Source organism: Marinobacter daepoensis DSM 16072 (genome assembly GCF_000421165.1).
Classification (GTDB): Bacteria; Pseudomonadota; Gammaproteobacteria; order Pseudomonadales; family Oleiphilaceae; genus Marinobacter; species Marinobacter daepoensis.
The window spans coordinates 691385-747726 of the sequence record NZ_ATWI01000008.1; the positions used below are offsets into that span (position 1 = coordinate 691385).

General features: G+C 57.1%; 54 protein-coding genes, 1 rRNA gene, 1 other RNA gene and 1 pseudogene (1 of these 57 cut by a window edge). 44 read left to right on the forward strand and 13 right to left on the reverse strand.

Going from position 1 to position 56342, the window contains the following annotated elements:
* The first annotated feature begins 134 nt into the window (after positions 1-134).
* The 13 genes from rrf (at position 135) to K325_RS0103840 (ending at position 10719) form a co-directional block, all read left to right on the forward strand.
* Positions 135-249, forward strand: a 5S ribosomal RNA gene (rrf, locus tag K325_RS0103780).
* 113 nt (positions 250-362) lie between these two features.
* The gene (locus K325_RS0103785; RefSeq protein WP_029652928.1) at positions 363-1913 is read left to right on the forward strand and encodes a 2-isopropylmalate synthase; all 1551 of its coding nucleotides are present in this window, start codon (positions 363-365) and stop codon (positions 1911-1913) included.
* Positions 1914-1933: 20 nt separating this feature from the next.
* The gene (locus K325_RS0103790; RefSeq protein WP_029652929.1) at positions 1934-2719 is read left to right on the forward strand and encodes a hypothetical protein; all 786 of its coding nucleotides are present in this window, start codon (positions 1934-1936) and stop codon (positions 2717-2719) included.
* Positions 2716-3201, forward strand: a complete 486-nt coding sequence (gene rimI / locus K325_RS0103795) for a ribosomal protein S18-alanine N-acetyltransferase (protein ID WP_036192914.1) — start codon at positions 2716-2718, stop codon at positions 3199-3201. Before K325_RS0103790 ends, rimI begins: the two co-directional genes overlap by 4 nt.
* 61 nt (positions 3202-3262) lie before the next feature.
* Complete coding sequence (gene prfC, locus K325_RS0103800; RefSeq protein ID WP_029652931.1) at positions 3263-4843, forward strand: peptide chain release factor 3; 1581 nt, start codon at positions 3263-3265, stop codon at positions 4841-4843.
* A 23-nt stretch (positions 4844-4866) separates the two neighbouring features.
* Complete coding sequence (locus tag K325_RS0103805; RefSeq protein WP_029652932.1) at positions 4867-5661, forward strand: TatD family hydrolase; 795 nt, start codon at positions 4867-4869, stop codon at positions 5659-5661.
* 202 nt (positions 5662-5863) lie between these two features.
* Entirely contained in the window at positions 5864-6292 is a 429-nt protein-coding gene (gene rplM, locus K325_RS0103810) for a 50S ribosomal protein L13 (protein WP_029652933.1), read from the forward strand.
* Positions 6293-6304: 12 nt separating this feature from the next.
* Positions 6305-6697, forward strand: coding sequence for a 30S ribosomal protein S9 (gene rpsI, locus K325_RS0103815; RefSeq protein ID WP_029652934.1), 393 nt, complete (start codon positions 6305-6307; stop codon positions 6695-6697).
* Positions 6698-6938: 241 nt separating this feature from the next.
* Positions 6939-7535: a ubiquinol-cytochrome c reductase iron-sulfur subunit gene (gene petA / locus K325_RS0103820; RefSeq protein WP_029652935.1), complete on the forward strand. Its 597-nt coding sequence runs from the start codon at positions 6939-6941 to the stop codon at positions 7533-7535.
* Complete coding sequence (locus K325_RS0103825; protein ID WP_029652936.1) at positions 7535-8767, forward strand: cytochrome b; 1233 nt, start codon at positions 7535-7537, stop codon at positions 8765-8767. Before petA ends, K325_RS0103825 begins: the two co-directional genes overlap by 1 nt.
* Positions 8767-9522, forward strand: coding sequence for a cytochrome c1 (locus K325_RS0103830; RefSeq protein ID WP_029652937.1), 756 nt, complete (start codon positions 8767-8769; stop codon positions 9520-9522). Before K325_RS0103825 ends, K325_RS0103830 begins: the two co-directional genes overlap by 1 nt.
* A gap of 105 nt (positions 9523-9627) precedes the next feature.
* On the forward strand, positions 9628-10257 hold the full coding sequence (locus K325_RS0103835) for a glutathione S-transferase N-terminal domain-containing protein (protein WP_029652938.1): 630 nt from the start codon (positions 9628-9630) through the stop codon (positions 10255-10257).
* Positions 10258-10314: 57 nt separating this feature from the next.
* Positions 10315-10719, forward strand: a complete 405-nt coding sequence (locus tag K325_RS0103840) for a ClpXP protease specificity-enhancing factor (RefSeq protein ID WP_228128390.1) — start codon at positions 10315-10317, stop codon at positions 10717-10719.
* A gap of 29 nt (positions 10720-10748) precedes the next feature.
* Here the strand turns inward: K325_RS0103840 and K325_RS0103845 are convergent, their stop codons facing one another.
* The 3 genes from K325_RS0103845 to K325_RS0103855 are packed head-to-tail and all read right to left on the reverse strand — an operon-like array spanning position 10749 to position 13574.
* Positions 10749-11339 carry a D-sedoheptulose-7-phosphate isomerase gene (locus K325_RS0103845; protein ID WP_029652940.1) on the reverse strand — a complete coding sequence of 197 codons (591 nt, stop codon included), beginning with the start codon at positions 11337-11339 and terminating at the stop codon, positions 10749-10751.
* A 9-nt stretch (positions 11340-11348) separates the two neighbouring features.
* Positions 11349-11720: a YraN family protein gene (locus K325_RS0103850; RefSeq protein WP_029652941.1), complete on the reverse strand. Its 372-nt coding sequence runs from the start codon at positions 11718-11720 to the stop codon at positions 11349-11351.
* A gap of 6 nt (positions 11721-11726) precedes the next feature.
* Positions 11727-13574: a penicillin-binding protein activator gene (locus tag K325_RS0103855; RefSeq protein ID WP_084694152.1), complete on the reverse strand. Its 1848-nt coding sequence runs from the start codon at positions 13572-13574 to the stop codon at positions 11727-11729.
* 144 nt (positions 13575-13718) lie between these two features.
* Between K325_RS0103855 and rsmI the strand changes: the two genes are divergently transcribed.
* From rsmI to lpxC, 18 genes and pseudogenes are all read left to right on the forward strand, one after another.
* Positions 13719-14585, forward strand: a complete 867-nt coding sequence (rsmI, locus tag K325_RS0103860; RefSeq protein ID WP_029652943.1) for a 16S rRNA (cytidine(1402)-2'-O)-methyltransferase — start codon at positions 13719-13721, stop codon at positions 14583-14585.
* A 38-nt stretch (positions 14586-14623) separates the two neighbouring features.
* Positions 14624-14976, forward strand: an RNA gene (gene rnpB / locus K325_RS18225) — RNase P RNA component class A.
* A 312-nt stretch (positions 14977-15288) separates the two neighbouring features.
* A complete protein-coding gene (mraZ, locus tag K325_RS0103865; RefSeq protein ID WP_029652944.1) occupies positions 15289-15741 on the forward strand; it encodes a division/cell wall cluster transcriptional repressor MraZ in 453 nt (150 codons plus the stop codon).
* Positions 15738-16697 (forward strand): 16S rRNA (cytosine(1402)-N(4))-methyltransferase RsmH, encoded by a 960-nt coding sequence (rsmH, locus tag K325_RS0103870; protein ID WP_029652945.1) that lies wholly within the window; start codon positions 15738-15740, stop codon positions 16695-16697. Before mraZ ends, rsmH begins: the two co-directional genes overlap by 4 nt.
* A gap of 26 nt (positions 16698-16723) precedes the next feature.
* Complete coding sequence (ftsL, locus tag K325_RS0103875; RefSeq protein ID WP_029652946.1) at positions 16724-17128, forward strand: cell division protein FtsL; 405 nt, start codon at positions 16724-16726, stop codon at positions 17126-17128.
* A gap of 29 nt (positions 17129-17157) precedes the next feature.
* Positions 17158-18900, forward strand: coding sequence for a peptidoglycan D,D-transpeptidase FtsI family protein (locus tag K325_RS0103880; protein ID WP_029652947.1), 1743 nt, complete (start codon positions 17158-17160; stop codon positions 18898-18900).
* Between the two features lie 2 nt (positions 18901-18902).
* Positions 18903-20387 (forward strand): UDP-N-acetylmuramoyl-L-alanyl-D-glutamate--2,6-diaminopimelate ligase, encoded by a 1485-nt coding sequence (locus K325_RS0103885; protein ID WP_029652948.1) that lies wholly within the window; start codon positions 18903-18905, stop codon positions 20385-20387.
* Complete coding sequence (locus K325_RS0103890; RefSeq protein ID WP_029652949.1) at positions 20384-21781, forward strand: UDP-N-acetylmuramoyl-tripeptide--D-alanyl-D-alanine ligase; 1398 nt, start codon at positions 20384-20386, stop codon at positions 21779-21781. The genes K325_RS0103885 and K325_RS0103890 overlap by 4 nt, the downstream gene beginning before the upstream one ends.
* Positions 21766-22851, forward strand: a complete 1086-nt coding sequence (mraY, locus tag K325_RS0103895) for a phospho-N-acetylmuramoyl-pentapeptide-transferase (protein ID WP_029652950.1) — start codon at positions 21766-21768, stop codon at positions 22849-22851. Before K325_RS0103890 ends, mraY begins: the two co-directional genes overlap by 16 nt.
* 15 nt (positions 22852-22866) lie before the next feature.
* Positions 22867-24207 (forward strand): UDP-N-acetylmuramoyl-L-alanine--D-glutamate ligase, encoded by a 1341-nt coding sequence (gene murD, locus K325_RS0103900; protein ID WP_029652951.1) that lies wholly within the window; start codon positions 22867-22869, stop codon positions 24205-24207.
* Positions 24207-25406: a putative lipid II flippase FtsW gene (ftsW, locus tag K325_RS0103905; protein WP_029652952.1), complete on the forward strand. Its 1200-nt coding sequence runs from the start codon at positions 24207-24209 to the stop codon at positions 25404-25406. The genes murD and ftsW overlap by 1 nt, the downstream gene beginning before the upstream one ends.
* Positions 25399-26490 (forward strand): undecaprenyldiphospho-muramoylpentapeptide beta-N-acetylglucosaminyltransferase, encoded by a 1092-nt coding sequence (gene murG / locus K325_RS0103910; RefSeq protein WP_029652953.1) that lies wholly within the window; start codon positions 25399-25401, stop codon positions 26488-26490. Before ftsW ends, murG begins: the two co-directional genes overlap by 8 nt.
* On the forward strand, positions 26483-27928 hold the full coding sequence (murC, locus tag K325_RS0103915) for a UDP-N-acetylmuramate--L-alanine ligase (protein WP_029652954.1): 1446 nt from the start codon (positions 26483-26485) through the stop codon (positions 27926-27928). Before murG ends, murC begins: the two co-directional genes overlap by 8 nt.
* On the forward strand, positions 27921-28898 hold the full coding sequence (locus tag K325_RS0103920; RefSeq protein ID WP_029652955.1) for a D-alanine--D-alanine ligase: 978 nt from the start codon (positions 27921-27923) through the stop codon (positions 28896-28898). The genes murC and K325_RS0103920 overlap by 8 nt, the downstream gene beginning before the upstream one ends.
* The gene (locus tag K325_RS0103925) at positions 28891-29730 is read left to right on the forward strand and encodes a cell division protein FtsQ/DivIB (protein ID WP_029652956.1); all 840 of its coding nucleotides are present in this window, start codon (positions 28891-28893) and stop codon (positions 29728-29730) included. The genes K325_RS0103920 and K325_RS0103925 overlap by 8 nt, the downstream gene beginning before the upstream one ends.
* A gap of 36 nt (positions 29731-29766) precedes the next feature.
* Positions 29767-31002: a cell division protein FtsA gene (gene ftsA / locus K325_RS0103930; RefSeq protein ID WP_029652957.1), complete on the forward strand. Its 1236-nt coding sequence runs from the start codon at positions 29767-29769 to the stop codon at positions 31000-31002.
* Positions 31003-31102: 100 nt separating this feature from the next.
* A pseudogene (ftsZ, locus tag K325_RS0103935) lies at positions 31103-32092 on the forward strand (cell division protein FtsZ); the annotation flags it as partial.
* 378 nt (positions 32093-32470) lie between these two features.
* Entirely contained in the window at positions 32471-33388 is a 918-nt protein-coding gene (gene lpxC, locus K325_RS0103940) for a UDP-3-O-acyl-N-acetylglucosamine deacetylase (RefSeq protein ID WP_029652959.1), read from the forward strand.
* An 11-nt stretch (positions 33389-33399) separates the two neighbouring features.
* Here lpxC and K325_RS0103945 read toward each other — a convergent pair whose 3' ends face one another.
* Positions 33400-33852 (reverse strand): DUF721 domain-containing protein, encoded by a 453-nt coding sequence (locus K325_RS0103945; RefSeq protein WP_029652960.1) that lies wholly within the window; start codon positions 33850-33852, stop codon positions 33400-33402.
* 214 nt (positions 33853-34066) lie between these two features.
* Here K325_RS0103945 and K325_RS0103950 point away from each other — a divergent pair, with 214 nt between their 5' ends.
* The 6 genes from K325_RS0103950 (at position 34067) to ribA (ending at position 41458) form a co-directional block, all read left to right on the forward strand.
* The gene (locus K325_RS0103950; RefSeq protein ID WP_029652961.1) at positions 34067-35023 is read left to right on the forward strand and encodes a M23 family metallopeptidase; all 957 of its coding nucleotides are present in this window, start codon (positions 34067-34069) and stop codon (positions 35021-35023) included.
* An 89-nt stretch (positions 35024-35112) separates the two neighbouring features.
* Positions 35113-37851 (forward strand): preprotein translocase subunit SecA, encoded by a 2739-nt coding sequence (secA, locus tag K325_RS0103955; protein WP_029652962.1) that lies wholly within the window; start codon positions 35113-35115, stop codon positions 37849-37851.
* Positions 37852-37952: 101 nt separating this feature from the next.
* On the forward strand, positions 37953-39170 hold the full coding sequence (gene argJ / locus K325_RS0103960; protein ID WP_029652963.1) for a bifunctional glutamate N-acetyltransferase/amino-acid acetyltransferase ArgJ: 1218 nt from the start codon (positions 37953-37955) through the stop codon (positions 39168-39170).
* Complete coding sequence (locus K325_RS0103965) at positions 39151-40140, forward strand: Nudix family hydrolase (protein ID WP_051146548.1); 990 nt, start codon at positions 39151-39153, stop codon at positions 40138-40140. The genes argJ and K325_RS0103965 overlap by 20 nt, the downstream gene beginning before the upstream one ends.
* 92 nt (positions 40141-40232) lie before the next feature.
* The gene (gene moaC / locus K325_RS0103970; protein WP_029652965.1) at positions 40233-40715 is read left to right on the forward strand and encodes a cyclic pyranopterin monophosphate synthase MoaC; all 483 of its coding nucleotides are present in this window, start codon (positions 40233-40235) and stop codon (positions 40713-40715) included.
* 131 nt (positions 40716-40846) lie between these two features.
* Positions 40847-41458, forward strand: coding sequence for a GTP cyclohydrolase II (ribA, locus tag K325_RS0103975; RefSeq protein ID WP_029652966.1), 612 nt, complete (start codon positions 40847-40849; stop codon positions 41456-41458).
* 40 nt (positions 41459-41498) lie between these two features.
* Here ribA and dxs read toward each other — a convergent pair whose 3' ends face one another.
* The 4 genes from dxs to K325_RS0103995 form a co-directional block, all read right to left on the reverse strand.
* Positions 41499-43430: a 1-deoxy-D-xylulose-5-phosphate synthase gene (gene dxs / locus K325_RS0103980; RefSeq protein WP_029652967.1), complete on the reverse strand. Its 1932-nt coding sequence runs from the start codon at positions 43428-43430 to the stop codon at positions 41499-41501.
* Positions 43431-43547: 117 nt separating this feature from the next.
* On the reverse strand, positions 43548-44444 hold the full coding sequence (gene ispA / locus K325_RS0103985; protein ID WP_029652968.1) for a (2E,6E)-farnesyl diphosphate synthase: 897 nt from the start codon (positions 44442-44444) through the stop codon (positions 43548-43550).
* Positions 44441-44701 (reverse strand): exodeoxyribonuclease VII small subunit, encoded by a 261-nt coding sequence (locus K325_RS0103990; protein WP_029652969.1) that lies wholly within the window; start codon positions 44699-44701, stop codon positions 44441-44443. Before K325_RS0103990 ends, ispA begins: the two co-directional genes overlap by 4 nt.
* Positions 44691-45533: an NRDE family protein gene (locus K325_RS0103995; RefSeq protein WP_084694153.1), complete on the reverse strand. Its 843-nt coding sequence runs from the start codon at positions 45531-45533 to the stop codon at positions 44691-44693. Before K325_RS0103995 ends, K325_RS0103990 begins: the two co-directional genes overlap by 11 nt.
* Before the next feature lie 92 nt (positions 45534-45625).
* Between K325_RS0103995 and K325_RS0104000 the strand changes: the two genes are divergently transcribed.
* The 4 genes from K325_RS0104000 to K325_RS0104015 are packed head-to-tail and all read left to right on the forward strand — an operon-like array spanning position 45626 to position 48616.
* On the forward strand, positions 45626-46423 hold the full coding sequence (locus tag K325_RS0104000) for a sulfite exporter TauE/SafE family protein (protein ID WP_029652971.1): 798 nt from the start codon (positions 45626-45628) through the stop codon (positions 46421-46423).
* Positions 46424-46433: 10 nt separating this feature from the next.
* Positions 46434-47219: a prolipoprotein diacylglyceryl transferase gene (gene lgt / locus K325_RS0104005; protein WP_029652972.1), complete on the forward strand. Its 786-nt coding sequence runs from the start codon at positions 46434-46436 to the stop codon at positions 47217-47219.
* Entirely contained in the window at positions 47219-48058 is an 840-nt protein-coding gene (locus K325_RS0104010; protein WP_029652973.1) for a thymidylate synthase, read from the forward strand. Before lgt ends, K325_RS0104010 begins: the two co-directional genes overlap by 1 nt.
* A 42-nt stretch (positions 48059-48100) precedes the next feature.
* On the forward strand, positions 48101-48616 hold the full coding sequence (locus K325_RS0104015) for a dihydrofolate reductase (RefSeq protein ID WP_029652974.1): 516 nt from the start codon (positions 48101-48103) through the stop codon (positions 48614-48616).
* A gap of 18 nt (positions 48617-48634) precedes the next feature.
* Here the strand turns inward: K325_RS0104015 and K325_RS0104020 are convergent, their stop codons facing one another.
* Entirely contained in the window at positions 48635-50161 is a 1527-nt protein-coding gene (locus tag K325_RS0104020; protein WP_029652975.1) for a DEAD/DEAH box helicase, read from the reverse strand.
* A 198-nt stretch (positions 50162-50359) separates the two neighbouring features.
* On the opposite strand from K325_RS0104020, the gene K325_RS0104025 reads away from it, so the two are divergent.
* Entirely contained in the window at positions 50360-51148 is a 789-nt protein-coding gene (locus tag K325_RS0104025; RefSeq protein ID WP_029652976.1) for an acyl-CoA thioesterase, read from the forward strand.
* 8 nt (positions 51149-51156) lie between these two features.
* Here the strand turns inward: K325_RS0104025 and K325_RS0104030 are convergent, their stop codons facing one another.
* The 3 genes from K325_RS0104030 to K325_RS0104040 all read right to left on the reverse strand — a co-directional run bounded on the left by K325_RS0104030 (position 51157) and on the right by K325_RS0104040 (position 52870).
* Entirely contained in the window at positions 51157-52056 is a 900-nt protein-coding gene (locus tag K325_RS0104030; protein WP_029652977.1) for a haloalkane dehalogenase, read from the reverse strand.
* Between the two features lie 122 nt (positions 52057-52178).
* Positions 52179-52427, reverse strand: a complete 249-nt coding sequence (locus K325_RS0104035) for a hypothetical protein (protein ID WP_029652978.1) — start codon at positions 52425-52427, stop codon at positions 52179-52181.
* Between the two features lie 98 nt (positions 52428-52525).
* A complete protein-coding gene (locus tag K325_RS0104040) occupies positions 52526-52870 on the reverse strand; it encodes a hypothetical protein (protein ID WP_029652979.1) in 345 nt (114 codons plus the stop codon).
* Positions 52871-53006: 136 nt separating this feature from the next.
* On the opposite strand from K325_RS0104040, the gene K325_RS0104045 reads away from it, so the two are divergent.
* Together K325_RS0104045 and K325_RS0104050 are read left to right on the forward strand one after the other, a co-directional pair.
* Positions 53007-54098: an AI-2E family transporter gene (locus K325_RS0104045; RefSeq protein WP_029652980.1), complete on the forward strand. Its 1092-nt coding sequence runs from the start codon at positions 53007-53009 to the stop codon at positions 54096-54098.
* A 106-nt stretch (positions 54099-54204) separates the two neighbouring features.
* On the forward strand, positions 54205-54603 hold the full coding sequence (locus K325_RS0104050; protein ID WP_029652981.1) for a peptidoglycan-binding domain-containing protein: 399 nt from the start codon (positions 54205-54207) through the stop codon (positions 54601-54603).
* 61 nt (positions 54604-54664) lie between these two features.
* On the opposite strand, the gene ilvD is transcribed toward K325_RS0104050, so the two are convergent.
* Positions 54665-56342 carry the 3' portion of a dihydroxy-acid dehydratase gene (gene ilvD / locus K325_RS0104055; RefSeq protein WP_029652982.1) on the reverse strand. The gene runs 158 nt beyond the window's last position, so only the last 1678 of its 1836 coding nucleotides appear in the window; its start codon lies beyond the right edge, outside the window; the stop codon is at positions 54665-54667.

The window sequence follows — 56342 nt, forward strand, 5'->3', positions numbered from 1 at the left end:
AGCGCTGTGAGGCGTTGAGCTAACCGGTACTAATTGCTCGTGCGGCTTGACTATATAACACCCAAGACAATTGCGGATAATGCAACGAAATCAACATCACGTTCTTTCTCGTCCCCCAGTGATCAACCGTTTTGCCTGACGACCATAGCGGTCTGGAACCACCTGATCCCATCCCGAACTCAGAAGTGAAACAGATCTGCGCCGATGGTAGTGTGGCGTTGCCCATGTGAGAGTAGGTCATCGTCAGGCGCCTTATACTGAAAGCCCCAGCATCCTAGATGCCGGGGCTTTTTTATTGGTGCTTCCAGGGAAGTGATATACTTGCCCGGAACCAAACCAATCTTTCTGATGGGAGCCCTGCAATGGCCGCAACTGATCACCTGGTCATCTTTGATACTACCTTGAGGGATGGCGAACAAAGTCCTGGCGCTACGATGAACAAGGCAGAAAAGCTGCGTATCGCCAAGGTGCTTGAAAAGCTGCGCGTTGATGTTATCGAAGCCGGGTTTGCCATAGCCAGCCAGGGTGATTTTGATGCGGTAAAAGCCATTGCCGAGAATATCAAAGAATCCACGGTGTGCAGTCTGGCCCGGGCTCTGGACACAGACATTGATCGGGCGGCGGAGGCCATTCGGCCCGCCGAGAGATCACGGATTCATACGTTCATCGCGACGTCTCCTATCCATATGAAGCATAAGCTTCAGATGGCGCCTGATGAGGTTATTGAACAGGCTGTTCGGGCGGTGAAACGGGCTCGAAGTCACGTGGATGATGTGGAGTTCTCCTGCGAAGACGCTGGCCGCTCTGAACTCGATTTTCTCTGTCGTATCATTGAGGCGGCGATTGAAGCCGGAGCCCGGACGATCAATATTCCGGATACCGTGGGGTACGCGATTCCGGAGCAGTTCGGAGAAACCATTCATCAATTGCTTAACCGGATTCCGAATGCCGACAAAGCAATCTTTTCCGTGCATTGCCACAATGACCTTGGCCTGGCCGTCGCTAACTCCCTGGCGGCGGTAACGAATGGCGCTCGTCAGGTCGAGTGCACCATTAATGGCCTTGGTGAGCGGGCAGGGAACGCCTCTCTGGAAGAAATTGTGATGGCTGTTCGCACCCGGCAGGACCTGTTCGCCTTGGATACCCGGATCGATACTCAGCATATCGTTCCTGCTTCCCGGCTGGTATCCACTATTACCGGTTTTCCTGTTCAGCCGAATAAGGCGATTGTCGGCGCTAACGCGTTCGCTCATGAGTCAGGGATTCATCAGGATGGCGTACTCAAGCACCGGGAAACCTATGAAATTATGAAAGCCCAGGATGTTGGCTGGCACACAAACAGTCTGGTGCTTGGCAAACATTCCGGGCGTAATGCGTTCCGCACCCGTTTACTGGAGCTGGGCATACAGTTTGAGACCGAGGGCGAACTGAACGAAGCTTTTACCCGCTTCAAGGCCTTGGCAGACCTGAAGCATGAGATCTTTGATGAAGACCTGCAGGCGATTGCCAGTGATACCCGGCAAAAGGAAGAAGAAGGGCGTTTTGGCTTAGTTTGTATGCAGGTTTGTTCGGAAACGGGCGTTGTGCCTAAAGCGCATCTGACGATGACGGTGGAGGGCAAGGAGCATACTGTCGAGGCTGAAGGGAGTGGGCCGGTGGATGCCACTTTCAAGGCGATTGAGTCTCTGGTGGACTCTGGCTGTAACCTCCAGCTCTACTCCGTGAATAATATTACCAGTGGTACCGATGCGCAAGGTGAGGTTACCGTGCGACTGGAGCGCGGGGGACGTATTGTTAATGGTGTCGGGTCAGATACGGACATAATCATCGCATCAGCGAAAGCATACATCGAGGCCCTGAACCTGATCTCCAGTGGCGGGATTCGTCAGCATCCTCAGGTGGCGGATGTCTAAGCTCTGTTTCTGGAGGCTTTGTGATCGGTTCTGAGGCGGAACGACAGTTTTATCTGGCAGCAGCTGGCATTCGGATGTGGTACGCCAGAGACCGTTTGCCAGGTGCCGCACCGAGCCCGGAATATGATTTCGGGCCCGGGGAGGGGAGTCCTTGGGAGCCAGAACCGGACAGCCTTCCCGTTCCCCGAAAGCCAGCCCCGGAGTCTGCAGATCGAGGGCGTGCCCGGATTGCTCAGCTTCAGGACCTGATGGGGGGGAAGGTGCAGGCATCTCCTGTGGCTGCCCCAGAGCCGGCACTGCATACGGAATTGCCCGTCTCTGCTCCAGAACTCCCGGCGGTGGAACCCGACAGGCGGGTGTCGATGGCGGAGACAGCAGAGGTCGTGCCTCGGTTGTGTGTCGCCGCCTGGAAAGGGCGCCGGATTTCACTGCTGTGCCATCTTGCCGAAGATGCCAGCTTCTCCCTGCAGGACAACCTCGCAAGGAATATTCTCCGCAGTGTTGGTGAGATTGATGCCTCTATGGTTGGGCCGTTCCGTTGGCCGGTATTCAATAACCTGAAGGTGACCCTGAACAGCCTGGACGACCTGATGACAGCGTTGGCGGTCTGTTTCGAAGACGTCTCGAAGACCGACTATGTGATTACTCTGGGCTTCTCGGATGAGCAGTTGTCTCAGGTATTTGAGCGAGGCCTGGGCCGGACGCCGGATGTCGCCTTCCCGGGGACCCTGGCCTCTCTGGCCTCGGATCCGGCCTCGAAGCGCAGTCTTTGGAATGCGATTCGCGGGATGTCTGCCGGGCTATGACTGTGCACCGATCCAGTTCAGGGAGTTTCGAGCAGCGCGCCAGGGTGAGGCCGCTGGAGCGCACTGACCTGCTCTCAGTGATGGAGCTTGAAAGGCTTGGGCACTCCCATCCGTGGACGCAGGCGACTTTTCTCGACTGTTTCAAGCCCAATTACAGGCTTTTCGGGGTGGAGGATGAACGTGGTGAGTTGATTGGCTATGCTGTCATCGCCTACCTCGTCGACGAAGCCCACCTTCTCAATATCTGCGTCAGCCCGAATGCACAGGGCCGGGGCCTTGGCCGATGGTTGCTTCGCCATCTGAAGGCCGTTGCCTTAGCGGACCAGATGGTGCAGATGATACTTGAGGTCAGGGTCAGTAACGTTGTCGCTAATGCCCTGTATCTGAGTGAGGGGTTTTCCGAAATAGGACTCAGGCGGGGCTATTACCCGGATGGCAATTCTCGGGAGGATGCCCGGGTCATGGCGCTGCGGTTCACCTGATGCCTTGATAAGCCGTATAATGCCGGACTTTCACCCATTCTGATTCAGGTCACGACAGTTTATGCCCAACCTTTCCCTGGAAGTGGCCAAGCGCCGCACTTTTGCGATCATTTCGCACCCGGATGCTGGTAAAACCACCATCACCGAGAAAGTTCTGCTGTTCGGTCAGGCGCTCCAGAAAGCAGGTACCGTCAAAGGTAAGAAGTCCGGCCAGCATGCCAAGTCTGACTGGATGGAGATGGAGAAAGAACGCGGTATTTCCGTGACCACCTCCGTGATGCAGTTTCCCTATGGCGGAAAGCTCGTCAACTTGCTGGATACTCCGGGTCATGAAGATTTCTCTGAAGATACCTACCGGACCCTAACTGCCGTTGATTCCTGCCTGATGGTCATCGACAGTGCGAAGGGTGTAGAGGAGCGAACCATCAAACTGATGGAAGTAACCCGTCTCCGTGATACCCCCATTCTGACCTTTATGAACAAGCTGGATAGGGATACCCGTGACCCCATTGAGTTGATGGATGAAGTTGAGGATGTCCTGAAGATTGCCTGTGCGCCGATTACCTGGCCGATTGGTATGGGAAAAGGGTTCAAAGGGGTTTATCACCTGCTCAGAGATGAGGTGATCCTGTATCAGTCAGGGCAGGGGCATACGATTCAGGAAAAGCGCATCGTCAAAGGGCTCGACAATCCTGAACTTGATGAAGCGATTGGGGCATATGCGTCAGACCTGCGGGATGAAATTGAGCTGGTCAAAGGAGCGTCACATGAGTTTGATCGGGACGCTTTCCTTGCGGGTGAGCTTACGCCGGTGTTCTTCGGCACGGCGCTTGGTAACTTCGGTGTAGATCACATGCTCGATGGTCTTGTGGAGTGGGCACCCACGCCCCAGCCGAGGGCGACCGATGTGCGCACGGTTGAGCCGGCAGAGCCAGGGTTCTCGGGGTTTGTGTTTAAGATTCAGGCGAACATGGACCCCCAGCATCGGGACCGGATTGCGTTTCTGCGCATCGTGTCTGGCAGTTACAATCAGGGTATGAAGGCCCGCCATGTGCGCATTGGTAAAGACGTGCGTTTTTCAGATGCCCTGACGTTCATGGCCGGGGACCGGGAGCACGCTGACGAGGCGTTTGCAGGCGACATCATCGGGTTGCATAACCACGGTACGATTCAGTTGGGGGATACCTTTACCGCGGGTGAGGCGATGAAGTTCACCGGGATTCCCAACTTCGCGCCGGAACTGTTCCGCCGTATCCGTCTTAAGGACCCGCTCAAAGCCAAGCAGTTGCAGAAGGGGCTGATCCAGCTTTCCGAAGAGGGTGCGGTTCAGGTTTTCCGGCCGGTTCGGAATAATGATCTGATTGTTGGTGCCGTCGGTGTCCTGCAGTTTGATGTTGTGGTTGCCCGGTTGAAGAGTGAATACAAGGTTGAGGCGATATACGAGCCGATAAACGTTGCAACCGCACGTTGGGTCACATGTTCCGACGAACGTAAGCTGGATGAATTCCAGCGGAAGAATCAGGATAACGTGGCGTTGGATGGTGCTGACCGGTTAACGTACATCGCGCCTACCATGGTAAATCTCAATCTTGCTCAGGAGCGCTATCCTGATATCGAGTTCCATAAAACGCGGGAGCACTGATTCGCTTCCGAAAGGAGGTTGCGGTGCGTCTGGTGGATGCCCACTGTCATTTCGATTTTCCGTGCTTTGACGGTCACCGGGATGAGCTCCTGCAGGCGGCTGCGGGGCTGGGCGTCCGGGCGCTGGTCATCCCCGGGGTCCGGCGCAGGAACTGGGACAGGGTGGCGGCTCTGGCAGAGTCGAGATCCGATCTTTGGTACTGCCTGGGGATTCACCCCTGGTTCGCTCATGAGTGCCGGGCTGATGATCTTGACGCCCTGGAGCAGGCCCTGTCGAGGCGGCCGAAAAGCTGTGTCGGGATCGGAGAGTGTGGTCTGGACGCCCTGAGGGGAAATGTGCAGGAGCAGCAGGCGTGTTTTCAGGCCCAGGTTGCGTTGTCGATGAAGTTTGGTCTGCCTCTGGTCATTCACTCTGTGAAAACCCACGATCTGGTTTATGTTGCCCTGAAACGGGTAGGCTGGAGCGGTGCGGCGTTGGTGCATGGCTTTTCTGGTAGTTATCAGCAGGCCAGAAAACTGGTGGATCTCGGTTGCCTGATCGGGGTCGGGGGCGTGATTACTCATGATCGGGCCGGGAAAACACGAGACGCGCTTTCCCGGCTTCCCAGAGAATCGCTGATACTTGAAACCGATGCTCCGGATATGGCTCCCCAAGGGGTTGCCAGAGGGCAGAATTCCCCGGTTCATCTGCCAGCGATTCTGGCCGCGCTGTCCCAGCTTCGCGGGGAGCGGGTCGAGGCTCTGGCGGATGCGCTTCTGAAGAATGTTTCGCGGCTCTACGGCGTGGACGTCGATACCTTGGCGCCAGCAGCGTTGTAGGGGATTAACGAAACACCTGCAGGCAGGGTTGGATTTTTTTAGGGCTTCGAGTATACTTCGCGCCCTGGCTTTTCAAGGCGACGTCATTATCTCAGCCCCGAATGGTGGCGGCGCAACATACAGGTATGAACCTCCTCCGGATGCCTTGCATGTACCGGTGGTGGTTTTTAACGTTTCTTATATAGCGTTCAAGGCGGAATCAATGAAGACTCTGAGTGCGAAACCAGAAACAGTAAAACGTGACTGGTACGTTGTAGACGCAGCCGGCAAGACGCTGGGTCGTCTGTCAACCGAAATCGCCCTTCGTCTGCGGGGCAAGCATAAGCCTGAGTACACCCCTCACGTGGACACTGGCGACTACATCGTTGTGATCAATGCCAGCCAGGTTCAGGTGACTGGTAAGAAGGCATCTGCAAAGATGTACTACAGTCACACCGGCTTTCCGGGTGGAATCAAGTCCATCAACTTCGAGAAGCTGGTAGACAAGGCTCCCGAGCAAATTATTCAGAAGTCTGTCAAAGGCATGCTTCCGAAAGGCCCGCTCGGTCGCGCCATGTTCAAGAAGCTGAAAGTCTACGCCGGCGCTGAGCATCCTCATGCAGCCCAGCAGCCCAAAGAACTCGACATCTAACGGAAGGCGGATATGTCTGTAGCACAAAATTACGGTACTGGTCGCCGCAAATCATCCACGGCTCGCGTCTTTATCAAGCCGGGTAGCGGCAATATCTCCATCAACGGTCGTACTATCGAAGATTTCTTCGGTCGTGAGACTCTGCGCATGATCGTTCGTCAGCCGCTGGTTGTTGCTGAGTCAGAAGATCGTTTTGATATCAATATCACCGTAAAAGGTGGTGGTATCAGTGGTCAGGCCGGCGCAATTCGCCACGGTTTGACCCGTGCCCTGATGGATTACGATGAAGCGCTGCGTCCTTCATTGCGTGCGGCGGGCTATGTTACCCGTGACGCTCGTAAAGTTGAGCGTAAGAAAGTGGGTCTGCGCAAAGCGCGTAAGCGTCCGCAGTTCTCCAAGCGTTAATCGGCGTTTCCGTCGATTCTCAGAAAAACCCGGTCTTTTGGCCGGGTTTTTTTATGTTCGGACACTCGAAATATTTTTGATCTGGCGCAGGGATAGGCCCGGCTACAGACCTTTCTGGCTTGTAAGCGAGGGGTAATTTCATTACCATTTCAGCGCTTATATTTTTGGGTTGTGAAGTCCTTTTCGAAGCGCAGTGCCGGTTTTTCCGCGTCTGTGCCTCGCCTGATGGGAGAAAACCATAATGAGTAATGGCGACGTGAGCCAAGGCCGGCGCCGATTTCTGATCGGTGCAACGTCCGTGGTAGGTGGTGTCGGCGTCGTCGGTGCAGCGGTTCCTTTCGTGGCGTCCTGGAATCCCAGTGCGAAAGCGGAAGCGGCCGGTGCACCGGTAACCGTCAATGTCGACAAGATCGAACCGGGCCAGCAGATAACAGTCGAGTGGCGTGGTAAGCCGGTGTGGATTATCCGGCGAAACGACGAAATGCTTGAGAATATCGAGAAGCTGACTCCTCGTGTAAAAGACCCTGAGTCTACGGCAGCAAGCCAGCAGCCGGAGTACATCAGCGGTACATTCCGTTCCCTGAAGCCCGAGTTTATTGTTTTGGTGGGTATCTGTACTCACCTTGGGTGTGTTCCGACCTATCGGCCGGAAGTGGCACCTGCAGACTTGGGTGACGAGTGGCTTGGTGGCCTGTTCTGCCCGTGCCATGGCTCCAAGTTTGACTTGTCCGGCCGGGTATTTGCCGGTCAGCCAGCGCCGCTGAACCTTGAGGTTCCGCCGTACCGGTTTGACAACGATGCGACCATGACTATTGGTCTTGATCCGGAGGCAGCGTGATGCAGAAACTGATTAATTGGGTAGATGAGCGTCTGCCAATCGTCGAAGCCTGGAACAAGCATCTGGCAAAGTATTACGCTCCCAAGAACTTCAACGTCTGGTACTTCTTTGGTTCACTGGCGATGTTGGTGCTGGTTAACCAGTTGGTTACCGGTATCTGGTTGACGATGAGCTACAACCCTTCGGCCGAAGGGGCATTCGCGTCCGTTGAGTACATCATGCGGGATGTCGAGTGGGGCTGGCTATTGCGTTACCTGCATTCTACGGGTGCCTCCGCATTCTTTGTGGTGGTCTATCTGCATATGTTCCGTGGCTTGATGTACGGTTCGTACCAGAAGCCGCGTGAGCTTATCTGGATCTTCGGCATGCTGATTTATCTGGTGCTCATGGCCGAAGCATTCATGGGTTACTTGCTGCCATGGGGTCAGATGTCCTATTGGGGCGCTCAGGTTATCGTTAACCTGTTTGGTGCCATTCCGGTGATTGGTGAAGATCTGTCTCTCTGGATTCGTGGTGATTACCTGATCTCCGGGATTACTCTGAACCGTTTCTTTGCTCTGCACGTAGTGGCACTGCCGATCGTTCTGCTTGGTCTGGTCGTGTTGCACATCCTGGCGTTGCACGAGGTTGGTTCAAACAACCCTGACGGTATCGAAATCAAGAAGAACAAGGATGAAAATGGCATTCCCAAAGACGGAATTCCGTTCCACCCGTACTACACGGTGCACGATCTGCTGGGTGTAGGTGTCTTCTTCTTCATCTTCTTCATTGTGGTGTTCTTCTTCCCGGAAATGGGTGGTCTGTTCCTTGAAAAGCCGAACTTTGAACCAGCCAACGCACTGAAGACGCCGGCTCATATTGCGCCTGTCTGGTACTTCACGCCGTTCTACGCGATGCTGCGGGCTGTTACTGTCGACTTCCTCGGCTTGCCGGCGAAGTTCTGGGGTGTTGTGGTCATGGGTGGTGCAATCGCAATCCTGTTCGTGCTGCCCTGGCTGGACCGTAGCCCGGTCCGCTCCATCCGCTATAAGGGCTGGTTGAGCAAAATTGCACTGGCAATCTTCGCGGTCAGCTTCATTATCCTTGGTTATCTTGGCATCGTGCCGGCCACTGAAGGGCGTACGACCGTAGCCCAGATCCTGACCGTGCTGTACTTCCTGTACTTTATTCTCATGCCGTTCTACACGCGCATGGAGAAAACCAAGCCAGTACCAGAGAGGGTGACAGGATAATGAGAAAGCTGATTTTTGGTCTCGTTTTTGCGCTCCTGCCGGCCCTCGGGCTGGCGGCCGGTGCCGCGGTTCCTCTCGACGCGATGGAGCCCGATCACACCAATAAGGAATCGCTGCAGCGCGGTGCTGCTCTGTTCACCAACTACTGCATGGGGTGTCATTCCATGGAGTACGCTCGTTACAAGCGGGTGGCAGATGATCTGGAGATTCCGGTTGACCTCTACGAGGAAAACCTGATTTTCACCGGCGCCAAAATTGGTGAGCTGATGAAGATCTCCATGAGCAAGGATATGGCTGCAGGCTGGTTTGGTGCTCCGCCACCAGACCTGACTCTGGAGACCCGTCTGCGTGGAGAGTCCTGGGTCTATTCCTACCTGCGTGGCTTCTACCAGGATGAGGCCCGTCCGTTGGGTGTGAACAACGTGGTTTTTGATAACGTTGGTATGCCTCATGTTCTGGTTGAGATGCAGGGTCTTTGTGCGGTCAAGCCTAAGATTGGTGTTGATGCGTCGGTTGAGCCACTGAGTGGCAACATCAATAACGCGGACGTGTGCCCCGATTATGCGATCGAAGGCTCAATGGCTGGGCCGGAGTTTGATCAGGCGATGTGGGATCTGACCAACTTCATGTCTTACATGGGTGACCCGGTCAAGGTTGAGCGCGAGCGTCTGGGCATTTTCGTGCTGATCTTTGTGGCCATCTTCTTTGTGTTCGCGTACTTGCTCAACCGCGAGTACTGGAAAGACGTACACTAAGATTTAGGGTATAATCCCGTGTCCTTGATTCCAGCGAGTCTTTGAGGCTCGCTGGATTTTTGCGTTTTGCATTGTTTCGATTTTTCAGAATCGTGAGGTAGCTATATGGGCGTTGTGACCAAGCGGTCATCAATGACATTCTTTTCGGATCCTGCCAGTCACTACAGCCATCGTGTGCGTATTGTTCTGGCTGAGAAAGGTGTCACCGTTGATATCGTGGATGTAGATCCGGACAATCCGCCGACAGAGTTGGCGGACCTGAACCCGTACAACGCCCTGCCGACGCTGGTAGATCGGGATCTGGTTCTGTACGAGCCAAACATCATGATGGAGTATCTGGATGAGCGTTTTCCTCATCCGCCATTGCTGCCGGTCTACCCGGTTGCTCGCGCCAATAGCCGGCTGATGATTCATCGGATTCAGAAAGACTGGTGTGGGCTGGTTGATCAGATTCTTGCTCAACCAGGTGGTAAGGCCAGCGATGCTGCTCGTAAGGAGCTCAAAGAGAGTCTTCTGGCGACGGCGCCGCTGTTCGCAGAGATGCCGTTCTTCCTGTCTGAAGAGTTCACCATTGTGGATTGCTGCATCGCTCCGATTCTCTGGCGTTTGCCCGCCTTGGGTATTGAGTTGAACGAGAAGCAGGCGAAGCCGTTGCAGAAATACATGGAGAGCATTTTTGCCAGAGAAGGTTTCAAGGCAAGCTTGTCCGATCTGGAAGAAGATATTCGTAGCTGATTTTCAGTACCCGTATTTCTGCGCAGGAGTTTCGCTGTGTCCGAGATGACTATTGCCATGACATCCAGTCGCCCCTATCTGGTGCGTTCGCTGAACGAGTGGATACTGGATAATGACTGTACGCCGTATATTGTGGTCGACGCTGGTGTTCAGGGGGTGCAGGTGCCGACTGAGCACGTTGCTAATGGTCAGATCGTACTGAACATCAGCCCCGGTGCTGTTCGGGGGCTGGTTATTGGTAACGGCGCTCTTGAGTTCAGTGCCCGCTTTGGCGGTGTGCCTATGCAGGTCTTTATCCCCCTCCAGGCGGTGATAGCGATTTATGCCAAGGAGAATGGTGAGGGGATGGTCTTTGGGAGTGAGCCCGGCTCACCCGATCCGGATGGTGGTGGAGACGAGAAGCCCCACCGGCGGACGGATGATCGTCCAAGTGGCAGGCCCACCCTGAAGGTTGTGAAGTAATAAAAAAGCCGGCGATGCCGGCTTTTTTATTATCCGCCAAAAAGCTTGTGATCGATGAGATCGCAGATGGCGTTGATAATCACCATCAGAAGCGGTGTTGCCTCGTTCGGTGGCAGGTCGTTCAAGGCGATTTCGTGGTCTTCCGGGTGCATCAGGGAGGTGATATCCGATTTCTCCCTGGCGCTTAGCACAACAACCCCCATTTCCCGGTCATGAGCGGCCTGTATCGCCTGTATAAGGTTGGCTTTGTGGCCGTCATCCACAATCACGAACAGAAGGTCGCCCGGTTTTCCTATGGCTCTGACCTGGCGCGAGAACGTGTCATTGAACCGGTTGTCGCGGCAGATTGCCGAATAGGTTGTGGCGTCGGCGCCCAGATTGATTGCCGGCAAGGCCGGGCGGTCCTGGTCGAAGCGTGACAGCAGGGCGGTGCAGAAATACTGGGCCAGTACGTTGGCGCTGCCATTGGCGCAGGTGATGATCTTGCCATCCTGTAGCAGTGCGTCAACAAAGGCCTGGGCAACATGCTCAATGCCGGGGCCGGCGGTACTTGCCGCATGGGCCGTATGCTCCATGTGACTGGCGAACCATTGATTGATTCTCTGATCGGTATCGGTCATGTGTTTTGGTCAATCTGCCTGAATTGCATTTTTAATCCATTGTACCCGGTACTTGCTGGACTGGCCTGGTGTTATGCCAATGACATCAATTCGTGTCGCCAGATTCCAGAGTCCGTGACGATGCAGGTAGAAAGAGGCGGCCCGCACCAGGCGCGTCTGCTTTCGTTGCGATATTGAACTGATGGGGTCGACCAGCGCGCCAGTCGAGCGGAAGCGTACCTCAAAAAAAACGAGTACGTCTGAGTCCATCCCGATAAGGTCAATTTCGCCGCCCCGGTTGTATACATTTTGGTCAATAACCCGGACGCCTTTGGTGGTGAGATAGCGGGCGGCAACGCCTTCGTAATATTGTCCGAGTTGTCTTGAGCCTTCCCTGGCCATTGATTGTCAATCTTGAGTGGTTGCAGCTTCTTCCCGGTCCATGGCCGGGTCGAGAGCTTTAGGCTCTCCGTTCTGGAACTGGGCCCAGACCTGTTTTCTGTGAATGCTGCCATCCCGGTCCATGGTCAGTGTCCCGGTTTGTCCTTCGATGACGGCATCGTCGACCTGGCGTAACAGTGGCAGGCGCTTGCTTAGGTGCCATGCATCAGCGCCCATGGCGAAAAGGCGCCCCAACTGGCCTCGGGTGCCATTCAGGTAGGCTTGCGACTCATCTCTCAGCGGATTGTTCTCCGCAAGTACCCAAGGGATGTCGGTAAAGATCACGCTGTCGACGTCACGATCACGGGCAGGGTTCGGGGAGCCTTCATAGACAATGGATGGGGAGTATACCGGCAGATCCCCGCCGTAATAAAAGGCAAATAGGGGCTTGAACTGTCGCGCAATCGTGGGGGCGGCCACCAGGACAATGGCTTCCGCATCTTGGCGGCGGCGTGGTTCAAACTCGAGGTTTCGGCCGATGGTGCGCTCGACCAGGATGGCGCGCTCGCGGGAGGTGGTGATCCCCAGCAGGTCGGCGGTAACGGAGCGCAGGTTGTCTTCCGGGAAGAATCGCTCGACAGCCAGGGTGGTCAGACCTAGTTGCTCCATTTGTGCTCTGAGTGCAGCCTCAACCCGGTCTCCCCATTCTCCGTGAGGAATGATTACAAGCGCTTTTTTCAGGTTTTCGGCATCCAGACGATCTGCTATCTGCCGGACTTCGTCCTCTGCGGACAGGCCGAACTGGTAGAGGCCGTCCGGAACCGGTGTGCCGGCAGGCAGATAATTCAGCCCCAGCGCGGGGACCGGGAGGGTGCTCAGGTCGGATAGCTGGATCAGATCTTCCTTGTCCAGAGGGCCAACGACCAGGTCGATGTCCCCATTGGCGAGCTCTTGGTAGATTTCGGAAAACCGGTTTGTGGACGTGTCGATTACGCGGATATCCGTTGTGCTTCGATCGGTTGTCTCATCCTGGTAATAAGCCGCCAGGAAACCATCTCGTATGGCTTTGCCTGCGCTGGCCAATGCGCCTTGAAGTGGAACGGCCAGGACCAGCTTTTCAGGGCGGCTGGCCGCCAGTTCAGCCAGTAGGGCCAGCTCCGTAGGCATGATCTGAGCGGCTGGGTGGCCGGGCCAGTTGTTCTGCCATTGCCGGACCAGTCGGCCCTGATCATCCAGGCTACCGCCTTTGGTGCGCAAACGCAGGGCCAGTTCCAGCCAGCCCTGCACTTCAAATCCGAGAGCGTTATCGGATGCCTCTTCCAGGCGTGTCTCATCAATGGTCTTAAGAATTTGCCAGATCTGGTCGTGTATATCCTGGGGAGAGGCGCTATTGTCTGTCTGGCTCAGGAGAATCAGGGTCAGGGCGCCGGAAAGCGGAGCTCCTGCCAGCTCATAAGTCTTAGCCTGAAGGCGCGCCGCTCTTGCAAGCAGTTCAGGGGGGTAGGCCAGAAAGCTCTCTGGCGAGCGCTCAGCGATGAGGTTTGAGGCCCATTTGCTGTCCTGAAGTTCGTTCGCTGTAGCCATTCCGAGCAGGCGCCGTTGCCGTTGGATGTCTTCTGGTGCGCTGTCCAGAAAGGGGCTGCGGAGGATGGTTCGCGCATCTTCCTGTTTTCCCTGATCCTGGAATCGGCTCGCGACTCTGAGCAGGTAACGCTGGCCAACGATCGCGTTTCTTTCGTCCTTGGCCAGAGACAGAGCCTGTTCGGGAGTGTCCGCCATGTGCTCGTCCAGATTGACGGTTGCGCATCCCCCCAGATAAAGCAGGACAAGGATAATCAGTGCCAGGGTTGGTCTTTGACTAAAGCTGTTTGTCATGGCGGGCTCGGTACTCTCTGAATCATTAGGCTTGTGGTGCCGCGTTTTAGCTGGCAAGTTTACCAGCTCCCGGCGTATTTCACATGACGGGACGGTCATGGCGGGGAAATACCGGTATGGTGATTCAACTCAGTGGGGATATCTATGTCCAGTTCAGCAGCCGGCGGTGCCGGTGGTCGTCTTTCGATTGTTGCCACCCCCATTGGGAATCTGGCGGATCTCTCGGACCGTGCCAGGAAGGTGCTGGCGTCGGCAGACCTGATTGCGGCGGAAGATACCCGTCACAGCTCGAGGTTGCTGCAGCACCTTGGAATCAGTAAACCGCTGTTGGCGCTGCATGATCACAACGAGAGAGACCGGGTGGGGCGAATTCTGTCTGCACTTGAGGAGGGGAGTCATGTGGCACTGGTTTCCGATGCCGGTACTCCGCTGATATCTGATCCGGGATACATTGTGGTTCGGGAGGCCCGCAAAGCCGGGTACGCGGTTTCGCCCATTCCAGGGCCCTGTGCGCTGGTTGCTGCGTTGTCTGCGGCTGGTTTGCCAACCGACCGTTTCCTGTTTGCGGGTTTTCTGCCTGCGAAGCGGTCTGGCCGGCGTTCTGCTCTTGCCGAGCTTGCCGGGCAAAGTGCCACGCTGGTTTTTTACGAATCCCCACATCGCATACTGGACCTGATGCAGGATGTGGTGGACGAGCTGGGCGGTGATCGTGAGTGTGTTCTGGGGCGGGAGTTGACCAAGGCGTTTGAGACTTTCTATGGTGGCTCGGCCGACTCAGTGCTCGCGGAGCTTCAGGCAGACCCTAATGGCACCCGGGGTGAGTTTGTGGTGGTTGTGAAAGGTGCGCCCGCTGTCGTGGATGGTCAGGCAATCGGGCTCGATTCGGACAAGCTCTTGCAGCTGCTTGTGGCCGAATTGCCCGTTAAGAAAGCGGCTAAAATTGTTGCGGAGGTCAGCGGCCTTGGAAAGAATGAACTGTATCAGCGGGCTCTGCAGTTTAAAGGTGATTAACTCTTGCATGCCCGCCCGCACGCGAGTATTGTCAGCGCCGAGCTCGCCAGACAGTCGCCGCCGGTTTTGCGCCGGGGGAGGAAAGTCCGGGCTCCGCAGGGCAAGGTGCCAGGTAACGCCTGGGCGGCGTGAGCCGACGGAAAGTGCAGCAGAAAGTAAACCGCCTAAGCGCCTCAGGGCGCCGGTAAGGGTGAAATGGTGCGGTAAGAGCGCACCGCGTGACTGGCAACAGTTCACGGCGATGGTAAACCCCACCTGGAGCAAGACCAAATAGGAATCCAATGGCGTGGCCCGCGCTGGATTCGGGTAGGTTGCTTGAGGCCTGTGGTGACACAGGCCCTAGATGAATGACTGTCCACGACAGAACCCGGCTTACCGGCGAGCTCTCCTCTTTTCTCTCTCGCAACAGGGTGACTTCTTCACCCTTCTCATAAGTCATCCTTTATAGCCAAAAAATCTTAAACCTGAAGTTGGCTGTTTAAAGGCGTCTGCAGGTACTTGTTTTTTATCCTTTTCTTTACGGCTTTTTAACGCTTTTGCCGGATTCTGCTTTGTAACCTCTTGTCATTAAAGGAACTTTCCTGAACGTGGTGTGTGTCGCGGCGCTTGCATTGTTATTTGTGTGTTTCTATAGTGTGCGAAAGTGGGAAAAAGTGGATTCTGGTGGTTTTTTGTGGAAACAGTGGCCTTGGATTCGGCATAAATGAGCAATTTTCTTGGCAGTCATGCCATCAATATGGATGCAAAGGGACGCTTGGCGATCCCGGCAAAGCTGCGCGAGGAACTCGCGCAGCTTTGTGGTGGCCGTATTGTTCTGACTGCCAACGCCGATGAAGAACGCTGCCTGCTGCTGTATCCGGAACCAGAGTGGGAGGTGCTGCGCCCCAAGATTGAGGCGCTTCCGAACATGAACAAAGCTGCGCGTCGCTTGCAGCGCCTGATCCTTGGTAATGCTGCTCAGATGGAGCTGGATTCCGCTGGCAGGATTCTGGTTCCGCCCACCTTGAGAAGTTTTGCTCATCTGGAGAAAAAGCTGATGTTGATTGGGCAGGGCAAAAAGCTGGAGCTCTGGAGTGAGGAGCGCTGGTTTGCCTGGCTGGATGAATCTGTGGATGACGACGATATGCCCCCTGAAATGGAGGCGCTGTCGCTATGACCGACAGGGCCCGTGATACGAGCGCTCAGGCGTTCCAGCATCGCTCTGTCCTGCTGGATTCGGCCGTTGAATTTCTGGTGACAGAGCCTGGTGGCTGCTATGTGGATGCCACGTTTGGTCGCGGTGGACACAGTCGTCTGATTCTGGGGCAGCTTGACCAGGCTGGGCAGCTTCTGGGAATTGATAAGGACCCGGAGGCCATCGAGGTTGCGCAGGCATTGGCCGCTGGGGACTCGCGTTTCTGTTGGTATCACGGATCCTTTGCTGAGTTGGGCCAGGCACTGGAGCGCCAGGCGTGGCCTCAGGTCGCGGGAGTTCTGATGGATCTTGGGGTGTCTTCCCCTCAGTTGGATGACGCGTCTCGTGGATTTTCCTTTCTGCGTGATGGCCCTTTGGATATGCGTATGAATCCCGGGCAGGAGCCGAGTGCAGCTCAGTGGCTGGCGACGGCTGACGAGCGTGACATCGCAGATGTGATCTGGCGGTACGGTGAGGAGCGTTTTTCTCGCCGTATTGCGCGGCTGGTGGTTGCTCGTCGGCAAGAGCAGCCCATTGAAACAACGCGCCAGCTGGCCGAATTGGTGGCAGAAGCTGTGCCCAAAAAAGAGAAGCACAAGCATCCTGCAACCCGGACGTTTCAGGCCATTCGGATTTTTATCAATCGTGAGCTTGAAGATCTGGAGGCTGGTCTTGAGGCGGCGGTTAAAAGCCTGGCTCCTGGCGGCCGTTTAGTCGTGATCAGCTTTCACTCGCTGGAGGATCGGCTGGTCAAGCGATTCATGCGCGATCTCGCCCGTGGCCCAAAGTTGCCGAAAGGTATACCGGTCACGGCAGAGCAGGAAGAGTCAGGGTTTCGGTTGATTGGAAAGGCCAGTAAAGCCAACGAGCAGGAAATTATGGAGAACGTTCGGGCCCGCAGCGCCGTTATGCGAGTTCTGGAGCGAAAAGCGAATTAAATGGATACGCAGGGGAGCGCGACGCCATGGGTGCGGTAGCGATTGAACAACCGATTAAAACGAGCAGGATCAGTCGGCAGAAGGTGCGTGACGGAGTGGCGACGGCTGTGCGGCTGTCGCGACAGGTCTTTGATGCCACGCGGGAAGCGCGGGTTCTGGTCACGCTGATGCTGGTTGCAGTGCTGACACTCTCGTCTATCGGAGTGGTTGTCAGTGCCCACGAAAATCGGGAGTTGTTCAACACACTGTCCGGTTTGCAGGAGCAGCGCGACGCGTATCAGCGTGAGTGGAGCCAGCTTTTGCTGGAACAGAGTGCCCTGAGTGCGCATGGGCGGGTCGAAAAATTGGCCGCGGACCGTTTCAGCATGGTGGTGCCCGGGCGGCAGGACATTGTGCTTGTGCCGCTGATGTCTCCGATTGCAAGCCATTAAAACCTACAAATGACTCCGGAGTGACTGAAGTGTCCGGTCAGGGAACGCAGGCAAACAGCTGGAACCAGCGCTTGGCGGCGGGCTTGAAAGCCTGGCGTTTCGGTTCGGTGCTGGGCGTTTTTCTGCTGGTCATGCTGGGTATTGCCTGGCGTCTGGTTGACCTCCATGTGGTTGACAATGATTTCCTCAGAAAACAGGGGGATGTGCGCACTATTCGGGTGGAGTCGATTGACGCCCATCGTGGCGTTGTGACGGATCGGCACGGCGAGCCACTGGCTGTCAGTACGCCCGTCCAGACAGTGTGGGCAAATCCTTCTGAAACCGATCCGGAAGATCCTCAGTTGGCCTCTCTGGCGAGAATCCTGGGGTTGTCTGAGGGCAAGTTGCGAGAGCGGTTGCGTCAGTACTCCGGGCGCGAGTTCATCTACCTGCGTCGAAAAATCCAGCCGTCGATGGCGCGGGAGGCTTTGGCATTGGGTATTGGTGGAATCTACGCCCGGCAGGAGTATCGCCGGTATTACCCTGCAGGTGAAGTAACCGCTCACGTGGTCGGCTTTACGGATATTGACGAGCAGGGGCAGGAAGGAATAGAGCTGGCTTACAACAAATGGTTGACCGGTGAGCCCGGGCAGAAGCGGGTTCTGAAGGACAACCGTGGGCGCATCATTAAGGATTTGATGCTGATCCGGGACGCCCGTCCCGGAAAAGATCTGGAGTTGAGTATTGATCTCCGCCTGCAGTATCTGGCCTATCGGGAACTGAAAGCGGTTGTCAGTGCCCACAAAGCTCGCGGCGGCACGCTCGTTATGCTGGATGTTGACAGCGGTGAGGTGCTGGCGATGGTCAATCAGGGTTCCTACAACCCCAACGACCGGTCGCAACTGGCGGCAGAAAACCTGCGTAACAAGGCGATCACGGATCTGTTTGAGCCGGGGTCGACTATCAAACCGTTGACGATCGCCGCAGCGCTTGAGTCTGGCGAGTATCAGGTGACCAGTACGGTGGATACTTCGCCGGGCTACCGGAGGTTCGGTCGCTTTACCATCCGGGACTACAGAAACTATGGCGTTCTCGATTTGAAACAAATCATCGTCAAATCCAGCAACGTGGGCGTTAGCAAAATTGCGACTGACCTCGGGGGCGACAAGCTGAGAAGCCTGTTTGCGCGCCTGGGACTGGGGCAGGCAACGGGGATAGGGTTTCCGGGGGAGGCGGTGGGCGTCTTGCCAGCACCACCAAAATGGCGGCCGGTTGAAGAGTCGACCCTCTCATACGGCTATGGTTTGAGCGTCAACGCATTGCAGTTGGCTCAGGCCTATATGGTGGTTGCTAATGGCGGCGTCCGTTATCCGCTCAGTCTGATGAAGCAGGAGCAGAAACCTCAGGGGCAGCGGGTGCTGTCGGAACAGATCACCCAGTCGGTCCGGGAGATGCTCAAGCAGGCTGTAGCCCGAGGGACAGGAAAGCGTGCTCAGCCAGGGCTTTATGCGGCCGGAGGGAAAACCGGGACGGTTCACCTGGTGGGTGCCCGAGGGTATGAAGACAGTCAATACAAGGCAATTTTTGCCGGAATGGCTCCTATTGATGACCCAAGAATTGTGACTGTCGTGGCCGTGGATGCGCCGCAAGCTGGTGAGTACTACGGGGGCGAAGTTGCAGCCCCGGTATTTGCCAGGGTGATGGGAGACGCACTGCGACTGCTGAATGTGAAGCCAGAGCTGGAAGTCAGCGGCGCTCAGCTTCCGAAGGCAGCCTCTGGAGGGAGAGGGTAATCATGTGCATCACATCTATCAGCACATTGCTTCAGGGCATCCGGGATGTGCCGTCGGTCTTTGATGTCACCATTCATGGCCTGCAAACGGACAGTCGAAAAGTTCGCTCGGGCGACGCGTTTATCGCGTTGCCCGGCGCCCAGACACCGGCTGATCACTACGTAGATCAGGCTATCCAGGCCGGAGCTACCGCCGTGTTGCTTGATTCGACAGAGGAGCAGGCATGCCACGAACGGCACGGGGCATTGATTGTCCCGGTGGTTGGCTTGCGTCATCGTCTTGGGCGAATCGCGGATCGTTTTTTTGAACACCCCTCGCGTCACCTCCGGGTAATCGGTGTGACGGGCACCAATGGCAAGACTTCCGTGACCGAATACATTGCGCAATTGCTGCGCGAGACCGGGACGCCTTGCGGCGTACTCGGAACTCTGGGGTACGGTATGCCCGGCAGTATGGAGCTGGCCAGTCATACCACGCCTGACGTGGTGCAGGTGAATCGCGTGATGAACCGGATCCGGAACAACGGCGGCCGGGCCGCGGTGATGGAAGTGTCATCTCACGCTCTTGATCAGGGGCGCGTCGATAATCTGGATATGACTGGCGCAGTGTTTACCAACCTGACTCGGGACCATCTGGATTACCACGGTTCCATGCAAGCCTATGGAGAAGCGAAAACACGGCTGTTCCTTCGAGAGGAGCTTCACTTCTCTGTGATCAACTTTGATGATCCCTTTGGCCGCCAGTTGTATGGCCAGCTCGAGGGACAGTGTGACCGGGTTCGTTTCAGTCTGCACGAATCCCAGGTGGAGTTGTGGCTGAAAGCGTTCACACCAACGGTTTCCGGCTTTCGGGCAAGAGTGGATGGCCAGTGGGGGGAGTTTGATCTGAATGTCCCCTTGTTGGGTAGTTTTAATGTCAGCAACGTTCTGGCCGCCATGGCAACGGTACTGACACTTGGGGTTCCCGTTGATCGGGCTGTAGAAGTGGCGGGGCAACTGGTTCCGCCGCCGGGGCGTCTGGAGCGATTTACAGGGGGGCAGGGTAAGCACGTGATCGTGGACTATGCCCATACACCGGATGCTCTGGCTAACGCGCTGGAGGCCATACGCCCCCATGCCCGGGGTAAGTTGATCTGTGTGTTTGGTTGTGGTGGGGACCGCGACCCTGGCAAACGACCGGAAATGGCGAAGGAAGCGGAGCTGCGAGCGGATTACGTGATCGTAACCGACGATAACCCGCGAACCGAAAAGCCTGAACAAATTGTCAGCGACATTTCCGCCGGATTCACTCAGGCTGGCGCCTGGAAAGTGATTCATGACCGTGCCCAGGCAATAGCTGAGGCGGTTGCCATGGCGAATGAGGATGATCTGGTACTGATCGCCGGCAAAGGGCATGAATCGTATCAGGAGGTCAAAGGACAAAGGCTGCCGTTTAGCGATGCCGAACAGGTGCGTCACCTGTTGAACCTGAATGGAGGTGTGGCATGATGCGCGCCTTTTCGCTGGCAGAAGCCTCTCGGTGGCTGGGTGCCCGATTGGCTGGCCTCGCGGCGAATGCCTGTGATCTCTGTTTTGAAGGCGTTTCGACGGACACCCGATCCGTTGCGGAAGGGCAGCTGTTTGTGGCGTTGCGTGGAGATCATTTCGACGGCCACCGGTTTCTGGCGCAGGCCCTGGCTCAGGGGGCGGTTGCTGCGGTTGTTGATACCGAAATGCCGGATGTTGCCATTCCTCAGTTGGTTGTAACGGACACCGTGCAGGCGCTGGCGGAGCTGGCCAGCGGTAATCGTTGCGACAGCCAGGCCGAGCTGGTTGCTATCACCGGGAGCAGCGGCAAGACCACCGTTCGGGAAATGACCGGTGCCATCCTGGCCGGGATGGGGCCGACGTTAACGACAGAAGGCAATCTCAACAATCATATTGGTGTTCCTCTGACGCTGTTTCGACTGTCGCCGGAGCATGAATATGGGGCCGTTGAGCTGGGAGCCAGCGGTCTGGGGGAGATTGCGCATACGGTCGCCATCGTTCAGCCACGAGTTGCCATTCTGACGAATGCGGGACAGGCCCACCTTGAGGGTTTTGGCAGTTATCAGAATATCGTGCAAGCCAAGGGCGAGATTATTGATGGCGTTGTGCCTGAAGGGACGGTTGTCCTGAACCGGGATGACCCTGCTTTTGAGCAATGGCGTGCCCGTGCCGGTGAGCGCAACGTGGTGAGTGTGTCCCGGGCCGGGGATCGGGATGCCGATTACCGGGCCGAGAATATCGTCGCACGGAACCAGAGCTTCGAATTCGACGTGGTGGGGCCAGAGAACTGGCGTTGCCCATTGACGCTGGGGCTTCCGGGAGAGCACAACGTGACGAACGCACTTCTGGCCCTGGCTGCCAGCAGAGCGCTGGGTGCGACCCGGCAGCAGGTTCAGGTCGGGCTCCGGCAGGTGCAGGCGGTCAAGGGGCGTTTGCAGGTACTGACACCGGTAGCTGGCCTGACTCTGATTGATGACAGCTACAACGCCAATCCGGCTTCCATGATGGCGGCTCTGGATGTTCTGGCGACTTACCCGTCGCCGCGGGTCGCAGTCCTAGGTGCGATGGCGGAGCTGGGAAAGAATGCCGGGGAGTTGCACCGGCAAGTCGGTGATCATGCCCGCGTTCTCGGGATAGAGAGCGTCTTGGTGGTTGGCGCTGGCGGCGAAGGTTACGCCGTAGGGTTTGGTGATGAAACGGAGTTTCTCCAGACTCATGAGCAGGCAGTGGATGCCATTATGAATTGCCGGAACGGTGCTATGACGGTGCTGGTGAAAGGTTCTCGAAGTTCTGCCATGGATCGCGTGGTGGAGGGGATACAGAAAAAGGTGAAAAACACATGCTGCTCTGGCTGACAGAGATACTATCGCAATACTTTACATCGCTGACGGTGTTCCAGTATCTGACCCTCAGGGCGATTCTGGGCATCCTGACAGCATTGCTGATCTCTCTGCTGATCGGCCCGCTTATGATTCGAAAGCTGAGCCAGTACCAGATTGGACAAGCCGTCCGTGATGATGGCCCCCAAACCCATCTGAGTAAGGCTGGAACGCCTACCATGGGCGGGGCGCTGATTCTGGTGGCCATTGCCGTTTCGACGCTGTTGTGGGCGGATTTGAGCAATCGCTATGTCTGGGTCGTATTGCTCGTCACTCTGTTGTTCGGGGCGATAGGCTGGGTAGATGATTATCGGAAGGTGGTTGAGCGGAACCCGAGAGGGTTGCCGGCCCGCTGGAAATACTTCTGGCAGTCGGTTATTGGTGCAACCGCGGCCGTCGTGCTCTATTTCACCGCATCGTTGCCCCAGGAAACGTCGCTTTATCTGCCGTTCCTGAAAAATGTGTCGCTGACGCTCGGGCCGATTCTGTTCATCTTGCTGACCTATTTCGTGATCGTCGGTAGCAGTAATGCGGTGAATCTGACGGACGGTCTTGACGGCCTGGCCATCATGCCGACGGTGATGGTGGCTGGAGCGCTGGCAATCTTTGCATACCTTTCTGGCCACGCCCAGTTTGCCAATTACCTGCTGATTCCGCATCTGCCGGGAACCGGAGAGCTCATTATCTTCTGTGGAGCCTTGGTGGGTGCGGGTCTTGGCTTTCTTTGGTTCAACACGTATCCGGCCCAGGTCTTCATGGGTGACGTTGGTGCGCTTGCGCTGGGTGCTGCTCTGGGAACGGTGGCGGTGATCGTACGCCAGGAAATCGTGTTGTTCATCATGGGTGGGGTCTTTGTGATGGAGACCATCTCGGTGATTCTTCAGGTTGCCTCGTTCCGGCTCACGGGCCGGCGCATTTTCCGGATGGCTCCATTGCATCACCATTTTGAGCTGAAAGGGTGGCCGGAGCCGAGAGTGATTGTCCGGTTCTGGGTAGTAACAGTTGTGCTGGTTCTGATCGGACTGGCCAGTCTGAAAATTCGATAGGGCGTTATAACGGCTATGAGTGTCATTGTTTCGGATCGTCGCACGTTGATCGTAGGGCTCGGTAAAACCGGGCTTTCCTGCGTGCGCTACCTGTCCGGGCAGGGGCGAGACATAGCGGTAGCGGATAGTCGCCCTCAGCCTCCGGGGCTGGATGAGTTAAAAGCCGGCTGGCCTGAGGTCCCCGTCTATCTCGGCGCTTTTGATGAGGCGTTGTTTGCCGGTTTCAATGAGCTGGTGGTCAGCCCGGGGATCAGTATCGCGGAGCCGGCAATCGCCGGTGCGGCGGCAAGGGGTGCCCGCATTCGGGGTGATATCGACCTTTTTGCAGACGCCGCCGAAGCACCGATTATTGCCATCACAGGCTCTAATGGAAAAACCACGGTCACCACTCTGGTTGGGGAGATGGCGCAAGCGGCAGGTCGTGAGGTACGGGTGGGCGGTAACATTGGGACCCCGGCTCTGGATCTTCTGGACCCCGCCGCCGAGCTTTACGTGCTGGAACTTTCCAGTTTTCAGCTTGAGACCACGGAATCCTTGGGTGCACTGGCTGCAACGGTGCTGAATGTCAGTGACGACCACATGGATCGCTACCCGGACAAAATGGCCTATTTCCAGGCGAAACAGCGGATCTATCGGGGCTGCCGCACGGTCGTAGTGAATCTTGATGATGCGCTCAGTACACCTATGGCGAGGGAAAATCAGCGTTTTCTCTGCTTTGGGTTCAATCGGGTAAACCCGGATACATTAAGCACCCGGGATGATGATGAAGGCACCTGGATTACCTGGGGGTTGGATAATCTGTGTCTGACCCGCGAGTTCCAACTGATTGGCCGCCATAACATCAGCAATGTGATGGCGGCGTTGGCCCTTGGCCTGGCGGCTGATTTGCCTCTGGAGCCCATGCTGAAAGTGGCCAGGGCATTTCGTGGTCTGCCTCATCGGTGCGAGTTCGTTCGTTCTCTGGATGGTGTGGATTATGTGAATGACTCCAAAGGCACCAATGTCGGCGCCACGGTGGCGGCGATCGAGAGCCTGCGGCCGGATTCCGGAAAGGTCATCCTGATCGCGGGCGGCGAGGGAAAAGGCGCGGATTTCACACCTCTCGCGGAGCCGGTAGCGGCCTGTTGCCGGGCCGTGGTCCTGATGGGGCGTGATGCTGAACGCATGGCTTCCGCTTTAGGTACGTCCGTAGAGCAACAGGTTGTGGCGTCGTTGGCGCAGGCTGTCAGCGCAGCTCGTGCCTATGCCCGGCCCGGCGACAGAGTGTTGCTGTCTCCGGCCTGCGCCAGTTTCGATATGTTCCGGGATTACAATGATCGCGGTGACCAGTTCCGTACTCTGGTGGAGGGCATGTGATGCAGGCAGGTGTCAGCATTCCTCCGTATCAGGGGCTTGCCGGTGAACTCCAGCCTCTGCCGGTACTGATCATTACTTCGGTCGCTTTGCTTGTCACCGGCATGGTGATGATCTCGTCGGCGTCGATGGATATGGCTGCAGCCACGCTGGGTAACAGCTATCACTATGTGATTCGCCAGATCATCTTTGCCTCCCTTGGCTGCGCTATGGCGCTTATTGCCGTCAATGTGCCGGTGTCTTGGTGGGAACGAAGCGGCTGGCTGCTGCTGGGCCTTGGTTTGCTGGTGCTGGTACTGGTACTGACGCCGCTCGGGCGGACGGTGAACGGTTCCACCCGCTGGATTCCGATGGGGCTGTTCAATGTTCAGGTATCCGAAGTCGCCAAGCTTTGTCTGATCGCCTACCTGGCCGGCTATGTCGTTCGCAGGCGGGAAGAGTTGCTTCACACCTGGCCGGGTTTTCTCAAGCCGCTGGTGGTGCTGGGCGTGGCATCTATGTTGTTGGTGATTCAGCCCGATTTCGGAGCCACCGTGGTTCTGGTCACCGCAGCTGCCGGTATGATTTTTCTAAGCGGAGTCCGGCTTACCCGGTTTATGCCTCTGATTGGCATATTGGCGGTGTTGGGCACGGTTCTGGTCGTGACTCAGCCCTACCGGCTCAAACGGGTTGTCAGTTACCTGGACCCCTGGAAAGACCAGTTCGACAGTGGTTACCAGCTTACTCAATCCCTGATTGCGTTCGGGCGTGGTGAGTGGGTGGGCGTTGGTCTGGGCAACTCGGTGCAGAAACTGTTTTTCTTGCCGGAGGCCCATACTGATTTCATCTTTGCCATCATCGCCGAGGAATTTGGTTTGCTCGGCGCGCTCGTGGTGCTGGCTCTGTTCACTGCGCTGGTGGTCAGTGGCCTGGTGATCGCAAGGCGGGCCGAAAAGGCGGGTATGCCGTTTGGCGCCTGTTTCAGTTATGGCATTACGCTTCTGACAGGCCTTCAAGCCGGAATCAACATGGCTGTCAGTACGGGGCTTTTGCCGACCAAGGGGCTGACGTTGCCATTGGTGAGTTATGGCGGGTCCAGCCTGATGATTACCTGTATCGGCATTGGTGTCCTGGCCCGGGTGGAGCTGGAACGACAGGACAAGGCGCGCGTTGCGTCGGAAACTGGCGTCAGGCAGAGCAAAGGGGGAGCGGTTTATGACTAACACGCCACGTCGTCGCTTCCTGATGATGGCCGGAGGTACCGGGGGCCACGTCTTTCCTGCTCTGGCAACGGCAAGGGCCCTGCAGCAGCAGGGGCATGAAGTGTTCTGGCTCGGTGCCGCTGGCGGTATGGAAGAGCGTTTGATCGGAGCTACGGATATTCCTTTGTCGCTTATTCACATCTCCGGCTTGCGAGGCAAAGGAAAGCTGGCCTTGTTGTTGGCGCCGTTCCGCCTGATGCGGGCCCTGGGTGAGGCTTATACGCACCTGAGGCGAATCAGGCCCGACTGCGTTGTCGGCATGGGTGGTTTCGTGACGGGGCCGGGAGGGGTTGCGGCATGGCTGATGCGTAAACCGCTGGTTATCCATGAGCAGAATGCTGTGGCTGGTATGACCAACAGGTGGCTAACCCGCTTTTCGAAAACAGTACTGGAAGCTTTTCCGGGCAGTTTTGGTGCTCAGACTATTACCCGTTGCACCGGTAACCCTGTGCGGGGTGAGGTAGCCGGGATGGATGCTCCTGAGCGGAGGCTTGCGAACCGAAGCGGCAAGGTCCGGGTTTTGGTGGTTGGCGGGAGCCTTGGGGCTCAGGTCTTCAATCAACAGATCCCGGAGGCGCTTTCCCTGATGGATGAAGAGACTCGTCCTGAAGTCCGGCACCAGTGTGGAGAGCGTAATCTGGAAGACGCCCGGTCTGCCTATGCGTCTGCCGGAGTGAAGGCGAGTGTGGAGCCTTTTATTCAGGACATGGCAGAAGCCTATGGGTGGGCGGATCTGGTGATCTGCCGAGCTGGTGCGCTGACGGTTTCGGAGCTTTGTGCGGCAGGTGTGGGTGCGGTTCTGGTTCCGTTTCCCCATGCGGTTGACGATCACCAGACCCGGAATGGCGAGCACATGGTGAACGCGGGGGCTGCCCTTCTGATCCCGCAGTCGAAAATGACACCGCAGGTTCTGGCGGAAACGCTGAATGATTTTGTGGTGAATCGTGAACGAATTCTGATGATGGCGAAGGCAGCCCGCTCGCTGGCCCGCCCCGATGCAACGGAGAGAGTCGTGAATTACTGTCTGGAGGCCGCCAATGGCTGATGCAAATAACCCGCCACTGGTGTATCAGGTGCCTGAAATGCGCCGGATCCGCAGTATCCATTTTGTCGGGATTGGTGGCGCCGGCATGAGTGGTATCGCCGAGGTTCTCAAGAATCAGGGATACGACGTGTCCGGATCGGATATTCGGGAAAGCGCGGTTACCAAACGCCTGCAGGCCATGGGGGTGCAGGTATGGATTGGCCACAGATCAGAAAATACTGAGAAAGCGGACGTGGTGGTGGTGTCGTCAGCGGTTGCCAGTGATAACCCAGAGGTTGTCTCTGCCCGTGACCGGCGGGTGCCGATTGTCCCCCGGGCAGAAATGCTGGCGGAAATCATGCGCTATCGACATGGTATTGCCGTTGCTGGTACCCACGGAAAAACCACCACGACAAGCCTGATTGCATCGGTGCTGGGTGAAGCCGGGCTCGATCCTACGTTTGTTATCGGGGGCAAGCTCAACAGCGCGGGGACCAACGCCCAGCTGGGTGGTTCGCGTTATCTGGTGGCGGAAGCCGATGAGAGTGACGCTTCGTTTTTGCACCTGACACCCGTGATCTCCGTTGTGACCAACATCGAAGCGGATCACATGGACACCTATGGTGGTGACGTTGAGAAGCTGAAGCAGACCTTTGTCGATTTTCTGCACAACCTGCCGTTTTATGGCGTTGCCGTTATGTGCGTCGACGATGCCTATGTGCGTGAGATCATTCCCCGGATATCCAGAGCCATCATTACCTATGGCATCGACAATCCGGAGGCTGACTACCGGGCCGAGGAGATCCACAGCGATGGCCTGAAAACCCGTTTTCTGGTTCGTCGTCCTGGCGGTCGGCCGGATCTCAAAGTGGAGTTGAGAATGCCGGGTCGCCACAACGTGCTCAATGCCTTGGCGACCATCGCTGTGGCTACGGATGAAGGTGTCGATGATCAGGCGATCTGTCGTGGCCTCGCCGGTTTTGCCGGAGTTGGCCGGCGCTTCCAGGTCTATGGCGAGTATCAGACTGAAAAGGCATCTGCCACGTTGGTGGATGACTATGGCCATCACCCGACGGAGGTTGAGGCCGTCATTCGGGCCGCCCGGGAGGCCTGGCCCGATCGCCGGATTGTCATGCTGTATCAGCCGCACCGATATACCCGAACCCGGGATCTATACGAGGACTTTGTCCGGGTGCTGTCGGAAGTTGATGGCCTGTTATTGATGGATGTGTATGCGGCCGGCGAACCGGCCATTCCCGGAGCAGACGGGCGGGCGCTATGTCGCAGCATCAGGCAGCGGGGCAAGGTGGAGCCGGTATTCGTTGAGGATAACCGGGAAATTGAGAGTCTATTGGCCAATGTGTTGCAAGAGGGCGATCTGCTGATCACCCAGGGTGCCGGAGATATCGGTGGCGTCGCTGCAAGACTGGCGGCAGCAGGAGTAAAAGTAAGTGAGTGATCTGACGCATACCACGGTTCAGTCCTATCAGGCACCGCCAGCGCTGGTTCGTGCTTTGGGCCGTGTTGCAGTGTTTATGGGGGGAGATTCCGCAGAGCGTGATGTGTCGCTGAACAGCGGAAAGGCGGTGGTGTCTGCCCTGCAATCGGCGGGTATTGATGCGTTTGGAATGGACATCCGTGGTTGTCTGCTGCGGACGGTAGATAAGCCGGATTTTGACCGGGTCTTCATTGCTCTGCATGGCCGGGGTGGGGAAGACGGAACACTGCAGGCGATTCTGGGGCAGGCTGGTATTCCCTACACGGGTAGTGAAGTGCTGGCGTCCGCTCTGGCGATGGATAAGTTACGCACCAAGTTTGTGTTCGAAGGCTGTGGTCTGCCCACGCCCGCGTTTCGTGCGATGACCTCCATCAACGAGGCTCAGGATATTGTTGCCGCTTTGGGCACCCCCCTGAGTGTTAAGCCAGCTCATGAAGGCTCCAGTATTGGCATTCGTAAGGTCTCCAGCGCCGGCGAGCTGGCCGAGGCCTATGAGGCTGCCGCAAAGTTGGACGATCTGGTTCTGGTTGAGCAGTGGATTGAGGGCCCGGAATTCACGGTCAGCCTGCTGCAGGACAAGGCTCTGCCTGCCATTGGCCTGAGCACTCATCACGCCTTCTACGACTACGAAGCAAAATATCTGGCTGACGATACCCGTTACCAGATCCCTTGTGGATTGGCGCCGGACGATGAGTTGCGTCTTCAGCATCTGTCGCTGGAGGCATTCCGTGTGCTGGGGTGCCGTACCTGGGGGCGCGTCGATGTGATGCAGGATCGTGAGGGCGGCTTCTGGTTACTGGAAGTGAACACGGTTCCGGGGATGACGGATCACAGTCTGGTTCCTATGGCAGCGAAAGCAGCCGGTATCAGTTTTGAAGAGCTGGTGGTTCGGATTCTCAGGGACACGCTGGCGGAGGACGTCGATGCTTGAAACGCTGCTGATCCGGGGCCGGGCGGTACCGCCCGAACCGCCGCGCCGTCGAGGGGCAACCTCTATGGGGCCGGAGCGGGACCGGTTTGGTGTGTTGAAAGCTGTATTGGCCACAGTGCCCTGGTTACAGGTGGGGCTGGGTGCGACCGTTGTACTTCTGGCGGCAATGGTGCCCTGGGGAACCGATCGATTGTTAACCGCGATGGACCAACAGATTCTGGCGGTCGATGTGCGTGGAGAATTTGTTGGTGAAAGTCAGGTTGCGTTGGAGCGGGCGGCAGGGGCCTGGATTGGCAAAAGCTACTTTGCGACCGATCTGGCAGACATAAAAGCAGAGCTTGAACGGCGGCCCTGGGTTGCCTCAGCGGCGGTGAAGCGGGTCTGGCCTGGGCGTCTGGAGATTGATATCCGGGAAAAGAAACCGCTGGCCTACTGGACCGACGGTCGGCTGGTCAGCCGGTCCGGAGAGCTGTTCTCGCCGCCGAACCCAGACGTGGCGGGCAAGTTGCCGAGGCTGGCAGGGCCGGATGAGCGGGTCCGGGATGTAATTGATATGGCCCGTTCTATGAGCGATCAACTGGTTGGCTACGGTCTGGGATTTGCCGGGTTGACGCTGGAGCAACGCGGGGCCTGGACCCTGACCCTAAGCAATGGCATTGAGGTGGTGCTGGGGCGGGATCAGGTTGCGCAGCGGTTTGAGCGATTTGTCACAGTTTATGAGAACCGTCTGGCGTCGAGAGTGGATGAGGTCAGCCGGATAGATGCCCGCTATTCGAATGGGGTAGCGGTGCAGTGGAAAGCGGATGTGGCGCAAGCCGCTCCGAAATCCTGATAACGATTAATACGAACCTGGGGTTTGGTGAAACGCATGTCATCGGTTGAAACGGAAAACATGATTGTCGGCCTGGATATTGGAACCTCCAAGGTGGTGGCGATAGTCGGCAAGCGCAAGATGGACGGAACCATCGAAGTCGTCGGTATCGGTTCGCACCCGTCCCGGGGGTTGAAGCGTGGGGTGGTGGTCAACATCGAGACTACCGTACAGGCCATACAACGCGCGGTTGAAGAGGCCGAGTTGATGGCAGGGTGTCGAATTCACTCTGTGTACGCAGGGATTGCCGGTAGTCACATCAAGAGCCTGAACTCCCATGGCATCGTTGCCATTCGGGACCGGGAAGTGACGCAGGCCGACATTGATCGGGTTATTGATGCGGCTCAGGCGGTTGCGATTCCGGCCGACCAGAAGGTTCTCCACATTCTGCCGCAGGAGTTTGTGATTGATAACCAGGAAGGTATCAAGGAGCCCATGGGGATGTCTGGTGTGCGCCTTGAGGCCAAGGTGCATCTGGTGACCTGTGCCGTGAACGCGGCCCAGAACATTGAAAAATGCGTCAAACGCTGTGGCCTGGAAGTCGACGACATCATCCTTGAGCAACTGGCTTCCAGTCACGCGATCCTGACCGAAGATGAGAAAGAGCTGGGTGTGTGTGTTGTCGATGTCGGGGGCGGTACCACAGACATTGCGGTGTTTACCGGTGGAGCAATACGCCACACCGCCGTGATCCCCATTGCGGGTGATCAGGTGACCAATGACATCGCTATGGCGCTTCGAACACCAACGCAAAATGCGGAAGAAATCAAAATCAAGTACGCCTGTGCCCTGACTCAGTTGGCCGGCGCGGAAGAAACCATCAAGGTGCCCAGTGTCGGTGACCGGGCACCTCGCGATCTGTCCAGGCAAGCGCTTGCGGAGGTTGTAGAGCCCCGTTATGAGGAGTTGTTCACCCTGGTGCAGTCTGAATTACGCCGGTCCGGATTCGAAGACCTGATTCCGGCGGGCATCGTGATTACAGGCGGCTCATCCACCATGGAAGGGGTGGTTGAGCTCGCTGAAGAAATCTTCCACATGCCGGTTCGACTGGCCTGTCCGCAGGCGGTCTCCGGCATGACGGAAGTGGTCAATAACCCCATTTACGCCACGGGCGTGGGGTTGTTGATCCATGGCTTCCGGCAAATGGATCTTGGTCGGGCGCCGGTGCTCAAGGGGGAAGAAGCGCCCTCACTGGTTGAGCGCATGAAAGCCTGGTTTACCGGTCAGTTTTGACGGTGCTCCAGGCCTGATACACGAAGGTCTCTCGAAAAATATATAACGATTGAAGCAACCGGTCTGGAAAGACCGGACACAGCACGAAGGAGTAGGGGAAATGTTTGAACTTGTCGATAATGTTCAGCAAAACGCAGTAATTAAGGTTGTCGGTGTCGGTGGAGGCGGAGGTAATGCCGTTCGTCACATGCTTGACAGCGACATTGAGGGCGTCGAGTTTATCTGCGCCAACACGGATGCCCAGGCATTGAAGGACCTGGACGCGAGGCAGATTATCCAGCTGGGTGGCAACATCACCAAGGGCCTGGGTGCCGGTGCTAACCCGGAAGTCGGGCGCCAGTCTGCACTTGAAGATCGTGACCGTATCGCTGAGTCCCTTAATGGTTCCGATATGGTGTTTATTACGGCTGGAATGGGTGGTGGAACCGGTACCGGTGCTGCTCCTGTGGTTGCTGAAGTTGCCCGCGAACTGGGCATCCTGACGGTTGCGGTGGTCACCAAGCCGTTCCAGTTTGAAGGCGGTAAGCGCATGAGCGTTGCGGAAGCTGGCCTGAAGGAGCTGGAGGAAAGCGTCGACTCCCTGATCACGATTCCGAACGAGAAGCTGTTGGCGGTCATGGGCAAGAAAACCAGCCTGCTGGATGCATTTGCCTCAGCCAATGACGTCTTGCTTGGCGCGGTACAGGGCATTGCAGACCTGATCACCCGGAACGGCATGATCAACGTCGACTTTGCCGACGTGAAAACCGTGATGTCCGAGATGGGCATGGCGATGATGGGGACCGGTCGTGCCACCGGCGAGAACCGTGCCCGCGAAGCGGCAGAAGCCGCCGTGCGCAGCCCGCTGCTGGAAGACATCAATCTTCAGGGAGCCAAGGGCATTCTGGTCAATATTACCGCAGGTATGGACCTTAACCTGGGCGAGTTCTCCGAAGTGGGTGATATCGTTCGTGAGTTTGCTTCTGACGCCGCTACGGTTGTTGTGGGCACGGTTATTGATCCGGAGATGACCGACGAACTGAAGGTGACGGTTGTTGCTACAGGCCTGGGCGGTGAGCGTGAGAAGCCCACCAAAGTTGTGGACAACACCCGCACTCTGGATGGCAAGACTGATTACAACCAGCTGGATCGTCCAGCGGTGTTGCGTCGTCGCGCAGTCTCACAAGGCAATGTAGCTCTGGATCAGAGCAAAGAAAGCGAAGAGCAAGGCGTGGATTATCTCGATATTCCCGCATTCCTTCGTCGGCAGGCTGATTGATAATCTAGGCCAATCGTGGTGAAGCTGGCGCAAAGTTAAACCTGCGCGCCAAAGCTTTCTCCTAAATTGAGCTGGATATCCATAGCTCATGACTATTGCAAAGTTTAAGTAAAGTCATGCTGGTTAAATGGTGCTCAGCCTTGAATTCTGATATTCTCCGGGCAGTTTTTTGCTCAGAATATCGACTTTTTGTGACGGAATGATGAACCGATGATCAGACAACGGACACTCAAAAACACCATCCGTGCGACCGGTGTTGGCCTGCACTCAGGGGAAAAGGTGTACCTGACCCTAAAGCCAGCGCCTGTTGATACGGGTATCATCTTCCGCCGTACGGACCTCGACCCGATGGTTGAAATCCGTGCCTGTGCGGAGAATGTGGGTGAGACCATGCTGTCCACGACGCTGGTAAAAGACGGTGTCCGTGTGGCGACGGTAGAGCATTTGCTCTCCGCCATGGCTGGTCTCGGCATCGATAACTGCTTCGTTGAGCTCAGCGCTGCGGAAGTACCGATTATGGATGGCTCTGCCGGGCCGTTTGTGTTCCTGCTTCAGTCTGCCGGTATTTCTGAGCAGGACGCGGCGAAGCGCTTTATCCGCATCAAGCGCGAAGTCACCCTGGAAGAGGGCGATAAGAAAGCGACCTTCCTGCCATTTGAAGGCTTCAAGGTGAGCTTCGGGATTGATTTTGACCACCCGGTTTTCAAGGGCCGTGCTCAAACCGCTACCGTGGACTTTTCCAGCACCTCGTTCGTCAAGGAAGTCTCTCGTGCCCGCACGTTTGGTTTCATGCGCGATATCGAGAAGTTGCGGGCAATGAACCTGGCGCTGGGCGGCAGTGTGGATAACGCCATTGTGGTGGACGACTACAAAATCCTGAATGAGGATGGTCTGCGTTACGATGATGAGTTCGTGAAGCACAAGGTACTGGATGCCATTGGCGACTTGTACCTGCTTGGTAACAGCCTGATCGGTGAGTTCCGGGGCATTAAATCCGGTCACGATCTGAATAACAAGCTGCTGCGCAAGCTTCGGGCAGAAGAGGATGCCTGGGAAGTGGTGACCTTTGACGATGAGGCAACCGCCCCGATTTCCTACATGAAGCCCGTGCTGGCGGCCCAGGCTTAAGGCGGGAAGCCTTAATCCCGGACGTGGCTTGCGAGTTTTTCGAGAACCTCGCGTAAAGCTTTATCCTTCGTGTGCCCGGCTTCCTCTTTGAGGAGCCGGGCATTTTCTTTGCTTAATGGCGCCTTTTCTGGCCTGTTCGGGGTGTTGAAACGGGGTGGGATAACCTTGATTTTCACCTTCCAGACATAGCGAAATAGCTCATTTGCCCGCAGGGCCGACATAATTTCGTGCTGGCGAAACCTCAGTCGTGTTGCTTTGCTGGCGTTGTCGGTCGATAACACCAGTTCTCCGTCCCGGCAGCTCACGAATCTTGTGCCTCCGGCCAGGTCGTCGGGAATCGCTGCCATTACCTGGTGTTCGGCCTGCAGGTGCAGCTCCGCTTTTGACATCAATTCCCTCAGCGTGTTGTTCACGCCGCTGGCTTGTTTGTTGAAGATCATTTTTTGATCATTTCTTGAGGTCATTGTCTCTTTTTTTCTCGACGGAGCTGTTTACGATTGGTTACACTTCGGCACGCTTTGTCCGTAGCGCCATTGTTTCACTCGTTTTACATTGTAATAAGAGAGAGTGTCTAGCGGGCGCTGCGATTATTCAGTACGTAGTTGTTGCCAAGGATAGCAGACCCGCTCGGAATAGTTCCGGGTCGCAGGACTACAGGGAGATAGTTGCGGCTCAACCATGAAATCGAAAGACGATATGAACGTAATCTTCGTAGGCAAGCGCCACGGGCAATCCAGAGCAATCCCGTTGAGTGGGGCGTTGCTGGCGGGCTTGGTGTTTCTGGTTCTGGCAACGCTGGCCGCTGCCGGCTGGGCTGGTTATCAGATGGCAGTCAGTCAGTTTGAATCCAGGCAGCCCACTGAGTCAGAACTCGTGGCCGGGTGGCAAGGCAAGCTTGAAGAACAGCGTGCCGAAGTGGCCCGGGTGCGGGAGAGCGTGCAACAGCAGATTGATGCGCTGACGTTGCGTTTGGGCCAGATTCAGGGTCGCTTGTTGCGACTGGACGCTTTGGGGCAACGCTTTGTCGAGTCCGGGATGGTGGCCAGCGACGAATTCAACTTCGACAAGCCCGCTGCGGTCGGTGGGCCTGAGGATGATGCGCTGTCCGGGGAATCTTATACTGCACCTGAGCTGACTGACATGATCCGGCAGCTTGAGCAACAGATCGACGACCGGGAAAAGCAATTGCGTTTGCTGGATAAAGTCGCCTCGCGGAAGAAGCTTGAAGATGAGCTTTATGTTCAGGGGCGTCCGATAACCTGGGGGTGGTTGTCCTCCAAATACGGTTACCGATCTGATCCATTCACCGGTAAGCGCACCTGGCACGCGGGTGTTGACCTGGCTGGTAAGGACGGCAGTGACATTATTTCCGTGGCCGGAGGTGTTGTGACCTGGGCTGACGAACGATCCGGCTATGGTAATCTGGTGGAAGTTGATCATGGTGAAGGGTTGATTACTCGCTATGCTCACGCCAAGACCATCAAAGTGAATGTCGGAGATGTCGTTCAGAAGGGGCAGGTCGTTGCGCTGATGGGCAGTACCGGCCGTTCGACCGGTCCGCACGTACATTTCGAAGTTATCCGCAATGGCAAATCTGAAAATCCGGTGAAATACATCCAGCGGGCAAGCCGCTGATTCCGTTCCCGTGAACCCCGCCTTTTGTCCTGTCGCCAAATAAGGTTAGAATGCCGGCTTCCTACGTTTAACTGAAGAAGCCGTGGTCTATGTTCACAAAGCTTGCAACCAAAATGTTCGGCAGTAAAAACGCCAGAGAAATCAAGCGAATGCGCAAGTCTGTCACGCGCATTAATGAACTTGAGGAGCAGTTTGGCGCGTTATCCGATACGGAGTTGCAGGGCAAGACCGCTGAGTTCCGTCGTCGTCTTGAGGAAGGGGAGTCCCTGGATTCCCTGTTACCAGAGGTTTTTGCTACGGTTCGGGAAGCCAGCCGGCGAGTCATGGGCATGCGCCATTACGACGTTCAGCTGATTGGTGGTATGACGCTGCACGAAGGTCGCATCGCCGAGATGAAAACCGGTGAGGGTAAAACCCTTGTCGCTACGGCGGCGGTCTATCTGAATGCGCTGCCTGGCAAAGGCGTCCATGTCGTCACCGTGAACGATTATCTGGCGCGCCGTGATGCTGACTGGATGGGTAAACTGTACCGTTTCCTGGGGATGCAGGTTGGTGTGGTCGCCTCCGGGCAGCCGCCAGAGGAAAAACGGGCGGCGTACCAGGCGGACATTACTTACGGAACCAATAATGAGTTCGGGTTCGACTACCTGCGCGACAACATGGCCTTCAGCATTGAGGACAAGGTGCAGCGCGGTCTTCACTTTGCCATTGTCGATGAAGTGGATTCAATCCTGATCGATGAGGCGCGGACCCCTCTGATTATTTCCGGTGCCGCTGAAGATTCCTCAAAAATGTACCAGGCCATCAATACACTGGTTCCCCATCTGGAGAAAGGCGAGGTCAGCGAAGAAGGTGAGTCTTCCGGCGACTTCACCATCGATGAGAAGTCTCGCCAGGTAGAGCTTACGGAATCCGGCCACGAAAAAGTCGAGGAGCTGTTGCTCGCTCAGGGGTTACTCCGGGAAGGTGAAAGTCTGTACTCGGCGGCCAATCTGAGTCTCTTGCACCATGTGCATTCTGCTCTCCGTGCCCACCACCTGTTCCAGAAAGACGTGGATTACATTGTCCAGGGTGGTCAGGTCGTGATTGTTGATGAACACACCGGCCGGACGATGCCAGGTCGTCGGTGGAGTGAAGGCCTGCATCAGGCTATTGAGGCAAAAGAAGGGCTCAAGATCCAGGCCGAAAGCCAGACCCTGGCGTCGACCACGTTCCAGAACTATTTCCGTCTCTACGACAAATTGGCAGGGATGACCGGTACCGCAGATACCGAGGCGTTCGAGTTCCGCCAGATTTACGGTCTGGATGTTGTGGTGATGCCGCCGAACAAGCCCATCCAGCGGATTGACTACAATGATCTGGTGTACCTCACCCAGGAAGAAAAGTTCCACGCCATTATTGATGAAATCAAGGATGTAACCGCCGAGGGCCGTCCCATTCTGGTGGGCACTGCGTCGATTGAAGCCTCTGAGCTTTTGTCCATGCTTTTGAAAAAGGCCCGGATCGAACACAAGATCCTGAACGCCAAGCAGCATGAGTCCGAAGCTCTGATTATTGCTCAGGCGGGGCGTCCCGGTGCTGTGACCATTGCGACCAACATGGCTGGCCGGGGCACGGACATCGTTCTGGGGGGCAACTGGGAGTACGAGGTTGCTGCCATGGAAAACCCCTCGGAAGAGGCGGTTGCTCGGATCAAGGCAGAGTGGACCGAACGTCATAATCAGGTGCTGGATGCCGGTGGTCTGCACATTATCGGCACCGAGAGGCACGAGTCTCGCCGGATTGATAACCAGCTTCGTGGTCGGGCCGGTCGTCAGGGTGACCCGGGCTCCTCCCGATTCTTCCTGTCGCTGGAAGATAACCTGATGCGCATCTTCGCGCCTGAGCGGGTCAAGAATCTGATGCAGGCGATGGGCATGAAAAAGGGCGAGGCTATCGAGCATCGCATGGTGACCAATGCCATTGAAAAATCTCAGCGTAAAGTTGAAGGCCGCAACTTCGATATGCGGAAAACCCTGCTCGAGTATGACGATGTAGCGAACGACCAGCGTACTGTTATCTACGAACAGCGTAACGAGGTGATGGCCTCCAACGATGTCTCTGAAATGGTCGATACGATCCGTGAAGACGTGGTCGAGGCCGTGGTCAGCGAGTATATTCCACCGCAAAGCATGCCGGAGCAGTGGGACGTTCAGGGGCTTGAGGCTCAGCTGCAGACCGAGATGGCCATTGAATTGCCTGTGCAGCAATGGTTGAAGGACGACAGCAAGCTGTACGAAGACAGTCTGCGACAGGAAATTCTGGATGCCATCGTAGCTGAGTACAAGTCCAAGGAAGAGGTGGCCGGTTCTGAGGCCATGCGCAAGTTTGAAAAGCAGGTGTTTCTGCAGGTGCTGGACACGCTCTGGAAGGAGCATTTGTCCAATATGGATCACCTGCGCCGGGGCATTCATTTGCGTGGTTACGCTCAGAAGAACCCGAAACAGGAGTACAAGCGCGAAGCCTTTAATCTGTTTGAGACCATGCTTGATACCATGAAGCGGGACGTGACTCGGGTCTTGTGCCATGTGCGCGTTCAGAGCCAGGAAGAGATGGCAGAGATTGAGCGACGTCGCAAGGAAGAGCTGGAGCGGGAAATGGCCAGGGCCAATCTGCGTCATGAGCAGGCGAGCGCGGCCCAGGGTGAAGCCGACGGAGACAGTGAGTCGCAGGACCCGCAGGGAACTCCGGAAACCTTTATCCGACAGGAACGAAAGGTTGGCCGAAATGAGCCTTGTCCCTGCGGGTCTGGCAAAAAATATAAACAGTGCTGCGGAAAGGTGAGCTGACCAGCCACCCGGTAGCCGGAAACCAGAACCCGCAATCCGCCAGTCTGCTGGCGCTTGCGGGTTTTGTCGTTTGAAGATCAGGAAACATCAAGGAGACAGGCATGGCGGTAGGTCCCGGAACCTTACCCGACTTTTTCCCGGTAGCGGGCATAAAACTGGGCATAGCCAGCGCGGGGATTAAAGCGCCTGGCAGAAAGGACATTGTGGTATTTGAGTTGGCCCCGGAAACCCGTGTGGCTGGTATTTTTACCCGGAACCAGTTTTGTGCCGCTCCGGTTGTCCTCAGCCGCCGTCACTTATCCGAGGGGGCCCCACGCTACCTGCTGGTCAACACCGGCAACGCTAACGCCGGAACGGGTGAGCGTGGGCTTTCGGACGCCCTGGCTTGCTGTGATGCCCTTGCGGGCAGGGCGGGCGTCTCGGTGGCTCAGGTGCTGCCGTTTTCCACGGGTGTTATTGGCGAGCCGCTGCCTGTCAGCAAGATCATCGATGCCTTGCCTGAGGCTTTGGCCGGCGCCCGCGAAGACCGCTGGCAGGAGGCTGCTTCGGGCATCATGACCACAGATACCCGGCCAAAAGGTGCGTCCCGGCAAGTCGATCTGGGGGGGCACACTGTGACCATTTCCGGGATCAGTAAGGGGGCCGGGATGATTCGCCCCAACATGGCCACCATGCTCGGTTTTATTGCGACCGATGCACGGCTGACACCGGATGTGATTCAGGCCCTTGCGTCTGAGCTTGGTGAGACGTCGTTTAACCGCATTACCATTGATGGGGATACCTCGACCAACGATGCCTGTATGTTAATGGCAAGCGGACAGTACAGCGGGCCCGAGATTGCCGCTGACAGCCCTCTGCTTCCGGCACTACGGGAGGCCTTGAAAGACGTTTATCTGGAGTTGGCGCACGCCATCGTCAGGGACGGTGAGGGAGCAACCAAGTTTGTGACCATCGATGTCGCCGGTGCTGCAACCCAGCAGGAAGCGCTGGATGTCGCCTATACCGTTGCCCATTCGCCGCTGGTTAAGACGGCGCTGTTCGCCTCGGACCCTAACTGGGGCCGTATTCTGGCGGCGGTTGGTCGGGCGGGAATCGACGATCTGGATCTGAATGCCCTTGAAATCTATCTTGGCGACGTTTGCCTGGTTCGCAGTGGTGGACGCGCGGACGACTACACCGAGGAGCGGGGACAGGCGGTGATGAACGAGGAGGAGATCACGATCGCCATCGACCTCAAGCGCGGCGCGATTCGGGAAACGGTCTGGACCTGTGATTTCTCCCACGACTACGTCACCATCAATGCCGAATACCGCAGCTGAGGCCATAGTGGCTACTTCTCAGACCCAGAAGACTGTCCATGTGGCGGTTGGTGTGATCGTCCGGAATGGCCGGGTCCTGATCGCTCGTCGCCCGGACAGTGCCCATCAGGGAGGACTCCTTGAATTTCCGGGAGGCAAGGTGGAGTCTGGTGAAAGCGTTCAGCAGGCTTTGTGCCGGGAAATTGCCGAGGAAACCGGACTGGTGCTATCGGAAGACGCTCTTGAGCCGGTCATTGGCATACGTCACGACTATGGCGATAAGTGTGTTTTTCTCGACGTCTGGTTAAGCCATTCAGCCCGGGGGGAGCCTGAGGGTAAAGAAGGGCAGCCTGTTGGCTGGTTTGAGCCCGATGCCCTGCGGGATGAGGACTTTCCGGCGGCCAACCGGCCGATCATTCGGGCATTGCAACTGCCCCGGCAACTTGCGATCACCGGAGATATTCCGGATGCGATAAAAGGCCTTGAACGGCTTGAGCGCGCCCTTGTGGGCCGGAGTGAGGGCTCTCTGGTCGTGCTGCGAGCGCCTCACCTGGATCAGCCTCAGTACCGGTGGCTGGCGACTGAGGCTGTCCGGCTTTGCCGTGACGCTGGAGTTGGCCTGATTGTGCATGGTGCGGAGACGCTGTGCGAAGAGGTGGACGGTGCAAGGGGGCTGCAGGTGCCCTGGCGGGTGGCCAGTCAGCTCACAGAGCGCCCTGTAGGCGCGGATCTCTGGTTTGGCGTATCTTGCCATACCTCTGAGCAATTGCGTCATGCCGAGCGCCTGGGGGCCGATTATGTCCTGTTAGGCAATGTTCTTGAAACGCTCAGCCACCCCGGGCAGCCTGGTATGGGGTGGGAGCGATTTCGTGCGCTTGCGGCGGACGCGAAAGTGCCAGTGTATGCCATCGGAGGGCTTGGGCCTGAGCAGGAACCCGAAGTCACAGCCCGTGGCGGTCAGGGGGTCGCTGGTATCAGATTCTGGTGGTAATCCGTCCCGAGAGGTCTGAGGTGACTACGGATTCACCCCTTGGGCTGATCGTGCCATAGTAGTCTTTTCAAACAGAGTAACCGGAGCATTGTGTGAGCAAGCTGACGCACCTGGACGACAAGGGCGAAGCCCGAATGGTTGATGTGACCGACAAATCGGTGACGGAGCGGGAGGCCCGGGCTGAAGCGGTTGTCCGAATGGCCCCGGAAACCCTGAGGATGATTCTCGGGGGAGAGCACCCAAAAGGTGATGTTCTGGCGACGGCGCGCATTGCGGGGATCATGGCGGCCAAGAAAACCCATGACCTGATTCCTCTGTGTCATGCGCTCAATCTGACGTCCGTGAAAGTGGTGCTGGCGGGCGGGGATGATGGTGCGTCGATCCGCATTCAGACCCGCTGCAAGCTGTCCGGCCAGACGGGCGTTGAAATGGAGGCCCTGACCGCTGCCAGTGTGGCCGCCCTGACCCTGTACGATATGTGCAAGGCCGTCGATAAGGGGATGGTGGTCGACAATCTTCGCCTGCTGGAGAAGAAAGGCGGTCGCTCTGGCCATTGGCGAGCGCCCGGCCAATGAGCTGATGAGTGCCGAGGCTCGTAACCCCTCCTGTGCGGCTGAATCCGGAGGGAGTTGTGCCGACACTACGCCAGTTACGCAGCCACATGATAGAATGCCCGCCCAATTTGTCCGAACCACGAGGAAACACAGTGGCTGTTCGTTACGTTGAGACCTGCCGTTTGCCCACCCCCTTTGGTGTGTTTGATATGCATGGCTTTGAGGAGCCGGACACCGGTAAAGAGCACGTGGCATTAACGTTGGGGGCGATCGATAGCGGTGAGCCACTGTTGGCAAGAACTCATTCCGAATGTCTGACCGGCGATGCTCTGTATAGCATGCGGTGTGATTGCGGTTATCAGCTGGAAGAGGCTTTGCGGAGCATTGCCCGGGAAGGGCGGGGCGTTCTGCTTTACTTGCGGCAGGAAGGGCGAGGCATTGGGTTGCTCAACAAGATCCGGGCATATCGCCTGCAGGATCAGGGGGCGGATACGGTCGAGGCCAATGAGCGTCTAGGCTTTGGGGCTGACCTGAGAGACTACAGCATGTGCAAAGACATGCTTGAGCATCTGGGTGTGCGCAGCCTCCGTTTGATGACCAATAACCCCCGAAAAGTCAAAGCACTGGAATCCTATGGTATTCAGATTGCTGAGCGAGTGCCGTTGCACGTAGGGCGGAATCCTCACAATGAGCATTACCTTAATACCAAGCAGAGCAAGCTGGGTCACTGGCTTGACACCCATCAGGATGATGACCCGGTCTGAGTGAAAGCCGACGGCTCCGTCGGGAGCCGCCTTTTCTCAGCTACTTTGCGGCCAGAGCCGGCTGGTAGCTTAGCTGTTCGAGCCGCGTGGCAATCTGGCGGCGGATGCTCTCAGCATCCAGCCCGCACTCTTCAAGCAATTCCTCATGCTTGCCGTGTTCAATGAAGGCGTCAGGCAGCCCCAGTTGCAGGACGGGCATGGAGATCTGGTTCGTGTTCAGAAGCTCAGTGACAGCGCTCCCGGCGCCACCGGCGATGGCATTCTCCTCCAGCGTAACCAGCAGCTCGTGAGCTTCAGCCAGTTCCACAATCAGAGCGTCATCCAGGGGCTTAACAAAGCGCATATCAGCGACCGTTGCGCCCAGTGCCTCTGCAGCTTTGAGAGCGGGCGACAGCAGCGTACCAAAGTTGAGAATGGCCACTCGGCTGCCTTCACGGATCCGTCGGCCCTTGCCGATGGCAACCGGTGTCAGGGCTTGCTGAATCTCCGCGCCAGGGCCTGTTCCGCGAGGGTAGCGGACAGCCGCGGGCCCGTTGAATTCCAGCCCCGTTTGCAGAAGTTGCCGGGTTTCGTTCTCGTCCGACGGGGTCATGATGACCATGTTGGGGATACAGCGCAGGTAGCTGATATCGAAGGCGCCGGCATGAGTTGGCCCGTCTTCACCGACGAGCCCTGCCCGGTCGATGGCAAACAGGACATCCAGGTTCTGGATGGCGACATCGTGCACCAGCTGGTCATAGCCACGCTGCAGGAAAGTGGAGTAGATGGCGACCACTGGCTTTGCGCCGTCGCAGGCCAGGCCAGCGGCCAGGGTAACGGCGTGCTGTTCTGCGATGGCAACGTCGAAGTAGCGTTCCGGAAAGCGCTCAGCGAATGCGAGCAGGTCTGAGCCTTCACACATGGCCGGGGTAATACCCACGAGCCGGTTGTCCTGCTCTGCGGCATCGCACAGCCATTGGCCAAAAACATTGGCGTATTTTGGCTTGACCGGCTTGGGAATCACCGGTTCCGGCTTGCTGGCAGGCACCGGCTCGATCTTGTTGATGGCATGGTAGCCGATCGGGTCGGCTTCGGCGGGTGCGAAGCCTTTGCCTTTGGTGGTGACCACGTGCAGGAATTGGGGGCCTTCCAGTTCCCGTATGTTCTCGAGAGTCTCGACCAGTAGTGGCAGGTCGTGACCATCAATCGGCCCGATATAGTTGAACCCCAGTTCTTCGAACAGAGTACCGGGGGCAATCATGCCTTTGAAATGTTCTTCGGTTTTCCTGGCCAGTGCCATCAGGTGCGGGGTGCCTTTGAGCACCTTTTTGCTGCTGTCCCGGACCTGATTGTAAGTGCGGCTGGAGAGCAGCTTGGCAAAATAGTTAGAGAGCCCGCCGACATTCCGGGAAATGGACATGTCGTTGTCATTCAGAACGACTAGCATGTCAGCATGCAGGTGGCCGGCATGGTTCAGGGCTTCAAAGGCCATGCCTGCGGTCATGGCGCCATCACCGATGACGGCAATGCTTTTGCGCCCGGTGTTCTGCATTCTGGCGGCAATGGCCATTCCCAGGGCCGCACTGATGGAGGTGCTGGAATGGCCCACGCCGAAGGTGTCGTATTCACTCTCCGCTCGTTTCGGGAAACCGGCCAGACCGCCTTTTCGGCGAATGCTGCCCATTTGTTCTTTACGGCCAGTGAGGATCTTGTGGGGGTAAGCCTGATGCCCGACGTCCCAGACCAGTCTGTCTTCCGGGGTGTTAAAGACGTAGTGCAGAGCGATCGTCAGCTCAAGGACGCCAAGGCCTGCGCCAAAATGGCCACCAGTTTGTCCCACCGACCACAGCAGGAAAGCTCGTAGCTCCCGGGCCAGGTGGGGCAGATCCTCGGCTGACAGCTCACGAAGCTGCGATGGCACGTCGATCCGGTCAAGCAGCGGTGTGTTGGGGCGCTGTGACGGGATTTCCCTGAAAATGTATGTGTCCTGCATCAGCTCGGGTCTTTCTCGGAATATGAGTTCTATGGCTGGCATTATAAGGGAACAGGCGCCCCGGTTTCATACCTCCGGGGCCTGTTGTTACAAAATGGTGCCAGGGTCTCAAAGTGATCAGTGACTGCGGGCTACCACATAGTCCGCCATGGCTCTCAGTGTGTCAGCTTCAGAGCCAAAGCCCTCTATTGCGTTGAGAGCATCATTCAGTAGCCGGGTCAGGTGCTGTCGGGCCCCATCGATCCCCAGCAACGCCGGGTACGTGGGTTTTTCTTTGGCGGCATCTGAGCCCTGGCGCTTGCCGATAGTCTGGGTGTCTCCTTCGATATCCAGGAGATCATCCTGTACCTGAAAGGCAAGCCCCAGCGCGCTGGCATAGTCGGACAGGTCGGACAACTGGCGTTCGGTGACGTTTTCTGCTGTCAGGGCGCCGAGTCGGACGCTGGCTTCGATCAATGCGCCGGTTTTGTGCCGGTGCATGGTTTCCAGTTGTTCCACATTCAGCTGCTGGCCCACCGACTCGAGATCGATTGCCTGTCCTCCGACCATGCCCTCGTGGCCGCTTGCCCGGGCCAGCTCCGAGACCATTACCACGCGCTGGCGGTCGGTCAGATCGGGAGCTTCGGAAAGCAGACTGAACGCAAGCGACTGAAGCGCATCCCCCGCGAGGATTGCCGAAGCCTCATCAAAGGCGATGTGTGCCGTCGGGCGGCCGCGGCGAAGATCGTCATCATCCATGGCCGGCAGGTCATCATGAACGAGCGAGTAAGCGTGGATCAGCTCCAGGGCACAGGCCGGGGCCAGGGCGGTCTTTTCATTGACCCCCATCGCTTTTGCTGCAGCCAGGCAAAGCGCCGGTCGCACACGCTTGCCACCGCCAAGAACGCTGTATCTCATGGTGTCCCGCAACCGCTCGGAGGTGGTGCTGTGGCTCATAAAATGGTCTAGTGCCTGATCAATTTCCTTGTGGCACCGCTCAAGATAGGCCTCGGCCTGGGTCATCCGTTCGTTCATTGCTGGTCGTCGTCTGTTGAGAAAGGCCGGGATTCCAGCGAACCGTCGCTGTTCTGCACGAGTTGTTCCACCCGTTGTTCTGCGGATTTGAGCGCGCTCTGGCAATCGCGGGTTAGTTTGACGCCTCGTTCAAAGGCAGCCAGGGACTGCTCGAGAGACAGTTCACCCTGCTCCAGGTCACGAACCAGATTTTCCAGCTCGTTGAGGGACGATTCAAAGTCGGCGATCGATGCGCTGCGGGTATTCTCACCGGCCATGGGGAGACCTCCGGTCGGGGGTTTCGGAAATTGTGCGGATTATACCAGAGTCCGTTTGCTCTCGCTGCCAGCGGAACTGGCGTTTTCCCAGAGCCTGACCCTGTGTCCCCCAGGATTGTTCGGTAACGGTAATAATCCCGCCGTCGTCCAGCGTGACAATCGTCGTTGCCCGAGTGCCGTACTGGTCACCAATGATGAAGGGCGACGACAGGAATCGCTCGGTTTCCAGGCCGACACCGGTTCGAGGGAGTTGGTGATCCGGAGCGGTGCTGGTGTCCTGAAGCAGTGGCAGGAGTTGGTTGTGCAGATCGTCGGCATAAGCGTTCGCCTGCTCTATCGTTCTGGCGAAGGCGGTTCTCAATCGGAGCAGTTTTGGCCAGGGCGTTTGCAGAAGGTGGTTGCTCAGGCCGTAGGTGCCACGGAACAGAGTGCGCCCCGGGTGGGCGTCCCGATTGCTGTAGTACCAGCCACCGGATTCTGACAAGGTGACCAGATTAAAGCCAGCGTAGTGGCTGGCGGTTGCGTTAAGGGATGGCAGGAGTGTGCTGGTGGGCTCTGCTAATGCCTTTATAGGCAGCTCGCCCCGGCTGCTCGCCCCGGGGTCGGGGTTGCCCTCTCGGACATTGGTTACGGCAGCCACTTGCCCCTCCGGGCTGATTGCCAGCCAGGTGCCCCCTGAGGCCAGATCCCTCCCGGCCAGAATGTCTGTGCCTTCGGCTGGGGTCCACCATGCCATGTCTGCCGTCGGGCGGCGGAAAAATTCATCCCGGTTGGCGGCAACAACCAGGGGAAAACGGCGATTCTGACCTATGGCAAACGCGATGAGACACATGGTTGAGATGAATTCCTTCCGTGCGTGGGCTGCAGTCGCTGGCATTCCTGCGTATCATACCAGCCTGATCTGAGCCGGGGTGGTCTGGAGCCATGAGCATGATAGGCATCATCATACTGTATCTTTTATTGGGCGCGCTGGCTGGGACCATGGCCGGCCTCTTTGGCATTGGTGGCGGGCTGGTGATCGTGCCTGTGCTGATCTTCAGTTTTGGCCTGCAAGGCATCAGCCCGGAGATTGCTGCCCATCTTGCGGTGGGAACGTCACTGGCAACGATTGTCTTTACATCGATCAGTTCCATTCGGACGCATCATCAGCATGGGGCTGTTCGTTGGGATCTTTTCCGGCCGATGACGGTCGGAATAGTGGTTGGCGCTGTGCTTGGAGCCTGGACGGCGGCTCTGCTCAGCGGTCCGGTACTGGAGACCATTATCGGAGTGTTTGTCATTCTGGTGGCGCTCAAGATGATTCTTGAGGTTAACCCCAAGGCGGGACGCAGTGTTCCGGGTAAGACCGGGCTGGGAGCGGCTGGTGGTGTGATTGGCTGGGCCTCGGCCATATTCGGAATTGGTGGTGGTACTCTGACAGTGCCCTATCTGAGCTGGTGTAATGTCAGGATGCAGCAGGCGGTGGCAACGTCTGCGGCGTGTGGCTTTCCAATTGCGATTGCCGGGGCGCTGGCCAATATCTGGACCGGGTGGCAGAACCCGGACCTGCCGGAGCTCAGTCTTGGCTTTATCTATCTGCCCGCCTTGATTGGTGTTGTCGCTACCAGTGTGTTTTTTGCCAGGATTGGCGCGAGGCTGGCTCATCGTCTGGATGGTCGCTTGCTCAAGCGTATCTTTGCCATTGTGCTGGTTCTGGTTGGTTTACGTTTTCTTCTGAGCTGAGAGAGCCTTCATGCTGCAACATCCACAGTTTGACCCGGTGGCGATTGCCCTCGGGCCGTTGAAAATTCATTGGTACGGTCTGACGTATCTCGTCGGTTTCGCAGCGGGCTGGTGGCTCGGGCGCCTTCGCTCCCGCAAGCCCTGGTCGCCGCTGCAGGAAGAGCAGGTGGGTGACCTGCTCTTCTATCTGGCGTTGGGGGTTATCTTTGGTGGCCGTTTCGGCTACGTCGTGTTTTATAACTTTGATGCGTTTGTCGCGGACCCGCTCTGGTTGTTGCGGATCTGGGAAGGTGGAATGTCATTCCACGGTGGCTTGCTGGGAGTGATGCTGGCCATGGCCTGGTTCGGACGGAAAACCGGCGCAGGCTTCTGGAAAATTGCTGATTTCGTTGCGCCGCTGGTGCCGGTGGGCCTTGGGGCGGGGCGCATTGGTAACTTTATCAATGGTGAACTCTGGGGCAAGCCTACCGATGTTGCCTGGGGTATGGTTTTTCCCCAGGCTCCCGATGCCCTGGCCAGACACCCGTCTCAGCTTTATCAGTTTGCGTTGGAAGGTGTCGCTCTGTTTGTGATTCTCTGGTGGTTCTCGTCCAGACCCCGGCCCAAAATGGCGGTTTCCGGTTTGTTCCTCGTTTGTTACGGGATGTTTCGTTTTCTCGTTGAATTTGTGCGCCAGCCGGACCCTCAGTTGGGGTACCTGGCTTTTGATTGGCTGACGATGGGGCAGGTGCTGTCCACACCAATGATTGCCGCGGGCGCTGCCCTGATGTTCTTTGCTTATCGGAGAAACGCCTGATGAAAGCCTACCTGGACCTGATGCAGGATGTTGTGGATAACGGATTCGACAAGGGTGACCGTACTGGTGTGGGCACCCGTTCCGTTTTTGGTCGTCAGATGCGGTTCGACCTGCAGCAGGGGTTTCCGTTGGTAACCACCAAGAAAGTTCACCTGCGCAGCATTATCTACGAGCTGCTGTGGTTCCTTAACGGCTCCACAGACAACACCTGGTTGTCGGAGCGTAAGGTCAGCATCTGGAATGAGTGGGCTTTGGAGAACGGGGATCTGGGGCCGATCTATGGCAAGCAGTGGCGCAGCTGGCAATGCCATGATGGCCGTGTGATTGATCAGATCAGTGATGTCATTGGCCAGATTTGCACCAAGCCCAACTCCCGGCGCCTGATTGTTTCGGCCTGGAACCCGGCCGAGCTGCCGGATGAGTCGGTTGGCCCTCAAGACAATGTACGAGCGGGGCGTATGGCCCTGGCGCCGTGCCACTGCCTGTTCCAGTTTTATGTTGCAGACGGCAGGCTTTCTTGCCAGCTCTACCAGCGAAGTGCCGACCTGTTTCTTGGGGTGCCCTTTAATATTGCTTCCTATGCGTTGCTGACCCACATGATTGCCCAGCAGTGTGATCTCGACGTGGGAGAGTTTGTCCACACGTTTGGTGATTGTCATCTTTATCGGAATCACCTGACCGAGGACATCGTCTTCGAGCAGCTTAAGCGTGAGCCCCGCGATTTGCCAAAGTTGGTCATCAAGCGCAAGCCAGACTCCATCTTCGATTACGAACTGGAGGATTTCGAGTTTGAAGGGTATGACCCATACCCGGTCATTAAAGCCCCGATCGCCATCTAGGTCTGAGACGTTGCAAGGTTCCACATTCGAGGAAAGACGAGCATGAGAAAGGCACTGATCGTTGCAATGGCCCGAAACCGGGTCATTGGCCGCAACAACAAGCTGCCCTGGTACCTTCCGGGAGACCTGCGTTACTTCAAGCAGGCGACCATGGGTAAGCCCATCATCATGGGGCGGAAAACCTGGGATTCGATTGGTCGCCCATTGCCGGGGCGAATGAATGTGGTGGTGTCGCGCAATGTCAACTGGCAGGCACCGGCTGGCACGGTGGCCGCGCCCTCATTGGATGCGGCTTTGGTAAAAGCCGAAGCGCAGGCAGAGCTGGAAGGTGGCGATGAGGTCATGATCATTGGGGGCGGCCAGATTTACGCTGAGGCACTGCCAATGGTTGACCGGATGTACATCACTCAGGTGCATGCTGAGGTAGACGGTGATGCCTTTTTCCCTCAGGTGAACTGGGACGAGTGGGAGGAAGTCGGGCGTGAAGATTTCTCCGCGTCCGACAACAATCCTTACGACTACAGTTTCGTTGTCTATCAGCGCAGCCGGTCTGACTGACCGGCTGCCTGGCAGGCCTCAGCGCGGTGCGCGCTTGGGGCCTTTGCTGGCAGGTTTTCCACCTTTCCCTACAGGTTTTCCACCTTTCGGGCCGCTTTTTCGGAAACCGGGCTTCCCATCTTTGCTGAACTTTTTGCCAGGGCCGCCTTTACGGTAACCCCCTTTGCCGTGGGGTGGGCCTTTGCGGTCGCGACGAGGTGCTGTTGAAACTTCCGGCAAGGCCTCGGGTTGCTCCAGCGGCAGAGAATCTGGCTGTGAGGCCTCCATCCAGCACGCGAGGGCTCCGGCAACGGCGGCCATGTCCATGTCGTTGCGTTCGGCGATCTCATCCAGCAGGGCGATAGCCTTGGCGGCACGAGGATCGTCGGTGAAGCCCATCAGCTGTGATTCAAACTGCTCGACACGCATCTTCTGAAGTGCCGCCGGTGAGGGAAGCTGGTACGGTTCCATCGGTGAGTTGGTGGCACGTTCAAGAGTGCGCAGCCAGCTGCGTTCACGGGGGGTGACCAGCAGGATAGCTTTACCGGTGCGTCCGGCACGACCGGTACGGCCGACACGGTGAATATAGGCCTCGGTATCGTAGGGCACATCGTAGTTAATGACGTGTGTGATCCGGGGAACGTCCAGGCCGCGTGCAGCAACGTCGGTCGCAATCACGATATCTTTCTTGCCACGTTTCAGATCTTCGACGGTCTGTTCTCGCTGGCGCTGGTTCAGGTCGCCATTCAGAGGAGCAACTGCATGACCTCGGGCAGACAGCTTTTCTGCCAGCAGGGTCGTTTCTGCCTTGGTGCGCACGAAAATGATGGAAGCGTCGAACGGTTCGACTTCCAGAATGCGGGTCAGGGCGTCAAGCTTGCGCTCGGCATAGACCGGAAGTACGAACTGGGCGATACGTTCAACCGTGCGGGTCTCGCTCTCAATTTTAACTTCCGTTGCGTTTTTCAGGTACGTTTGCGCCACTTTTTTGATCTGTGGCGGCATGGTGGCAGAAAACAGCGCGCGCTGGCAGGTGTCCGGTGTTTTCGCCAGGATGGCTTCCACGTCGTCAATAAAGCCCATGCGCAGCATCTCATCGGCTTCGTCCAGCACCAGTGCTTTCAGGCTGTTAAGTTTGAGCGTGCCTTTACGCAGGTGGTCAAGCATACGGCCCGGGGTGCCAACGATCACCTGGGCGCCGCGCTTGAGGCCCCGGATCTGTGGCGAGAAGTCCTGACCTCCGTAAATCGGCAGAACGTGAAAATTGCGGAACTTGCTGGCATAGGTGGTGAATGCCTCGGCCACCTGAATGGCCAGTTCTCGCGTAGGGGCCAATACCAGGATCTGAGGCTCGGCCACATTGGCGTCAATCCGGCTCAGCAGTGGCAAGGCAAACGCTGCGGTTTTTCCTGTGCCGGTCTGGGCTACGCCCAGAAGATGATTGCCAGCCAGCAGGGCAGGGATGGATTGCGCCTGAATGGGCGACGGGGTTTCATAGCCAACGGCGGAGACAGCTTCCAGTACTGATGGATCCAGCCCCAGTTCAGCAAAAGACAATTCTGACATGAATGTACTCGGTATTCGGAGGGTATCGCACTGCAGAGACAGTGCATGATTTTGAAACATTATAGTCGCTTTTGGGCAGCTTTTATACGGCTATTGACCGGTAATCGGTAGGTAGTTGCCGGGGCGGGTGTGTTGTCAGGCTCCGGGAAGTAGGGCACGCTTGATGCTTTGTTGGCGGATGAATAGGAATCAAGGCGAATGACGTTCGACGAACTACTGGGCAATGTCCGACAGAATGATGAGCTGCAGGTCTCGCCGGACTGGCGGCAGGGCAGAGCCTCGTTTGGTGGTCTGGTGACTGCCCTGGTCTTTGAAGCCATGGTTGCTAAAGTGACGGATGGCCGGGCGATGCGGGCGCTTCAGGTATCGTTTGTCGGGCCGGTGGAGGCCGGTGTGCCGTTTCGTGTCAGTGCTGAGTTGCTGCGAGAGGGTAAGGCGGTCTCCCAGGTGCAGGGGCGCATTACCCAGGGCGGAGAGCCTCGGCTGGTGTGTCTGGCTAGCTTTGGTGGGGGAAGGGAGTCGGCCGTGCGGGTCGAGCCCGCGGCAGCCCCGCAGGCGAAGCCAGTGGATCTTTGTGGGTCATTGCCCCACATCCCCGGCGTGACGCCTGAGTTTACGCGGCATATAGAAATGCGCTGGGCATTTGGCCATCTGCCTTTTTCGGGCAAAGGCGGGCGCGAGATGGGCGGGTGGATGAAGTTCCGGGAAACGCCGGAACGGATGACCGATGCGCATATTATTGCCCTGGTGGATGCCTGGCCTCCCGCTTTGTTGCCGCATCTGAAGGTGCCGGCTCCTGCAAGTTCCCTGAGCTGGGCGCTGGAGGTTGTTCATCCCCGCCCGCAGATGAAGCCCGACGACTGGTTGCTGTACCGGGCAACGATTGATCAGGCCGGTGCCGGGTATGGCCACATTCACGCGGGCATCTGGACACCGGATGGGGATCTCGTGGCCCTGAGTCGGCAGACTGTGACGGTATTTGGCTGACCCTGTGGTCAGGCTGCCATTTCGGCTTTCAGGGCGTCGAGGATCACTCGGGCAAACTGATCGGGAGTATCCTCCTGGAGGAAGTGGCCGCCATTCAGAGTAATGTGGGGCTGGCCGAAAGCGCCGGGAATGCGCCGTTGCATGTAGCGATCGCCACCACGGGTGAGAGGGTCTCCGTTACTGAAGCAGGTGATGAAAGGCTTGCGCCATTTTTCAAGTACACGCCAGGCTTCCCGGTTGGCAACGCTGGCTGGCTCTTCCGGGGATGTCGGGATCAGGGCGGGAAAGGCTCTCGCCCCTGCCTTGTATTCAGAGGTGGGAAAGGGGGCGTCATAGGCTGCAATTTCATCAGGGCTGAGGGTGCGTTCGGTGCCCAGTTGAATGAGTCGGCCGATTGGGAACCAGGGGCTGCGGCTGGCAAAGACTTTCCATAGCCTGAACACCGTAGGGAGTCGGCTCTCACCGGTCGGTAGCATGCCATTGCCGACGATGATTCGGCTAAACCGGCTGTGATGTTCTGCTGCCAGTCTCAGGCCGAGGAGGGATCCCCAGTTCTGGCACACCAGAGTGATGTTTGTCTGGTTCAGCGTGTCAAGCCAGCGGGTCAGCCAGGCCAGGTGGTTATCATAATGGTAATCAGTGAGTGCTGCCGGTTTGTCGGATTTACCGAACCCGATCAGATCCGGAGCCAGAACCCGATAGCCGGCTTCAGCGATCGTCGGGATCATATGGCGGTAGAGATAGGACCAGGAGGGTTCTCCGTGGAGCATAAGCACAGGGGCTGCACTGGCGGGCCCCTCATCCACGAAATGCATCCTCAGTCCGGGCTCTACCTCCAGGTAGTGTGGTGAAAAGGGATAATCCGGAAGGCCTGCGAATCGGGCTTCGTCGGTTCTCAGAATACGCATGCCATCGACTATCCTGACTGAGTGGTTGCGTGATTATCGGGACGACAATCGTCGAATGTCAGGATAAATCAGATGGACATTTGGTGTGTTTGAGTTGCGTAACAGAGCGTTGACGGTTTGAATCAGGATGCGATGTCGAACAAGCGCTCCGGGTTCTCAATCTGACCCAGGGCCTCGTCGCAGCAGTTCAGAGCACCGCAGTCGTCGGCGGAGCACAGGCCTATGGTGTTGCATGCGATGGCCTGGTGGGCACCGCCCTGATTTCTGAAAATTCTGGCACGGGACAAAATGGATTGGCAGTGGCCGCACAACAAAGTCGGAACGGCACTTCCTTCGGCCAGGATGGCAATGTAATGGTTATTGTCAGTCATAGTTATCCTCCTGATCTAAAGACAGTAAGGGCGAAATGTGACAATTCAAAGTCTGGGTCGGCCGGGAGCTGGTGTCTCGGCTTCCGCACTTATACGTATCAGGTGTCTGGGTCGACCATGGGGCGGCGATTGGAGCGCTTATCGTCCCAATCGAGTTCTTTGGGGTCATACCAGCCCAGCCCATTCAATACCCGCTGGCGGGTATAGATAGACAGAGTTGGCCAGAGCTCCTGAAAGTCTTCCAGGCCGCGCTCACGCAGTCGTTGTTGCTTGCCGCGAAGGCGGGAGATGGTTTTGGGCAGTTGCAAGGCATCGCCAAGCTGGCCGGGTACCAGAACGTCCTGCCCCATCACCTTTCGCCGGTGAGTGCGGGCCGCAAGGACCTTCTGCAATACGAGCGCAGCCTCCAGCGCGCTTTCTACGGTAAAATTATCTGCTTCCAATCACAAAACCTGTCTTGTCGGCTGATCGATAACCAACCACTATAACGCGAACCTCACTACAGTGGCCACGTTGTCGTGTTAGTCTGCTACCCCTAATCTGCCCCGACGGGGGCTGTCTCGACAGGAAACATCGTTTATGTACGCAAAACTTGAAACACGGACCTTTCTTGCGATGCTTCTGGGCGTATCGCTTGCGTTCATTCTGCTTATGAAGCCGTTTTTTGGTCCGATTTTCTGGGCAGTGGCGATTGCCCTGATTTTTCATCCGGTTCAGCAGTTGCTGGTTCGCCGGCTTGGTGATCGACCTACGCTGAACGCTCTTGTCACACTGTTCATCTGCATGGTGATCGTGGTGATTCCGGTGCTTGTCCTTGGCGCAGCGTTGATTGCCGAAGGCATGGGGATCTATCAGAAAATCCAGGCGGGGGAGATTCGCCCGGGAGAATACATCGATCAGGTGAATCAGTCTTTCCCGGCAATTCAAGCGTTCCTCGGGCAGTTTGACATTGATTTTTCGGGGCTGCGGGATCGTGCGGTCAGTGCGTTTCTGGGCGGAAGTCAGTTTCTGGCGAAACAGGCTCTGGGAATCGGGCAGAACACTTTCCAGTTTTTCCTGGGGCTTGCACTGATGGTTTATCTGGCATTTTTTCTGATTCGGGATGGCCAGAAGCTGATTGAGTTGATGATACAGGCTCTGCCGCTGGGCGATGAGCGCGAGCGTCTGTTGTTTGCCAAGTTTGCTGAGGTCACCCGGGCAACGGTGAAAGGCAATTTGCTGATTGCCATTATACAGGGGGCTTTGGGGGGGCTGATATTCTGGATTCTCGGCATTACCGGCGCATTGTTGTGGGGGGTGGTCATGGCGATTGTCTCTCTGTTGCCCGCGGTGGGCGCCGCCATTGTCTGGGTGCCGGCGGCCATCTACCTGGCCGCGGTGGGTGATCTTGTGCCGGCTCTTATCCTGACGGCTTATGGAGTGCTGGTGATCGGGCTGGCGGACAATCTGTTGCGGCCTGTGCTGGTGGGGCGTGACACTAAAATGCCGGATTACCTTGTGCTGCTGTCGACACTGGGAGGCATCGTTATGTTCGGGATCAACGGCTTCGTGATGGGGCCGCTGGTGGCTGCGCTGTTTATGGCTTTTTGGGGAATCTTCATTCGAGAATTTGGACAGCCGTCTCATTCTGAGCCTGAAAGTCCGGAGCATGACGGGGCGTCGGGCAAATAATCTGTGTTAAGGTCATTAAGCGCTGATGTGTCATGTAAGGCGCCATACTATAAAAACAGAACAGCCGATGTCGCAGAGATATCCAGGAGTAGATCAGGTGAGAACCATGAAAACAGTCACCCGTCAGATGGGCAGAACGGTGTTGGCGGTCGGAACGGTCGCCCTGCTGGGACTGCCGCTCGCCGCTCAGGCCAATGAAGTGATCGCACTCAAGCACGCACTCTATGGTGCAGGATACAACGTCACCAATGTTCGTCCGGGGATGGACGATACCACGCGTGCTGAACTGGCCCGGTTCCAGAAAGAACATGGCCTTGAAGCGACCGGTATTCTGGATTCGGAAACCGAAAAGGCGCTGGGCATGATCTCTGTTCAGCAGGCGGCTCAAAACACCGGACAATCAACGACACCGGCGGCACCCGCTGAATCGGCGCCGGTACAGGCCGGGTCAGCTGCTCAGGAAACCATTGAAGAAGATGAAGATGGTGGCTGGTCACTCTGGTAAAAATGTCTGGCATAAAAAAGCCCGCAAGGCGTCTGCCTTGCGGGCTTTTTTGTGGGAGGGGTCAGTCCAGCTTGCTGACGTCCCGGACGGCGCCCTTGTCGGCACTGGTGGCCAGTAATGCGTAGGCTTTGAGTGCCGAGGATACTTTCCGGTCCCGGGGATGATCAGGTTTCCAGCCTTTGTTATCCCGCGCCTGTCGGCGTTGTGCCAGTTCGTCATTGCTGACCTGAACATTGATGGAGCGATTGGGAATGTCGATCAGGATGCTGTCGCCGTCCTCAATCAGCCCGATGGCGCCACCCGCTGCAGCTTCAGGTGAGGCGTGGCCGATAGAGAGGCCTGAGGTGCCGCCAGAGAAGCGGCCGTCGGTCAGCAGCGCGCAGTCCTTGCCCAGGCCCTTCGACTTGAGGTAACTGGTCGGGTAGAGCATTTCCTGCATGCCCGGCCCGCCTTTCGGCCCCTCGTAGCGGATAATCACCACGTCGCCGGCCTTGACCTCATCGCCGAGAATCCCCGCCACCGCTGAGTCCTGGCTTTCAAAGACGCGGGCCTTGCCCTCGAAGACGTAGATGCTTTCATCGACGCCAGCCGTTTTGACTACACAGCCGTCCAGGGCGATGTTGCCGTAAAGCACTGCCAGCCCGCCCTCTGAGGAATATGCATGTTCTACGGCGCGAATACAGCCGTTTTCCCGATCGCCATCGAGACTGGGCCAGCGGGTGTTCTGGCTGAAGGCAGTCTGGGTCGGGATCCCGGCCGGGCCAGCCTTGTAAAACTCCACCACTTCGGGGGTTGGTGAGCGCATGATGTCCCAGGTTTCCAGGGCTTCGCGCATGGTTCTGCTATGGGTGGTCGGCAGGTCTGTGTTGATTAGCCCGCCACGTTCCAGTTCGCCCAGAATGCCCATGATGCCGCCTGCGCGGTGCACATCCTCCATGTGATAGTTCGGGGAGTTCGGGGCGACTTTGCAAAGCTGGGGCACCTGCCGGGAGAGGCGGTCTATATCGGCCATGGTGAAGGCCACATTGCCTTCCTGTGCTGCGGCCAGAAGATGCAGGATGGTGTTGGTGGAACCGCCCATGGCGATGTCCATGGTCATCGCATTTTCGAAGGCTGCCGGAGAGGCAATGCTTCGGGGCAGGACGCTGGCATCGTTCTGCTCGTAATAGCGTCTGGCGTTCTCCACAATCTGTCGGCCGGCTTTCAGGAACAGTTGTTCCCGGTCGGCGTGCGTTGCCAGCATCGAACCGTTGCCAGGCAGCGCGAGACCGATTGCTTCGGTCAGACAGTTCATGGAATTGGCGGTAAACATGCCGGAACAGGAACCGCAGGTTGGGCAGGCACTGCGCTCGTATTCGGCAACTTGTTCGTCGCTTGCGTTCGGGTCGGCAGCAATGACCATCGCATCCACAAGGTCCAGCTTATGCTCAGAAAGCTTGGTTTTGCCTGCTTCCATGGGGCCGCCGGAGACAAAAATGGTGGGAATGTTCAGGCGCATGGCGGCCATTAGCATACCCGGTGTGATTTTGTCGCAGTTGGAAATGCACACCAGGGCGTCGGCACAATGCGCGTTGACCATATACTCCACGGAGTCCGCGATAATCTCGCGGGAGGGCAGGGAGTAAAGCATGCCGTCATGGCCCATGGCGATACCATCGTCTACAGCAATGGTATTGAATTCCTTGGCTACGCCGCCTGCAGCTTCGATTTCACGGCACACCAGCTGCCCGAGATCTTTG

Bases quoted from the DNA above. Each gene is read 5' to 3' on its own strand.
- K325_RS0103785 (WP_029652928.1), top strand. From the start codon at position 363: ATGGCCGCAACTGATCACCTGGTCATCTTTGATACTACCTTGAGGGAT.
- rimI (WP_036192914.1), top strand. From the start codon at position 2,716: ATGACTGTGCACCGATCCAGTTCAGGGAGTTTCGAGCAGCGCGCCAGG.
- prfC (WP_029652931.1), top strand. From the start codon at position 3,263: ATGCCCAACCTTTCCCTGGAAGTGGCCAAGCGCCGCACTTTTGCGATC.
- rplM (WP_029652933.1), top strand. From the start codon at position 5,864: ATGAAGACTCTGAGTGCGAAACCAGAAACAGTAAAACGTGACTGGTAC.
- rpsI (WP_029652934.1), top strand. From the start codon at position 6,305: ATGTCTGTAGCACAAAATTACGGTACTGGTCGCCGCAAATCATCCACG.
- petA (WP_029652935.1), top strand. From the start codon at position 6,939: ATGAGTAATGGCGACGTGAGCCAAGGCCGGCGCCGATTTCTGATCGGT.
- K325_RS0103825 (WP_029652936.1), top strand. From the start codon at position 7,535: ATGCAGAAACTGATTAATTGGGTAGATGAGCGTCTGCCAATCGTCGAA.
- K325_RS0103830 (WP_029652937.1), top strand. From the start codon at position 8,767: ATGAGAAAGCTGATTTTTGGTCTCGTTTTTGCGCTCCTGCCGGCCCTC.
- K325_RS0103835 (WP_029652938.1), top strand. From the start codon at position 9,628: ATGGGCGTTGTGACCAAGCGGTCATCAATGACATTCTTTTCGGATCCT.
- K325_RS0103840 (WP_228128390.1), top strand. From the start codon at position 10,315: ATGACATCCAGTCGCCCCTATCTGGTGCGTTCGCTGAACGAGTGGATA.
- K325_RS0103845 (WP_029652940.1), bottom strand. From the start codon at position 11,339: ATGACCGATACCGATCAGAGAATCAATCAATGGTTCGCCAGTCACATG.
- K325_RS0103850 (WP_029652941.1), bottom strand. From the start codon at position 11,720: ATGGCCAGGGAAGGCTCAAGACAACTCGGACAATATTACGAAGGCGTT.
- K325_RS0103855 (WP_084694152.1), bottom strand. From the start codon at position 13,574: ATGACAAACAGCTTTAGTCAAAGACCAACCCTGGCACTGATTATCCTT.
- rsmI (WP_029652943.1), top strand. From the start codon at position 13,719: ATGTCCAGTTCAGCAGCCGGCGGTGCCGGTGGTCGTCTTTCGATTGTT.
- mraZ (WP_029652944.1), top strand. From the start codon at position 15,289: ATGAGCAATTTTCTTGGCAGTCATGCCATCAATATGGATGCAAAGGGA.
- rsmH (WP_029652945.1), top strand. From the start codon at position 15,738: ATGACCGACAGGGCCCGTGATACGAGCGCTCAGGCGTTCCAGCATCGC.
- ftsL (WP_029652946.1), top strand. From the start codon at position 16,724: ATGGGTGCGGTAGCGATTGAACAACCGATTAAAACGAGCAGGATCAGT.
- K325_RS0103885 (WP_029652948.1), top strand. From the start codon at position 18,903: ATGTGCATCACATCTATCAGCACATTGCTTCAGGGCATCCGGGATGTG.
- K325_RS0103890 (WP_029652949.1), top strand. From the start codon at position 20,384: ATGATGCGCGCCTTTTCGCTGGCAGAAGCCTCTCGGTGGCTGGGTGCC.
- mraY (WP_029652950.1), top strand. From the start codon at position 21,766: ATGCTGCTCTGGCTGACAGAGATACTATCGCAATACTTTACATCGCTG.
- murD (WP_029652951.1), top strand. From the start codon at position 22,867: ATGAGTGTCATTGTTTCGGATCGTCGCACGTTGATCGTAGGGCTCGGT.
- ftsW (WP_029652952.1), top strand. From the start codon at position 24,207: ATGCAGGCAGGTGTCAGCATTCCTCCGTATCAGGGGCTTGCCGGTGAA.
- murG (WP_029652953.1), top strand. From the start codon at position 25,399: ATGACTAACACGCCACGTCGTCGCTTCCTGATGATGGCCGGAGGTACC.
- murC (WP_029652954.1), top strand. From the start codon at position 26,483: ATGGCTGATGCAAATAACCCGCCACTGGTGTATCAGGTGCCTGAAATG.
- K325_RS0103925 (WP_029652956.1), top strand. From the start codon at position 28,891: ATGCTTGAAACGCTGCTGATCCGGGGCCGGGCGGTACCGCCCGAACCG.
- ftsA (WP_029652957.1), top strand. From the start codon at position 29,767: ATGTCATCGGTTGAAACGGAAAACATGATTGTCGGCCTGGATATTGGA.
- lpxC (WP_029652959.1), top strand. From the start codon at position 32,471: ATGATCAGACAACGGACACTCAAAAACACCATCCGTGCGACCGGTGTT.
- K325_RS0103945 (WP_029652960.1), bottom strand. From the start codon at position 33,852: ATGACCTCAAGAAATGATCAAAAAATGATCTTCAACAAACAAGCCAGC.
- K325_RS0103950 (WP_029652961.1), top strand. From the start codon at position 34,067: ATGAAATCGAAAGACGATATGAACGTAATCTTCGTAGGCAAGCGCCAC.
- secA (WP_029652962.1), top strand. From the start codon at position 35,113: ATGTTCACAAAGCTTGCAACCAAAATGTTCGGCAGTAAAAACGCCAGA.
- argJ (WP_029652963.1), top strand. From the start codon at position 37,953: ATGGCGGTAGGTCCCGGAACCTTACCCGACTTTTTCCCGGTAGCGGGC.
- K325_RS0103965 (WP_051146548.1), top strand. From the start codon at position 39,151: ATGCCGAATACCGCAGCTGAGGCCATAGTGGCTACTTCTCAGACCCAG.
- dxs (WP_029652967.1), bottom strand. From the start codon at position 43,430: ATGCAGGACACATACATTTTCAGGGAAATCCCGTCACAGCGCCCCAAC.
- ispA (WP_029652968.1), bottom strand. From the start codon at position 44,444: ATGAACGAACGGATGACCCAGGCCGAGGCCTATCTTGAGCGGTGCCAC.
- K325_RS0103990 (WP_029652969.1), bottom strand. From the start codon at position 44,701: ATGGCCGGTGAGAATACCCGCAGCGCATCGATCGCCGACTTTGAATCG.
- K325_RS0103995 (WP_084694153.1), bottom strand. From the start codon at position 45,533: ATGTGTCTCATCGCGTTTGCCATAGGTCAGAATCGCCGTTTTCCCCTG.
- K325_RS0104000 (WP_029652971.1), top strand. From the start codon at position 45,626: ATGAGCATGATAGGCATCATCATACTGTATCTTTTATTGGGCGCGCTG.
- lgt (WP_029652972.1), top strand. From the start codon at position 46,434: ATGCTGCAACATCCACAGTTTGACCCGGTGGCGATTGCCCTCGGGCCG.
- K325_RS0104010 (WP_029652973.1), top strand. From the start codon at position 47,219: ATGAAAGCCTACCTGGACCTGATGCAGGATGTTGTGGATAACGGATTC.
- K325_RS0104015 (WP_029652974.1), top strand. From the start codon at position 48,101: ATGAGAAAGGCACTGATCGTTGCAATGGCCCGAAACCGGGTCATTGGC.
- K325_RS0104020 (WP_029652975.1), bottom strand. From the start codon at position 50,161: ATGTCAGAATTGTCTTTTGCTGAACTGGGGCTGGATCCATCAGTACTG.
- K325_RS0104025 (WP_029652976.1), top strand. From the start codon at position 50,360: ATGACGTTCGACGAACTACTGGGCAATGTCCGACAGAATGATGAGCTG.
- K325_RS0104030 (WP_029652977.1), bottom strand. From the start codon at position 52,056: ATGCGTATTCTGAGAACCGACGAAGCCCGATTCGCAGGCCTTCCGGAT.
- K325_RS0104035 (WP_029652978.1), bottom strand. From the start codon at position 52,427: ATGACTGACAATAACCATTACATTGCCATCCTGGCCGAAGGAAGTGCC.
- K325_RS0104045 (WP_029652980.1), top strand. From the start codon at position 53,007: ATGTACGCAAAACTTGAAACACGGACCTTTCTTGCGATGCTTCTGGGC.
- K325_RS0104050 (WP_029652981.1), top strand. From the start codon at position 54,205: ATGAAAACAGTCACCCGTCAGATGGGCAGAACGGTGTTGGCGGTCGGA.